Genomic DNA, 57,671 nt, shown 5'->3' on the forward strand with positions numbered 1-57,671 from the left:
TTTTTCCGGTTTTTCTTTGCCACTAATATTCACATATTTACCACTCTTATTTTTGTAGGCCTACAAATCGCAACTTGGGCAGGCCTTTCTTATAGTGAGCTAAGTGGGGTATTAGGATTACTCAAAAACGTAGTTATCGCGGTCTTTTTGGGGGTGCTGCTTGCGCTTATTCTGAAGTTTTTTACTCAACTGTCTTACACCCGAGCTCTCAAAACTAAAAAGTTAAGCCGGTAGCTACTCATTCATACTCTCAAAGCGGGGCAATCACACCTGATATGTGTTGCCGCGTTTTATTGCTGCGCTGTTTATCGGCCTCTCCGTTGAGGCTAAAGTGCAGCGTGCGCTCTTGCGGGTATTTCGATACGCTCAAACGCGTTTTGCTCGGAAGCAAAATCGGCTGCTTAAATACCGCCCGTATTGATGTTGTCTCACATACATTGCATTGTGTATTGGCGGCTACCAGCGACACCGACTGAGCATGAGAATTCATGCCGTGTGCTATGGCTTGTTTAAATCCAAAAAATCGTGAGGTAAGCGGCCATAAGTGAATGGGGTTGTAATCGCCCGATGCTTTGGCATATTGGCGTCCGGCGTTCTCTTCAAATACTAACTCGCCTATGTCTTCATTTTCACTGGCTATATTGGCTGATTGCTTTGAACACAATAACTCAGACTCACTAAATAGCTTTGCGCTGCCCATACCTTGCTGATTCACCCTCGCTAAGTAGTAGCTGGTGGCTTTAATGGTCACAACGTCGTTTTCGCAGGCCTCTGAATGAAGCTCAAATACCATGCCCCGTTTATGAGAAAATACATCACCAAAGTATGTATTAAGCGTCAGATTGCTGCTGTTTTTAGGCAGGCTTATCACGTTAATTTTATTGGCAATATGCACCAGCCCAAGTGCTTTGAACGGAAACGGGGACTGCGTCATCATACTAAGCTGCATTGGCAAGGTAAGCACTTGTATGTAGTTAGGATGCATATACCCATGCATTGCGGCAGGCCAATTTACTAGTCGGTGATAGTTGTCAAAATGCGCAGGTAAAATACGATGTTGTTGGCTTAGCACCTGCTGAGGCATGATAAGCGATGAAGCGGCAAACGCGGGCGGGCGGTAAATGGCGGCTTTTGCCAATGTTGCTAACATGTACGCTCCTTATGCTCCGCGTTCAGTAATGAACCAATTAATGTGTCGATGCAGCGCACAAAAACTTCGTGTGTCGAGTTGCCAGCGGTGCAAAAACATTCGTTTAAACGAGGCCTTATCGCCCTCTCCTGCTCGTTTTAAATACAACCATAAGCAATAAGAGTTTGCCTTGCTGCGCGCATCTATCGAATAACTTAGGTCTTGCTCACCGCAGTAAATTTCGCTCAAAGTATTAGAATCATGATCCAGCAAAAAATGTTGCGCTTTCAAGCATGCTTGGCCTTGCTGCTGTTTTTGCCATCGCCGCCAGCTGCGAGCCATTATACTGCCAACATAAGCAAGTATTGCAGCCCACATGAGGCTCAAGATGGCAGTTAGCATTAAAGGCATATCGGCGCTTAATATTCGAACTAGGCTGACTAAAAATAGCAAAAACACCACTAACACATTCACAATAAGTTGTGCATTTATAGGCGTTTGCTTCACTAAAATATCCATTTTTAGCCCTCACCCACCTCAGTTTACTGAGAGCTTCACCCTGCTAAGAACTAGCTGTACCATTTCGCTAAGCTCTGGGTCTTGACAAGGTTTGTGTCCCATAAACCATGCGAATAAATCAGGATCATCGCAGGTTAAGAGGCGCTCAAAGGTGAGTTGCTGATGCTCTGATAATTCGTCAAAAGCTTGTTCCACAAACGGTAAAAACAGCACATCGAGCTCTAACATGCCGCGACGACAAGCCCATTTCAGCCTAGCAATTCGCTTTGCTTCAAACATTTACAATCCTCATGTACATCAATGTGTGTATTTAAGCGTAAAGGTAGCACATTATGCATCGCTTCAACACTGCACTTTTGCTCGGGGGAATCATGTAAACACAGGGATTAAATTTAAGTTTTTGTAAGCTTGCAAATTGGCATACAAAGCCCCATGTTAGCGGTATTGCAGGTAAAAGAACTGGGAAAAATAGTGAAGTCATTTTTAGTAGCACTTGAGCATCTGAGCGTCATCAACATTGCCGGTCAGCAGTGTAAAGAATATTTGCACGGGCAAATCACCATTGACACCAAACACTTCGACGCGCACACCGCGCGTTTTGGCGCGCATTGCGATTTCAAAGGTAAAATGTGGGCAAACTTTATTGTAAGTGAATACAACGACAGTTTTCATTTGCTCATGCCAAAATCTGCGGTTGCTGAGAGTCTGACGCAGTTTAAGAAATACGGCGTATTTTCAAAGGTAGATATTGCACAACTAGAACAAGACTGGTCGGTATTTGGCGGCGCAGGTGCTGAGCTCAAAAGTGATTTACAGGCGCTCTTTCCTAATCTAGCCAGTGACCATCTTAGCCACGTCGCCAACGAATTCGGTCAGGTGATCACATTTAACGACACTAGCGAGCGCTATTTAATAGGGCTTAAGCCCGATGGTGCGCAGCGTCTTAAGGATTTGTCGGCATCTTACCGCAGTGCCTCTACCAAGGAGGACATCATGCTCTGGCATAAGCTAGAGATATTAGCGGGCATCGGTTTTATTGAAGGTGCTACAGTAGGCGAATTTGTACCACAAATGTTTAACTTGCAGGCTCTTAACGGCATTGACTTCAATAAAGGATGTTATATGGGTCAGGAAGTGGTCGCTCGCACTAAATTTTTAGGCAAAAACAAGCGAGCCTTGTACATACTCCAAGCCATTAACACCAAAGATAGTGTCGAAACTCAATCTGAGACAGACAAGCACGCAATGAACATCAGCGCCTCAGATATACTGGAAAAACCCGTTGGTGAAAATTGGCGAAAGGCCGGTACGGTTATCAATAGCGCAGCGCCTAAAGGCGAAGCCACTCTGTTGTTAGCCGTGTTGCCAAATGACACCGAGGTTGATGATGTGCTACGCTTGAAAACATCACTGAGTGAATTCAGAGTCATGCCGCTGCCCTATGCGCTTGAATAGAACTCACCGAAGTGCCCATTTTTAAATAACCTTACAGGGAAACTTAATGCTTATAGCCGACAACAATGTGGTTACCATTCACTACACCGTAAAAACAGCCGAAGGCGACGATATAGATTCGTCAACCGACTCAGAGCCTCTTGCCTTTATTCAGGGCAGCAACTACATGATTGCAGGGTTAGAAGAAGCACTTTATGGCAAACAAAAGGGCGATGCATTTGAAGTTACCGTTGGGCCTGAAAAGGCTTATGGTGAGCGTCATGAACAGTTAATTCAAAAAGTCCCTCTCAACATGTTTGAAGGTATGGATGTTGAGGTAGGAATGAGCTTCAGGGCCACTACCGACGACGGTGAACAGTCTGTGATCATTATCGACAAAGATGAACAACACGTCACCGTAGATGGCAATCACCCGCTGTCGGGCCATACACTAGTATTTGACGTATCGATAGAAGACGTAAGAGCGGCCACCGATGAAGAGCTCGAGCACGGTCACGTGCATGGCGCTGGCGGCTGTGGTCACCAGCACTAGGCATTAGCTTTATTGGCAAGCAGGACGCTTAGCTTAAAGCGTCCTCGTTTTGTTCTCCTGTGCGAATGCGCACCGCTTGTTGTACATCAAACACAAATATCTTGCCGTCGCCTATTTTGCCGGTTCGAGCGGATTCGGTGATGGCCTCAACAACGCGGTCTACCAAATCGTCACTCACCACAAGCTCAACTTTTATTTTGGGTAAGAAATCTACTTTATATTCAGCACCTCGATAAAGTTCAGTATGCCCTTTTTGTCGCCCAAATCCCTTTACTTCGGTAATAGTAAGGCCAGATATTCCCATACCCGATAAACTTTCTCGAACGTCATCCAACTTAAACGGTTTAAGGATTGCTTCAATCTTTTTCATTTAATTACTCATTATCGTAAATGGTTGGAATTGGAATGCGTTTGTGTTGTGTTTTCAAATAAATACCAATAAGCTTTTCATCAACTGCTTTATCGCTGCTCTTGTTCTCGAGAAAATCGTCAATTTGATCATAACTCAAGCCTAGAGAGGCTTCGTCTGCTAGCTGCGGATTTAAGCTTTCTAAATCGGCGGTTGGCGCTTTAGTAATTACCTTTTCAGGGGCGCCTAAAAAGCTCGCCAATTGACGAACCTGACGTTTACTCAAACCAAATAAAGGTGCAAGATCGCATGCACCATCGCCATATTTAGTATAAAAGCCGGTAATATTTTCAGCCGAATGATCAGTGCCCAGCACTAAGCCTTTTGTAAGTCCTGCAATGTCATACTGCACCGCCATACGAGAACGCGCTTTTGCATTACCTTTAACAAAGTCGTCGAGGCTTTCATCTGCGCTGTATGCGCCGGCTTTTACAAGTGCCCCTCGCGCACTGCTATGAATAGCATCTGCGGCATCTTTGACATTTGCTGTTACTGATAATGAGGGCTGTATAAAATCAATAGATAGCTGTGCATCGGCCTCATCGGCTTGCTCGCCGTAAGGCAATCGGACCGCGATAAACTGATAATCACCAGCGCTTTGATTAAGCTCATTAACTGCCAGCTGCGCCAAACGACCTAAAGTACATGAATCAATGCCGCCACTAATACCCAAAACAAGGGTCTTTAAACCAGAAGACACAAGCTGCTGTTTGATAAATGAGACGCGACGAGCCACTTCAAAAGCCGGGTCAATTTCCGGCTGTACTCGCATCTCTTCAATAATTTGTTGTTTCAAAGCAAGATGCTCCTATAAAAAATGAATCAGATGAGTGACTTATGCTAGGTATACGTTAAACTAAGTACTTTAATTTAATCATACCTATGGGGCGATGTAGTTCATGTATAGTGTACTCGCTACAAATGGGGGTTTGAAGTGATAAATGATTTAAGAGCTAAAAAACGTCAACGAGGCGTGACATTGCTAGAAATGCTAATAACGCTGGCAATCGCGGCAATCATATTGACGCTCGTCGCGCCAAATATTCAGTCGATACTAACGAGAAACAAGATCACCGCCGAGATAAATGAAATGAGCGGCTTGTTGCAGTTTGCTCGGTTTACCGCTATTGACGAGCAAACCAATACTATTGTGTGCCCTACATCAGACTTTTTGGCCTGCACAAATGATTGGGATTCACCTAAGATGGTTTTCATAGATGACAATGCAAATGGCACAAGAGATGACGCTGATGAACCACTTCTGCTAAGTTCTCAGTCTATTTCAGCGACTAACACCATGACCTCTTCAGAGAATTCTATTGTGTTTTTCGACTCGGGTGCAGCCTCGGCAGCGGCTGAAATAACGATTTGCCCAAACTCAAACGACGCGACATTTGCCCGAGCGCTGCTTGTGAGTTTACAAGGCAGAACGCGCGTTGCTGTTGATAACAATAACGACGGCGTCGTTGAAATAGCATCGGGCGCAGCCATAAGCTGTCCGTAATAAGGTATCTAAAGACTAAAACAAAAACGCCGCATCATTGCGGCGTTTTTGTTATCTCATATTGTATGTCGGACGCTCATTGTTAGCTTACAGCCAAAGCAGAAATTTAACAGCTCCAGCAAAATTCGCCCGCAGCGATGTTGCCATCGCCGTTTCTATCCCAGCCCTTGCGTCCATCACTAAATAAATGCAGTGTGCCGTCACCCTCAACCACCGTCCCAGTTACTGGCGTAGCGGTGATCTCAAAGGTTAATCCATTCGCACCAACCGTTACGATTTCCAAGTCGTACCTGCGGTTCGCAAAGTCTTCAGACGCCGGGGAATGTGCAGAAAAAATAGCCGGTGCACCGGTGTCTCCACCCCCAGCGGCTGCGCCTGCATAGGTAAAGTTAGAGGCACTGTGTCTTTCTAAGGCGCTTGCAAAGGCCATTAAATCAGATTGTGCCGCCCCACGAGCGCTTGATGCGATCATGCCTTGATAACTAGGGTAGGCAATGGCTGCAATAATCCCAATAATGGCGACCACTATCATAAGTTCAACAAGGGTGAAGCCCTTGTTTTTAGTGCTACATTTTGAGCTGTGTTTTATGCTTTGAACTGTATTGTACATGCTATTACTCTCTAACTATTGAAGACAATAGAGGCGACCTAGGCCGCCTCGTCTATTTACTATTGCTGTGCTCAATTATGGCTTAATTGCGCTCAACTTCGGTCTTCCATGTGTCTTTTTGTACGCGCTCAATGCCGCCGAAAATCTCCTGCATAAGGCATTGGAAATCGCCTGCGCAAGGAACCACATTCCCGTTCTCATCTTCTGGCGGCTCAGGGTCTGCGCATTCAGCGCCAAAGCATATGCTTTTATCTTCGCCGCCACCGCCGCCAAAAATAAAGGTTGGTGGAGGTGCAATACCGGTTTGCTCTAGCGTAGAGAATCTATCGCCTTTATCCTTATCATTATTATTGTTCAAATCTGTCACCGCGTTCGCATTAAACAAATTCACTAAATAAGCACGGCTATTACCAGAGGGCGGAGCACATAAACTTGAACTACTTGCCGCTGGCACATAAGTGGTGAACAAAATTTTATAATCGATAATTAGAGGGCTAGATAGTACCTTCTCACCGCCTGAAGTAAGGCGAATATACCAGCCGTCTTTATCAACAAATGCCTGACTCGCTAGCGCTTGTTCGGCCGACGTGCCGGTTGTTGATAAATGATCGGTCGCATCATAAAGTTTTGTCAGGTCTACAGTCGTTGCCGGGAAACTGTATTCGCCCAACGAATTCTGTATAAACGTACCCTTATCTTTAATCATATAGAAGTTGTCGTTAATTGTTGTATTAAGCGGTCCTGCGCGGAAGCCCGAACCTAGAGCAACGGCAAAATATTGCTCATCTCCTAAAACAACTTCAGCCACATCAGGACCGTAATAGAAACGGCGATTATCCGCAGCAGCATCACCACCAAGGCTAGCCAACAACTTACCTTTAACTAAGGTACCTACCCCATTCCCGTTGTAAATATCGAGTCGGAACAACTGCCCGCCGGTATCTGCTACATACATGTGATCAGCAAGCCCGTCGTTATTGCGGTCAATCACCGATATACGTGCCGGAATTGAATATTTCATATCTGCTAACTGCAAGTTGCCTGAGGTGTCGCTTGCTTCCCAAAGTTTTGCGCCTGTATCAGCATCTATCATGTAAACACTGTTACCAATGCTATCGGGGGCGCGCGACTGCCTATTATCCTGGTCTTCGTCGTAGCCACCGCCAATAATAATAACGTCTTTTACGGTTCCACCAATCTTAACTTTGGTAATGATTGGACGAGACCAAGTTTGACCTAGGTTTTCAAAGCCTGTTGAGCCGCCGTCAATCTTAAATACTAACTTAGGCGCAGTTTTAGACGTTACGTCAAAAGCGTAATAGTTGTTCCCTCCGCGGCGCATACCCAAGTATAAGTATTTTTTACCGTTAGCTTCACGATAGACTAGGTCGCCGTCAAGGCCGTAAACATGACTAAAGCTTGAGCGGTTTTCGTAAAACTTATGCAAATTACCTAAGAGTTCGCGAGGCATAATTGCAAAATTTTCTTCGCCAGTATCTGCATCAAAAGAGTGTAAAAATCCATGATTGGTTGCCACAAATACCGCGGATTCAGTCGATGAATAATTCACTATAATAGGTTGCGAGTGGATGGGGTCGCCCATCATAAAATTGATGTCGGTGCGTTCACCGTCACCATCTTCATCAAAAACGTCCACGCCTCTGGCCCATTTTAATAAGTTTTCACGCAGGGTTGCAGAGTCCGGTTCGGTGCTTATGCTCAAATCGTTAATGGTTATTGACGAATTGGTTTCATTAAATTTATTCGCCTCTAAAGCAATACTGCTATTTGGCGCATCACCAAATACATAAAGCTGTCTAACCAAATCGAGCTTGGAGGCAGCGCCGCCTTTTCTCACATCGTTTCCATCAACTTCGGTTGACCAGATACTTTGCGACTTTTCGTCAAAGAAGCCAGTTGTAGTGTTAACCGCAGGCTTACTCGCGGCATCTAATACCGTATTGCCTTTGATTTTATATTTTTTCAAATTACCCGGCCAGCGCTGCCCTTCTTCCGGTCTAAATAAGGCAAAATACAAATCCTCTTTGTTAGTTAAGCGATTGAGCTGATTAACTGCAACGCCCGGTGATACAAAGGTTGTGTTTGCATTTTTAACTTCACTTAAAATAGTCGTAAATGCTTCAAGCAATTGTTCACTGTTGTCAGCCTTATACCAACTTCCGCCGCCTGCTTGTGCTAAGTCTTGCAAAAAGGTGTTGGCAACGGTGTCGGCAGCAAACCCAATGGTATGAGTTTGAATGACCCTGTCGATGACCGAGGTTTCTTTTTTAGAGATGTTGCTCGCAAGATCTACTCCACACTCTTCACCACCTGAACCTGTGCATGGCGCTCCTAGCAAGGTCGCAATTTTACCTTGGCTATGATTATTATTGGCGCGCCCGTCAGACAAAATTACGATGTGGTTGTTAACTTGACACTGCAGATTTTGTACCGGTGATATATAGGTCGCGCCTGTGGGGATATATTCGTCCACACAGTTGTTGCTGCTTAAATTAATGTCTGAACAGCCAAAGGGGCGCACAGCATTGCTACCTACATATGAATCACGGTGACTCACGCGAGTGCTACGGCGCACTATCGCCTCAATACCCGGCTCGCCGCGCTTGAGCCCGTAATCAACGCTTAACCCACCATAGTAGCGAGTAGCCTCATAAAGGGTATCAACAATGGGTGTATAGCCATTGGTTGTTAACTCATTTACTCGGCTTATTAAGTAATCCCGTACAGTAGATGAATTACCCGGGGTTGCATTACCGCTGAACTCAATATGAAGCTTCGCAGCCCCACTTCCGCTGCCGTTTACTGTGTAAGCGGCTACCCCATCACTATGAAAATCTGACATAACAAGCGCTAAATCACTGCGTGGCGTCCAGCCACTGCGGTTAACTATTTCCTGTATTACATTACTGATATCTGGACTGCTAAATTCAGAATCTTTTGCTTGATAGCCAATGTTAGACCAATTCAACGACGCGCCTGTCTTCGGTTTATTTTGTAAATGGTCTTTTTCAAGAATATCAAAAGGAGCAACGTCATCCTCGGCAACGCCGCGGATAGTCATCTTCGAATTATTTGTGCCTTGGTTAGCCGCACTGGTGAACGTAACATACGCCTTAGAAATAGTTGCGCCATTAGGAATGTTAACGTTAGTGAATCGCAAACCTATATTGTTGTTACTGCTAGTGCGAAAGTTAAGTTGGTTACCTGTATTGTTTTCACCATTATTCGCTTCTTCTGCGTTGTCGGCTTGGCTGTCAAGTTGATATACTGGTTCTCCAGATATACATCCAGTTGCTGAGCTATCGTCGTAGCTAATTACGAGTTGTGGCGAAGAGCTTTCACCTTTGTCACTGCTATACACATGGCGTGCGCTGCCAGAAGAATTACTATCGCCTTCAATGATAAGACTCAGCGCATTGCCACCACACCAATCTGAACGACTGATGACCTCCTGAACAACGTTTGCAAAATCAGGGGTGGTTATCACCTCTTTGTCTACAGGGAAATTGTTATCTTGGTCCCATAGCAAAAAAGATGACGTAAGCGTTCGATTTGAGATGTTTTTATTGCTCTGTTCAAATATAGGAGAATTACCCTTGTCTTCTGCACGAATTAGAATATCGCTTACGTCTGTATCAATTTTTGAGCTGGTAAAGCGTAAGTAAGCTTGGGTGATGGTCGCGCCCTGAGGAATATTTAAATCTTGAAAGCGCAGGCCCGTAAGTGTTTTACCGCTGCCGTTGGTGAGTTTCAGTATATCGTTGTTGATATCAACCGAATTGTTAGGCTGTTCTGCGTCATCACCGGACTCTCTTGTATTTAAAATAATTTCTGGCGGTATCGGTTGGTCTATATCGGTGATAGGAAAGAGCACCGGCCCACCAAAATCAGAAAAGCGCATCAATCCGGCGTTGATATTAGTCGCCTCTGAAAGTGCCTTATTAAGAGCTGCTTGAACACGCTGCATTCGCGAAAATGGAGTGCCGTCTTTTTTATTCATACTGCCAGACGTGTCCATGATAAATAAAACATTCGGTTTGAATGTAAATTGAGAAGTGTTGGTGCCTAGGTATATTTCTAAATCGTCGCCGAAGGCACTCAAGTTAACCAGAAAACTTAACGAGAAGGCGCTTAAAGCAAGGGTGAGTTTTTTGATATGCATAGTACTACTCCAACTAGTTCGCGGCGGGCGCGAAAACTGACGCCGTCATTGTATTTGCTACTGTATAGCTGCTACCGGCGGTTTGCCCGCAGCCACGCACAATAAACATATGACACGTTACATTAGAACCACTTATTACGGCGCTAGAGCCTCGACAAGCTTGCTCGCGCACAAATGCGGTCTGCGACCAGCTATCTACATCTCCATTGCCGCTAAACTGAGCAGCCGCATCGTGTACGGTGCTCACTGTCATTCCATTCGAAGTGACTTCTCGGCGCACGCGGTTCGCATCTGCGCAGCTTAGTTCATCAACTGTTAAATCTAATGGCGCAATAGAACGAGCTTGTGATAATGCATCTACAGTGGCGGGATTACTCAGTACTGTTCTATCCTCAGCTTCAAATACCACGCCAGCAAGAGCCGCTTCGGCAGCATCAAACGCTAGAGACTTACGCTCGAGTGAAGAGGCCATTTTAGTCTGCAGTAAGCTACTCGACACAGACGATACGCCTAAAATCGTGATAGATAGCAAGACTAACAGTGCAAACACCATCACCAATCCCTTTTGATTACTCATAACATATTTCCTCTAGCAAAATTTCTCATATTGCGAAGTGTAACTGTGGTTTCAAAGGCCCTGTAATAGCCATTGTCAGGCGCGGTTATCTGGGCTTCATTTAAAAGTGTAAATGTGGCTGGCGCGTCTAAATTAACATCGGCGTCGCCTCTGATAACAATGGCTAATCGAATGGTAACTACCTGAGCATTAGCAGCATACGCGGCCGCAAGTGCAGATGCATCGATATAACGAATTGGAATGGTGCGACGGTCAGGGTCGTTCGGGTCGGTAATTCCATAGAGTACTTGAAAGCTGAGCACATTATCTAAAAGCGTGAACGCCGCATCACCTGCGTTAGCAGCAGGCGCTTTTTGTCCTCTTAACACTCGGCCGTCAAAGCCCCTGCACAACAATCTGCCATTATTAACAAAGTACTCGTTGACCACATAAAATTCTTCGTTAGCAGGATAGCCTAAGGTAAATCCTCTGCAGTCTCGTTCAGCCTGAAGGCTAATAACTAAAGTATCGTTCGCGCCGCCTACGCCCTGCCGAGCACCTAAAAGGGCATTGGATACAAAGTCCCCAGGAACGGGCACAGGGTGACTGCGCACAAAAGCCTCTTCTTCAACGTTATCCACCAATGAACTCAAATTTGGGTCCATTGCGTCGTACAATCCCGTCATCATAAGCTCTTGGCGCATTCGAGATACAATAAAGCGGCCGCTTTCTTGCGTGCTAGCAATCGCGCGATTAAGGGCATCGGTTGTGCTGTTACTCACCAGTATTTGAATAATTGCGCCTGAAATGATCAGACCAAGCGCTAGCGAAATCATTAATTCTACAAGCGTAAAACCTTTCGATTTGTGTGTTGGAATAGTCATAGTCCCACCTGCAGTATTACGCAATCGTTGCCCGTTGCACCGCCCGCATTGCAGTTTGCATTCTCAACCCTCGCACTACCTGCCGCCCCATCGCGCCAACCAACAGAAGGCCAGCTTACAACAATTGAATGAATAGACCCTGCAGAGCATGCGTCACCATCGCCTGCAATTTTATCATCGCAAGTAACGGAAATTGTCGCATTTGGGTTTGACTCAACGGCGGCGCAAGACATCTGATATGCATCAAACTGCGCGATTTGGTCAGCAGTACAGGTGTTTGCTTGGCAGTCTGTCACTGCCGCTGGTATGGCAAGACAAAAGCATTGGAAGGGATTGTTGCCTGGGCACGCTAAGCCGGAGAAATTATAATTGTTCGCTTCAAAATATTGATTACTTACCACAAATCCGTCAGAACTAAGTGAGGGCACAACGCTGGCGCGCAGTCGCTCACTCATTTGCTGCGCTACCATAACCGCTTGGGTGCGCGATAATGCGTCTTTGTTAGAAAACGAACCAATAAACTGCATAGACGCAACGCCTAACAAGCCTATTGATAGGATAAAAAGAGTGATTAGCACTTCAATCATGCCAACGCCAGTTTGTCGCTTCAAAGTTCTTCCTTTTTCTGTAAAGCCAGTCAACACATTTTGATTACACATCGTCAACACATAAAGTTCTGCCATATAAACACTATATCGGCATTGTTCAATTAATGGTTATTTTGATTGAGTCTAAGGTATTAAATCTGGAACTGAACCGTACAAGAGGCTAGTTTCTAAACTGAAAATATTCACATCAGTTAAAGCACTTGCTTTACGCGCAATTCCTTTGGCACTGCAAACTCAATATTTTCAGGACGACCGGGACGCTCATTTGAATGAGTTGCTCCCCACTGAATTAATTTATCTACCACTCCTTGTACCAACACTTCAGGAGCCGAAGCACCTGCTGTTACTCCCACATGCTGGGCATCTTTAATCCATTCTTTTTGTATGCACTCTTTATCCGCAATTAAGTACGCCTTTGCGCCCATTTTTTGGGCCAACTCTCTCAGGCGATTAGAGTTAGAGCTATTTTGAGCACCTACAACAAGTAATACCTCGCAGTCTTCCGCTAGTTCGCGCACAGCATCTTGCCTGTTTTGAGTAGCGTAACATATGTCGTCTTTGCGCGGACCATCTATCTTCGGAAACTTCTGTCTCAATGCCTCAATCACTTCAGCGGTATCGTCCACCGACAGTGTGGTTTGGCTACAATAATATAATTCATCTGGATTATTCACTTCAAGCGTTTCAACATCGCTGATTGATTCAACCAAATAAATGCCGCCCTTGGCATTGCTATATTGCCCCATAGTACCCTCAACCTCAGGGTGACCTTGGTGTCCAATCAATATACATTCAGTGCCGCGCTTGCTTGCACGCATCACTTCCATATGCACTTTTGTCACTAGCGGGCATGTTGCATCAAATACTTTTAAGCCACGTTCGTCTGCATCAGCGCGTACTTTTTGCGACACGCCGTGCGCTGAAAAAATCACAATAGCGTCGTCTGGCACTTCGCTAAGTTCATCTACAAAATGCGCACCACGAGCTTTTAAACCATCAACCACAAACTTGTTATGAACAACCTCATGACGCACGTAAATAGGAGGGCCAAATATCTCAAGTGCACGCTCCACAATAGTAATTGCCCTGTCTACCCCGGCACAAAACCCTCGTGGATTCGCTAAATGTATTTGCACGTCTATCTTCCTATTTAACGTCTATAATCTCTACATCAAAAATCACATCTTGTCCGGCAAGAGGATGATTGAAATCAACCGTGACCGAATGTCCAGCGACGCTCCTGATGATGCCAGGAACTTCACTGCCGTCGGGTTGGGCAAAGCCCATGATCATGCCTTCCTTCAACTCTGCGTCCGATGCAAACTTGGTTCTATCGACGTGATAGATATTATCAGGGTTTGGCATGCCAAACGCGTCGTTCGCATTGATACTAAACGCTTTTTTATCACCAACGCTCAATCCAAGCAAACATTTTTCAAAATTAGGGGTGAGGCTGCCGTCACCCATTACCATTTTAGCTGGCTTGTTGTTTACACGAGTGCTATCCACTGCTGAACCATCATTTAGCTTTAGATCAAAATGCAAAATTACTTGGCTCTTTTCGCCTATTTGCTGTGCAGATTCACTCATTATCTTTTGTCTCTTTATTAACAAACATATCAATTATCAACAGCGCCGCGCCAATAAAAATGGCTGAGTCAGCCACGTTGAACGCAGGCCAGTGATACGACCCGTAGTAGAAATCCAAAAAGTCGATGACATAGCCGTGCAGAATCCGGTCGAGCACGTTACCAATTGCGCCACCCAAAATAAAACTAAAGGCGACTGGCAGAAGCACCTGTTCTTTCGGTGACTTGCGCAGCCACCATACAATAACTGCGCTCACAATTAAGGCCAGAGCACTTAAAAAGTATCGCTGCCATCCGCCCGCATCGTAAAGAATACTAAACGCAGCACCATAATTATGCACATAGGTTAAATTAAAAAATGGAGTGAGCTGTATCGATTGATACAAATCCATTGAGCTCACTACCGCTTGCTTAGTCCACTGGTCAAGCACAATCGCAATGAGGCTTATCCAAGCAAACCTGAGACCCGTGTCACTAATTAACTTAGGCATAACGTCTGAGCTCTCCAGAACCGTCTACATTTTCGATACATCTGTTACACAGCTCAGGATGTTTAGGATCGCTTCCAAGCTCTTCCTTAATATGCCAGCAGCGCGTGCACTTGCTGCCTGCCGCGGGTGATACTAACACAGCCATCGTGCCATCATCATTCAACACAGATTCAGCACAACGATTAGCAATATCGTCAACGCTAGCTTCAGAGGTTATCAACACAAAGCGAAGTTCATTTTCTAGCTGTGCCAATTGTGTTTTTATAGTAGGGCTAACATACAGCGTCACTTTTGCCTCTAGTGAGCTACCTATTACCTTTTCTTTACGAGCCTGTTCAAGCGCGTTATTCACGTCGGTTTTAATGCTGATAATAGACTGCCAAAAATCGTCATCCATGGCATTTTCAACCTGCGGAAATTGCGTAAACCATGTGTCTGTAAATACAAACTCATCGCGCTCTCCGGGCATAGCCTCCCACACCTCTTGTGCGGTAAAGCTCATGATAGGCGCCATCCAGCGCACCAGCGCCTCAACAATGTAATGAAGCGCGGTTTGACATGAGCGGCGGGCCACGCTATCTGACTTTGCGGTATACTGGCGGTCTTTTATGATATCTAAATAAAAACTACCAAGCTCAATTGAACAAAACTGCATTAATGACTGGCAAACAATTAACATATCGTAGTTATTATAAGCTTCGGTTATCTGCGCTTGAATCTTTTGTGTGCGCGATACCATCCAAGCGTCTAGCGCAACCATATCTTTCACATCAACCGTGTCGGTGGCTGGGTTAAAACCATTTAGATTAGCTAATAAGAAACGACAGGTATTACGAATACGACGATATGCATCCGCTGAACGTTTGAGTATTTCATCCGACACGGTCATTTCACCGCGGTAGTCGGTAGAAGCAGCCCACAATCTGAGAATGTCTGCGCCTAATTTGTTTGTGACCTCTTGCGGCGCAATCACGTTACCTAAAGACTTAGACATTTTTTTGCCGTTGGCATCTACCGTGAAGCCGTGTGTGAGCACCTCTTTATAGGGCGCATGACCATGCATGGCTACTGAGCTCATCAGAGATGACATAAACCAACCTCTGTGCTGATCTGAGCCCTCTAGGTATAAATCAGCCGAAGCCGGGATATCGTCTCGTTGGTCAACCACAAAATAATGCGTCACGCCTGAATCAAACCATACATCCAGCGTATCGGTGACTTTATCGTAGTGTGCGGCATCACTGCCAATAAGTGTTTCAGCCGAAATATCCCACCAAGCCTGAATACCCGATTTTTCGACTTCCAGCGCAACCTTTTCCATGATCTCGGCGCTGTCGGGGTGAAGTTCCCCGCTTTGCTTATGGATAAACAAAGCAATTGGCACACCCCAAGTGCGCTGACGTGAGATACACCAATCTGGACGCCCTTCAACCATGCTGGTGATGCGATTTTGTCCCCAATCAGGTATCCATTTCGTTTTTTCAATCTCTTTGATTGATGCTTCACGCAAACCTTGTTTATCCATACTGATAAACCACTGAGGCGTGGCTCTGAAGATGATGGGAGTTTTATGACGCCAGCAATGCGGATAGCTGTGTTCATATTTAACGTTCAAGACCAAGGCTTGCGCTTGCTCTAAGGCTTCTATGATGTTTTGATTTGCTTTGAATACGTGCTGACCTGCGAAGTGAGGCGTATTATCTAAATAAACGCCATTTGCACCAACAGGGTTGTACACTTCTATGTCGTAAAGTTTGCCCACATTGAAATCGTCTACACCATGCGCTGGAGCGGTATGCACTGCGCCAGTACCTGACTCGGTGGTAACGTGCTCACCCAAAATCAGTGGCACTTCTAAATCGAGCAGAGGGTGTTTAACCATGACGCTCTCAAGCGCTTTGCCTTGGCACTTTGCAAGGACTTTAAAATCGCTTATTGCGTATCGCGACATGCAGCTTTCTAGCAACTCATCTGCAACGATATATTGATGGTTCTGGCCGTCTTTGTTAGCGCTTACCAAAACATACTCAAGTTCAGGATGCAGACTAATTGCGCGGTTTGCAGGAATAGTCCATGGCGTGGTTGTCCAGATAACGATTTTGGCTACGCTTGCATCCGCAGAAAAGGCTACTGAGGCTTTATCGGTGTCGACCACCGCAAAGGCAACGTCAATGGCAGACGATACTTTATCTTGATACTCAACCTCGGCTTCTGCAAGTGCAGACCCGCAATCGGTGCACCAATGAACGGGTTTGAAGCCCTTTTCAAGATGACCCGATGTCACAATTTTAGCAAGTGCTCGGATGATGTTAGCCTCAGAACTAAACTCCATCGTTTTGTAAGGATTTTTCCAATTACCTAACACACCCAAACGAATAAAATCCGCGCATTGACCGTCTATTTGTCGCTGTGCATAAGCTCGACACTTTTCTCTAAACTCGGCCACCGTGACTTTTTTACCGGGCTTACCGACTTTCTTTTCAACCATTAGCTCGATGGGCAAACCGTGACAATCCCAGCCCGGAACATATGGCGCATCAAAGCCCGAGAGCGTTTTTGATTTAACAATGATGTCTTTTAGAATTTTATTAACCGCATGACCAATGTGAATATCGCCATTCGCGTAAGGAGGACCATCGTGCAAGATAAAAGGCGTTGCGCCCTGCCTTGCGTCACGAATTTTTTGATACAAATCTTTGCTGGTCCATTGTTTTAGCATTTGAGGCTCACGCTGAGCCAAGTTGCCGCGCATGGGAAACGCTGTTTCAGGCAAGTTTAGCGTTGACTTGTATTCACTCATTTTATTTTCCATTGTTATCTATTGTCCGCTAAATAAGCTTTTGCCTGCTCAGCGTCGTTTTTAATTTGTTGTGTTAGTTGCGCAAAGTTATCAAACTTTGCCTCGTCTCGGATTTTACCAATAAACTCAACGTAAATACGCCTAGCATAGAGGTTATCCGAGAAATCAAAAATATGCGTTTCTAATTGCAGGCGTTGCCCATCAAGCGTTGGTCGACTCCCGAGATTCGCCACGCCGCCGTAGGTCGCTTTCTCGCCCTTATCATATATATGGACTTTAACCGCAAACACACCATGCAGCGGAGTTTTATGTCGACGAAGCAGTATATTTGCCGTTGGAAAGCCAATCGTGCGGCCGTTTTTTTCACCGTGCACTACCTTCCCTGATATACAATATGGGTGCCCTAACATTGACGATGCACGTTCAAAATTACTGGCGCTTAACGCCTCTCTGATTGCCGTTGAGCTAATTCGGCAGTCGTCCATTCTAAAACTTTGCGTGCTGACCACGTCAAAGTCATAAGCTAGCGCTGCTTTTTGTAAATAAGTAAAATCGCCTGCTCGTTGATGCGCAAAGCGAAAGTCATCGCCAACCACTAAAAATTTAATGCCGAGTTTTTGTACTAGCAAGTCGTGTACAAACTCTTGTGGAGACTGCGCGGCAAAAGCGCGGGAAAAATTCACACAGATTAAACGGTCTATGCCCAGCGCTTTGAGCGCCTCATATTTATCGCGCAACCTTGATAGTCTTGCAGGCGCTAAAAGCGGTGCAAACACTTCTTCAGGCTGCGGCTCAAACACCATAACAGCCGACGGGACACCCAGGTCATGGGCCTTTGCGACTAAGTTTCGTAAAACGGCTTGATGGCCTTTGTGCACGCCGTCGAATTTACCGATAGTAAGAGCGCATCCATAGTCGGACGATTTGATATTATGAATGCCTCTAATTAAATCCACGAATAAATCTACTTAATTACCTATATGCTCAACAAGCATAACCTGAAAAGACGGTTACAAAGCGCTTGATTATAAACGACTACGGATGCATTACCAATGGCATTTGCGCTTATTTATCTAGGATTTTAAAGGCTTTTTAGCGCACTTTGACCTTGCTAACAAAATCTGCGGGCCGAAGGCCAAAAATCACGCCCGCAAGTGCATAGCTGACAAGTCCGAGGGCGACGATACACGCTAACTCAAACGCACGGCCAGAAAACGCCAATGCATGCCAATCTACGCGCAGAGAATACCAATATATGGCGCTAACCATAGCGATGGTGGCAGCGCTAATTTTCACCATAAACCACCATGTTTGAGCCGATACGCGGTATACGCCTTGGCGCGACAAACGCAGATACAGCAATAAGGCATTGAGTGTACCTGATATTGCCGTGGCCATTGCCAGCCCTACATAGCCAAATGGAACGGCTAAAATTAAGTTAAACACCATGTTTGCTACCATGGTAATGATGCCATATTTTACCGGCGTTTTGGTGTCTTGGCGGCTGTAAAACGCTGGCGCAAAAACTTTTACCAGCATAAATGAGAAAAGACCTGCCGAATAAGCCATTAAACTTAACGAAGCCATATGACTGTCTTGTATAGTAAATTCACCACGTTGGAAAATCACCAGCATTAAAGGCATTGCCAGCACGAACAAAGCCGCCGCTGCCGGTACTCCCATAAATGCAATTAATTTAACCGCCCAGTCGATATTAGCCGCAAATCCGTCTTTGTCAGACTGCACGTGGTTGCGCGACAGCGTAGGCAGAATGACGGTAGCAATGGCAATCCCGAAGAGCCCAAGCGGAAACTCGAGCAACCTATCAGAGTAATATAGCCAGCTTATCGCATTGGTCATTAAAAAACTCGCAATCATTGTGTCGAGCAAGAGGTTAATTTGGCTTACCGATACACCAAATAATGCGGGGATCATAAGCTTGCGAACTTTAGCTACGTTAGGGTCATGCCAACCCCACTTTGGCTTGATGAGTAAACCGACTCTAAACAAAAACGGAAGCTGGAAGGCAAGTTGAACCAGACCGCCTATAAATACTCCCCAAGCAAGGGCAAAAGAAGGAACCGAAAAACTGTCAGATAAAAAATACGCACAGGCGATAATAGATATATTTAGCAGAACAGGGGTGAACGCAGCGACCGCGAACTTGTTAAGCGTATTTAAAATTGCACCGGCAAAACCGGTTAGACTAATAAAAAAGATGTATGGGAATGTAATTTTGAGCATTAAAGACGCCAGCTCAAATTTTTCACCACCAGGCTCGTCATTGAGATAATCAATAAACCAGCCCATACCGAACAATGCGGCCAAACCAGACGAACCCAACACGCCTAAAATCGCGGTAACAAAGACAATGACTCCAAGCGTGCCCGATACTTTTGCCACAAAGTCTTTTAATTGCGCCTCGTCGCCTTTTTCATGCACCTCGGTTAACACCGGAATAAATGCCTGCGCAAAAGCGCCCTCTGCAAAAAGCCGACGAAGAAAATTAGGAATTTTATTAGCAAATATAAACACATCAGCCGCCGCACCGGCGCCGAGGATATAGGCAATAACAACGTCGCGCACCAAGCCTAACACCCGCGAGATCATTGTCATTGCACTTACAATGATGCCTGCTTTAAGTAGTCTTTTCGCCAACGTTTACTTCCTTGCCGTATTTGATGAGCCTAGTGCGCACCGCACAGATTCTGGTGGGTGGAGTATAACCAACTTTTATGCGACTAGCGATATAGACCCTTGCTTGCCGATGCAGTGATGCGTTCGTAAGCAACATGCGCTAGGTGAGCGACTGTGTTTTTATCGCCTTTTAATTTTAATTATGATTAATTTCGTCAGTTCAATTGACAAAATCTTCAAATAACTAGATAATCCGCACCCTCAATTTTGACATGAATTTATTTAGGAGTTACACCTTGGCTAACATCAAGTCTGCTAAGAAACGTGCAATTCAAGCTGAAAAGCGTCGCCAGCATAATGCAAGCCGTCGCTCAATGACGCGTACTTGCATTAAGAAAGTTGTTGCCGCTATCGAAGCAGGCAATAAAGAAGCTGCGCAAGCCGCATTCACCGCTGCAGTTCCAGTGTTAGACAGAATGGCAACTAAAGGCCTTATTCATAAGAATAAAGCTGCTCGTCATAAGAGCCGTCTAAACGCCCAAATTAAAGCGATTGCATAAGCGTTTCAAGTATTTAAAAAGCCGGCTTTTGCCGGTTTTTTATTGCCTAAAATTTACAAAAGGTGCAAAGCGCATTATTGCCGGGAATGTCGCTGCAAATGTTACCGCGAATATTGCTTAAACTAGTTGCTTTAACTAATTGCTTAAACCAGACGCATATGTTGCTATGCCACTTTAAGCCTTACGAGCAGTTTTTACGTAACCATCAATAGAGTCATCACCTTGGACCATGAATGTTTAAATTTCTTTTTTTAATCCCTGTTGTCCTCTGTCTTATTTGGTATAGCTATCTGAGCGTTCGAGGATATTCATTAGCGCAAGGCAAACAAGGCTTTGTCTACATTATCGTTATTTCTTCTGTGGTATTAGTATTTTTTACTTTGGCTATGTTGCTAAGCAAATAACGCGGCAAAAAAAAGCCCCAATTCTCATTGGGGCTTTTCGCATTTATTTGGCTATGCGTTTAGTTAATAAGCTGAATATCAGCATTCGCTCTAAGCGCCTCTACAAAGTTTTGATAGGTGCGCTGAGCCTCTTGGCCGGCAAACTGTTGTTGGGCTGACTCTACTTCCTCAGCACTCAATTGCTCAACAGGATTAACTTTTTCAAGCTTTATTACGCCTACGTTACCATTGTTCATGGTAATTACAGACGAATTGTTATTCTCGTCTGTACTCAGTGAAAATGCCGCATCAATCAGTTCTGATGCTAGGGCATTGCTGGTTCGGCTCATTTGGTTTTGCGTTTCCCATTGAAGCGATTTTTCATCTAACATACTTTGTATATCTTCGCCGGCATACATTTTCGCCTGAAGCGACTGCGCCCATTCCAATGCGGCAGTTTGTGCCTTATCTGCGCGCAAATTCGACTCTATTGATGCACGCACTTCGTCGAGGCTAAGCGTACGCTCTGGCTCATGTTCAATAACGCGCACAACCATCACTTTATCGTCGGCCACTTGCAATAATTCGCTGTTAACCCTCTCATCGATAAGTTCTGGCGAAAAGGCGACATTTTCAACCTGCGGGAAATTAACAGCCGAAGGATAACGTGCTGCGCTAAACAATGTCGTTTCAAACACAGGTCTGCCCACAGCAGATGCAAGCTCATCTAGTGTATCGGGCACTTCAAAGGCTAAGCGCTGCATTTCGTTTTGTTTCTCAAAGAACAAATCTGTTGCACGATTAGTCAGCATATCCTGCTTAAGAGTGTCAGCAAGCTCTTCAAACGGTGTGGTGGTTGATGCTGTAAACTCATCAAGCTTTATAATGTGAAACCCAAATTCAGTCTCAACAACATCGGAGAGCTGCCCCTCTTCGCTCAATGCGAAAACGGCTTGTTCGAATTCTTCTGGATAGTCGCCTGGGTTTACTTCACCTAACTCGCCGCCGTTTTCAGCGCTTACAATATCGTTTGATTTTTCTTCTGCAAGTGCCGCAAAATCGGCACCGTTTTGTAGCTCAAGCAAAATACCTTGAGCCTGCTCACGAGCGGCATCGGCGTCGTCTTGGGTCTCGATTAATATATGTGAAACACTGCGCTTCTCTGGCGTTTCATAAAGAGCAATTTGCTCCTCGTAAAGGGCGCGGACTTCCTCATCATTGACCTCTACCTGCGCCAGCAAATCGTTTACCGAAAGGCTAACGTAAGCTAATTTAACCTGCTCTTCGGTGTCGTACTGACTTAAGTTGTCGTTGTAATACGCCAAAATATCCTCTTCACTTAAAACAACTGAATCTAGGTAAGTCTCAGCACTTACTTCAAGCACGGCCACATCACGTGTTTGCTGACGAATTTTCAAAGTTTGTGATACCAAGGCTTCGACATCGAAGGTCGAACCATTCAGAGCCTGCACTAACTGTTGGCGAGTCATTTGAACACGCATATATTCAGCAAACTCACTTGGAGTATAGCCCGCACGTTGAAGTGCGCTATTGTAGACATCATTGTTGAACTGACCGGCAATTTGGAACTCAGGTAGTTGTACAATCGTTTCACGAATTTGCGCATCTCCTACTCGTAAGCCTAACTCATCTGCCTTTTGCGCAATCAACTCTTCATTCACTAGTCGGTCAAGTACGCCCTGTCTAAAGTCTGCTAAATAGCTTTCATTGGCGAATAAGCTGGCAATTGCATCTCCAAACTGCGCTTCCATTCTTGCTCGCTCATTTTGATAAGCTAAGTCTAATGAGGATGCATCAATCTCTTTGTCGTTAACCACGGCCACCGCAGTAGTCGCTGAAGATGATAAGTAACCGCCTACACCGGTAAATACAAAGCTAACCACAATTAGCGCTACAATAGCGATTGCCCACGGTCCTTGTATGCCTTCACGAATTCTTTCTAACATTGTTTTACACAACCTTTTAATTTACGGCTCATACTTGATGAACTTGTCATATACCACTGAAACATGGGCGCAGATTATACCTATACTCAACGAGATACGCGAGATTTTAACCCTTTAGACAATAAAAAAAGGCGATGGAATCCATCGCCTTTCAAAATTTTAAGATTTATGAACTTAGTTGCAAGCGTCTTTTAATGCTTTACCAGCTTTGAAAGAAGGTACTTTAGCAGCTGAAATCTGGATAGTTTCGCCAGTTTGTGGGTTACGGCCGCTACGAGCAGCACGTTCACGAACTGAAAACGTTCCGAAACCAACTAGAGCGACTTGATCGCCATCTTTAAGAGCAGCAGTTACTGCGTCAGTAAATGAATCCAAAGCACGGCCAGCGGCTGCTTTAGAGATATCTGCACCTTCAGCGATTTGATCGATAAGTTGAGACTTGTTCACAATATGATCCCCTTCGTTTGTTATTATATTGCTTGTAAAAAATTAACGTTAATTGCTTATCTATCACATATTAATCCGTTGGTGAAGATAAGTAGTAAACTCTTGTTGCTTTTTTGTAAAACGCCTGCTAGCCCTTTGTATTCAAGGCTTGAAGCGAATATGTATAAAGGTAGCATAACTTCAGCGTATGTGAATACCTTATTTCCAAAAAAAGTTAAATAATTTGTACTTTTTGTTACTTTTTTTCAAAATCAGTCAAAAATAAGGCATTAGAGCGAGTTTATGACGCCACTTGCACCGCTTCTACCGGATTCGCTAGCGCAATATCTAGCACTTCATCTATCCATCGCACTGGGTGAATTTGCAAATCACCCTTCACATTATCAGGAATTTCCTCTAAATCACGCTCATTTTCATGAGGAATGATGACTGTTTTAATGCCGCCTCGATGCGCAGCCAGCAGTTTTTCTTTAAGACCACCGATGGCGAGCACTTCTCCTCGAAGCGTAATTTCACCCGTCATAGCCACATCACATCGTACCGGATTACCAGTGAGTGATGACACTAGCGCTGTGCACATGCCAATACCAGCACTTGGTCCATCTTTTGGCGTTGCGCCTTCCGGCACATGAATATGAATATCACGCTTCTCATAGAAATCAGGATTAATACGCAGCTTTTCAGCTCTGGAGCGCACAACAGTTTGCGCGGCTTTAATCGACTCCTGCATTACATCACCCAGCGAACCGGTAGCCGTCGTTTTGCCTTTACCTGGCACAACACTGGTTTCAATGGTGAGTAAATCACCACCTACCTCTGTCCACGCAAGTCCGGTGACTTGACCTATCTGATTGTTTTTATCTGCCTTGCCGTAATCAAAGCGTTGTACGCCTAAGTAGTCTTTCAGATTATCTTGATTGACCACAACCGGGGCTTTTGCCTTTTTAAGCAATATATTTTTAACCGCCTTACGACAGATTTTTGAAATCTCGCGCTCTAAGCTTCGTACACCGGCCTCTCGCGTATAATATCGAATGACGCCAATGATCGCAGACTCTTCAATTATCAGTTCTTTATCTTTCAAGCCGTTTCTAGATATTTGCTTAGCAATAAGATGCCTTTGTGCAATATTCAGTTTTTCGTCTTCTGTATAACCAGATAGGCGAATAACCTCCATTCTGTCTAATAAAGGCCCGGGAATGTTCATGCTATTAGAGGTAGCAACAAACATAACGTCTGACAAATCGTAATCTACCTCTAAATAGTGGTCTGAAAATGTTGAGTTTTGCTCAGGATCCAATACCTCTAGTAAAGCAGAAGACGGATCGCCGCGCATATCTGATGACATTTTGTCTATCTCATCTAACAAAAAGAGGGGGTTTTTTACTCCCACTTTTGACATTTTTTGTATTAGCTTACCGGGCAATGAACCAATATACGTCCGGCGGTGACCTCTTATTTCAGCCTCATCACGCACGCCGCCTAGGGCCATTCGCACGTATTTGCGACCGGTGGCTTTTGCAACAGACTGCCCCAGAGAGGTTTTACCCACTCCTGGTGGACCCACTAAACATAAAATTGGGCCTTTAAGCTTTTTAACTCGCTGCTGTACCGCAAGGTATTCTAAAATTCTTTCTTTTACTTTTTCTAGGCCGTAGTGGTCACTATCTAAAACATCTTCCGCGCGCCCCAAGTCACGCTTAACTGCGCTGCGTTTGTGCCACGGCACTGACACTAGCCAGTCGATGTAGGAGCGCACCACGGTTGCTTCCGCCGACATTGGCGACATCATTTTAAGCTTACTGAGTTCGGCCTTTGCTTTATCTTGGGCCTCTTCTGGCATTTTTGCTTCAGCAATCTTTTTGCCCAGCGCTTCAAATTCATCGGGCGCATCGTCTAGCTCGCCCAATTCTTTTTGAATCGCCTTCATTTGCTCATTCAAATAGTATTCGCGCTGACTTTTTTCCATCTGCTTTTTAACGCGTGTGCGAATTTTCTTTTCAACCTGAAGTAGGTCAATTTCACCTTCCATCAAGGCCATCAAAAATTCTAAACGAGCTGTCACGCTTCGCATTTCAAGCACTTTTTGCTTTTCAGTTAGCTTCAATGGCATGTGAGCCGCCATGGTGTCTGCCAAACGAGCAGCATCTTCAATGCCGTTTAGTGAAGTAAGCACTTCTGGAGGAATTTTTTTATTGAGTTTAACGTAACCTTCAAATTGGGAAACCGCCGACCGTATAAGAACTTCTTGCTCTGAATCGTCAATTAATTCGTCGTCGAGTACAGTCACGTCCCCTACAAAAAATGGGTCGGTAGACGTAAATTTATCCATTTGCGCGCGCACGCTTCCCTCTACCAGCACTTTGACCGTGCCGTCGGGAAGTTTCAATAATTGGAGGATGGTCGCGATGGTGCCCATTTCGAACACATCACTGGTGTCTGGTTCGTCAACACTCGCATCTTTTTGCGCAACCAAAAACACTTTCTTATCGTTATCCATCGCCGCTTCAAGGCATTGAATGGATTTTTCGCGTCCCACGAATAAAGGAATAACCATGTGCGGGTATACCACGACATCTCTCAACGCCAGTACAGGCATACCTCTGAGTAAAGTACTCTCAGTCATTTTTCTCTCTTATTGCTTTATATGTTTATTTATATGGGGATGGTGATGCAAAGTTCAAAGCTTAAATGAAAAAAAGGACCGAGAACGGTCCTTTAGTTATGTTGTTATTCTGAAGCTGCTCTTTTTTCGCTCTCGCTTTCATAAATTAAAAGCGGTTTGGATTCGCCTTTAATCACAGTCTCATCTATAACTACTTTCGCTACACCTGGATTTGAGGGCAAGTCATACATCGTTTCAAGCAGCACTGCCTCAACAATTGAGCGCAAGCCCCGCGCGCCGGTTTTACGCGACATTGCTTTATGAGCAATCGCTCGAAGCGCGTCCTCTCTAAATTCTAGTTCGGTATTCTCTAGGGCAAAAAGTGCGCCATACTGCTTAGTGATTGCGTTCTTAGGCTCTTTTAATATCTCAATCAGAGCATCTTCGCTAAGCTCCTCAAGACTTGTAACCACCGGCAAGCGTCCGATAAACTCAGGAATAAGTCCATACTTCACCAAATCTTCTGGTTCAACATCTTTAAATAACTGAGTGAGCGCCTTTTTCTCCTTAACGGTTTTCACTTCTGCGCCAAAGCCTATTCCCGTGCCGGTAGCGCTTCTTTGTTCAATAATCTTGTCGAGGCCGGCAAAGGCGCCGCCACAAATGAACAGTATTTTAGAAGTATCGACCTGCAAAAACTCTTGCTGAGGATGCTTGCGACCGCCTTGAGGAGGAACAGAAGCAATGGTACCTTCAATAAGCTTAAGCAAGGCCTGCTGTACGCCCTCACCCGACACGTCGCGCGTAATTGAAGGATTGTCTGACTTGCGTGAAATCTTGTCGATCTCATCGATATAAACAATACCACGCTGTGCTTTTTCAGGATCGTAATCGCATTTTTGCAGCAGTTTTTGGATGATATTTTCAACGTCCTCACCCACATAACCTGCTTCAGTCAAGGTGGTGGCATCGGCCATTGTAAAGGGTACATCTAACAAACGCGCTAAGGTTTCCGCAAGTAGCGTTTTACCGCTGCCCGTTGGACCAATAAGCAAAATATTACTTTTGCCTAATTCAACCCCTTCATGCACATCACCATTGCGTAAGCGCTTGTAGTGGTTGTAAACAGCAACCGCCAATACTTTTTTGGCGTGCTCTTGCCCAATCACATAATCGTCAAGATGTTTGTGTATCTCAGCCGGTGTGGGCAATGCGTCTGCTTTTTGTTTCGGTGAGATTTCTTTTATTTCTTCTCGAATAATATCGTTACATAATTCGACACACTCGTCGCAAATAAAAACCGAAGGCCCGGCAATTAGTTTACGTACTTCGTGCTGGCTTTTACCACAAAAAGAGCAGTATAAAAGCTTGTTATCGCCCTCTTTGTTTTGGTCATCACTCATAATATTTGCCTTTGTTGCTTGGGTTACTTTTTACCCACATCTTCTCTGCTAGTCAACACACTATCTACCAAGCCATAGTCTACCGCTTCTTCTGGGGTAAGAAAGTTATCTCTGTCAGTATCTTTAGCTACTTTTTCATAATCCTGACCCGTGTGCTGGGAGTAAAGGCGATTCATGCGCTCTTTAGTGGCCAAAATTTGCTTGGCGTGAATTTCGAAATCCGACGCTTGACCTTGGAATCCGCCCAAAGGTTGATGAATCATTACCTTTGAATTAGGCAAGCAATAACGCTTACCTTTTGTACCTGCACTGAGCAAAAACGACCCCATACTTGCCGCCATACCCATGCACACCGTGCTAACGTCTGGCTTTATGAAATTCATAGTATCATAAATGGCCATACCCGCAGACACTGAACCGCCCGGAGAGTTAATGTACAAGAAAATATCTTTTTCTGGATTCTCGGCCTCTAAAAACAGCATTTGCGCGACAATTAGATTCGCCATGTGATCTTCAACTTGGCCGACTAAGAAAATAACGTTTTCTTTTAACAATCGAGAATAGATATCGTAAGAGCGCTCTCCACGAGAGGTCTGCTCTACAACCATAGGAACGAGTGCATTGTTTATGTCTGGGATGGTATTATTCATTTGGTCTCTTTTGTGTAAAAAAAATGCCCGGATAGTCCGAGCATTTAATCAGTTGATAACCTGTTAAGTCAATCACTCAGGCAATAAATTAAGCCTTTTTGTTCATAACTTCATCAAACGCTTTTTTAACTTCTTTTACTTTCGCTTGACTTAATATGGTATCGATTGCTTGCTCTTCAAGGGCAAGATTCTGAATTTGCTGGAGCAATTCTTGATTGTTTTTGTAGTATTCAACCACTTCGCTAGGATCTTCATACGCAGATGCAGTTTGTTCGATCAACGCATCAACACGCTCTTGCTCAACTTCAAGTTTGTTATTTTTTATCACTTCACCTAGCAATAAACCTACGCTTACACGGCGTTTTGCATTGTCAGTAAAGAGGTCTGCTGGCAATTCAGGCATGTTCGCCGCGTTGCCTTGCTGAGCAAAGCGTTGTTTAGCCTGCTCACGAAGTGCATTCACCTCTTGCTCAACTAATGCCGCAGGCAAATCAAGCTCGTTGTTTGCTAAAAGTGCTGCAATCACGTTCTCTTTTATTTGCGTTTTCAAGGTTTGGTCAAGTTCACGCTGCATATTACGTTGAACTTCTTCTTTAAGCGCCTCTACGCCGCCTTCAGTCACACCAAATAACTCTGCGAACTTGTCGTCAACTTTTGGTAAGTTCAAACCCTCTACCTTGGTCACTGTAATAGCAAACTCTGCATCTTTACCCTTCAAAGCTTCCGCGTGGTAGTCTTCAGGGAAGGTCACTTTTGATACTACTTCGTCACCGGTTTTCGCACCTACTAGCGGGTCTTCGAAACCTGGGATCATTTGACCCTTGCCAAGCTCTAGAGGGAAGTCTTCAGCTTTACCGCCATCAAATTCTTCACCATCAATCGTGCCAACAAAATTGATGTATACCTTATCGCCATCTTTCGCTTTGCGTTTCACTTCTTTAAAGTCAGCATGCTGCTTTTGAAGTGTCTTCATCATTTCCGTTAAGTCTTTTGCTTTGATTTCAACAACGGGCTTTTCAACCTCAATTTTATCAAGACCTTTCACTTCCACTTCTGGGTAAATTTCAAACGTTGCGGCAAATTCTAAGTCTTGACCATCTTCGTCTTTAGTTAATGCGAAGGTTGGCATGCCAGCAGGATTAATCTTTTCCTGCATAATGGCTTCATAAAAATTACGTTGCATCACTTCGCCCGCTACTTCTTGACGGACCGCAGCACCAAAGCGCTTTTTAATTACACTGACAGGTACTTTGCCTGGACGAAAACCGTTGATACGTTGTGTTTTTGCTAATTGTTGTAAACGTGCTTTTACCGCAGTATCTACGGATTCAGCTGGAACGGTTATAGTAAGACGGCGTTCTAACCCTTGAGTCGTCTCTACAGACACTTGCATTCTTCTACCTCAACTATGCGCTCATCCGCGCGTTGTGAAATCATATGTAACCAAAGCTACAATGGCGAGAGCGGTGCATAAACATAGCGCTCCCGTGTTAAAAAAGGACGCCAGATTATACAGAGAGGATATGATTGAGTCGAGCGCTTTACTGCGTTTTATGCTAAATAAATTCGCTTTCTTTTTCGCCACGCAGATTGCGCAGTGAGTTTTGCAATAAGCTGGGCGGTGACTCGGGCAACAACTAGCTCAGCCGCTCACCGCTTAGAATGTAAGTGAAAACAACGAAATAGAGCTGATACACATGCATTAACGTGAGGAATCAAAACACGTTAACCCGAGTTTAATCGAGCTTGATGAAGCCTCTGTCGGGTAACCTACGCCCCCAGTACCAACAATGTATCCAACTTGCTGGAAAGAATATAAAGGATAACACCAGAGACTGAATAACTACTGCCGCATGAGCGTCAGTTTTGTTTTTTGCCGATTTATAACTTAACACCACCATCAACGCAGCGTTCATTAAAAGAACTAACCCCACCAGTGCGGAATCCCACTGTAGCCACTGCATAAAAACCCTCTTACATCGATATAGAAGAGTATGAGTCTTGCTGAACAAGTTAGTTCAATCTAAAGCGCTAAAGCGATGCGCAGTGCTTGATCATGTGTAGATACTACAAGAGGCCCACAAAAAAGCCGGCGATTGCCGGCTTGATTTTGTACTTCGTGAAAAACGCTTTGTTTAAAACGCTTTCTTTAAAAAAGGTGCAAAGAGCGCTCTGCCGCGCGTCTTATCACCTAATCAACATTACTCTTTTGGCAAAATTACGCTGTCTATTACGTGAATTACGCCGTTGCTCGCAGCAATGTCAGTAGCCGTTACCGTAGCGTTGTCTACCATTACGGTACCGTCTTTCACCGTCACTGTAATGTCTTGACCTTGCAAACTGGTTGCAGAACTTACTTTTACTACATCGGCTGCCATCACTTTTCCAGCCACAACATGATATGTTAATATTGCAACTAGCTTATCTTTGTTTTCTGGCAATAAAAGGCTTTCTACTGTGCCGGCTGGCAATTTTGCAAAAGCTTCATTAGTTGGCGCGAATACAGTAAGAGGACCTTCTCCTTTGAGCGCATCGACTAGCCCGGCAGCTTTCACAGCTGCAACTAGCGTTGAAAAGTCTGGGTTAGAAGCAGCAACATCAACAATGTCTTTTTTCATTCCATGGTTGTGCGCGCTTGCCACAGAGCTTATTGCTAAACTTGTGAACAATATTAACAATGCCGTTTTGATATTTAATGTTTTAAGCAGTTTCATGGTATTTCCTTTTTATGAAGTTAGGTTTTTATGATGATGCACTGCTGTTGCGAAAACGTACTCCCGCTCATATCATCTTGCATCACTGAGCATTGATACTTGAGCGTGTCATGTTTCGGACTCATTGTTAAATTAGTTTAATTTTTCGCCGCGAATATCTAGAGCGCAAATAATAATTTGATAGAAAAAGTACTGAGGAAGTTCTAATAAAAAATGGTCGGTGAGATAGGATTCGAACCTACGACCCCTTGGACCCAAACCAAGTGCGCTACCAAGCTGCGCCACTCACCGATTTATTTTGAAGATTCATTGATGGTGCGGAAGGAGAGACTTGAACTCTCACGCCGTGAAGCACTGGAACCTAAATCCAGCGTGTCTACCAATTCCACCACTCCCGCGTAGATATAAAAGAAAAGTGGGGTGGACGATGGGGCTCGAACCCACGACAACCGGAATCACAATCCGGGGCTCTACCAACTGAGCTACGCCCACCACTGTTCTTTCTTTATTTTTACTCGTACCAAGACGATGGCGCGTCCGGCAGGATTCGAACCTGCGACCACCCGCTTAGAAGGCGGGTGCTCTATCCAGCTGAGCTACGGACGCTCTTCGAATCGTATCCGAGTAAAAATGGTCGGTGAGATAGGATTCGAACCTACGACCCCTTGGACCCAAACCAAGTGCGCTACCAAGCTGCGCCACTCACCGACAGTGTAACGAAATCTATGTGTAAAAGCCCTTCGCTACGGGGGGCGCATATTACCGAGTTGCCGTATTATCGTCAAACGTTTTTTACCGAAATCCCTTCTTTTTTTAAGCTTGCTCAAAAACCCAACAAAGCCCGATATTATTTAGCCTATATTTCAATCGCTAGTCTGTTAAGTTTTAAACTGTTCAGTGAATTTAATCTTATCATCAGATACAATCACGCCATGTTAACTATTCGCTATTTGATACCATGCGCGCACAATTAATTGACGGAAAAAAGATTGCACAACACGTTCGACGCGTTGTTGCCTCCCACGTTGAGACTTTAGCAGAAGCCGATAAACGATTGCCCGGTCTTGCGGTAGTGCTAGTGGGCGCCAATCCAGCCTCTCAGGTGTATGTCGCCAACAAAACAAAAGCCTGCGAAGAAGTGGGCTTTGTTTCAAAAGAATATAAATTGCCGCCAAGCACTAGCCAACAGGCTTTACTCGATTTGGTAGACGATTTGAACAATGACAATGAAATAGACGGGATTTTAGTTCAGTTGCCCCTACCCGCAGGCTTAAACGCTGAAGAGATTTTAGAACGCATTACGCCTAATAAAGATGTCGATGGCTTTCATCCTTACAATATTGGTCGTCTAGCACAGCGAATGCCTGCACTTCGCCCGTGCACGCCCAAAGGCATTATGACCATGATTGAATCTACCAAAAGACCGGTAAAAGGTCTGCATGCGGTCATTGTAGGAGCATCAAACATTGTGGGTAGGCCCATGGGCTTGGAACTCTTGCTTGCGGGCTGTACGGTCACGACTTGTCATAAATTTACGCAAGACCTAGCCGCGCATGTCATGCGCGCCGATTTATTAGTGGTCGCTGTTGGAAAGCCCAATTTTATACCCGGTGATTGGATAAAACCGGGGGCTATTGTGATTGATGTAGGCATTAACCGCTTAGACGATGGGAGTTTAACGGGCGACGTTGAATATGAAATCGCCAAAGAAAGAGCTGGCTGGATAACTCCCGTTCCGGGCGGAGTGGGTCCTATGACCGTGGCTAGCCTGATTGAAAACACGCTAGAAGCATATGTGAAATATCACAGCAACGGACCGGCAGATAAAGCATGAACACCGACCATCCAAATGAAGATGTAAACAAGGTTATTAGTACCACACTTGCCTGGCTCGACGCGGTAATTATCAACGAGCAATTTTGTCCCTTTGCTAAACCCGTTCGCGATAATAATCAAATTCATTTTGCGGTTGCACAACAAAGCGACACCGCTTCACTGCTTCGACAGGTAATTGCAGAGTGCGATAATTTAATGCGCCACGACAAAGTTGAAACAAGTTTGCTTATTTACACCGCAGCGCTTGGTGATTTTGATGATTATCTTGATTTTCTAGACATGGCGAATGAGTTGTTAGAAAACGCCGGGTATGAGGGCGTATTGCAACTTGCAAGTTTCCATCCTCAATATGTGTTTGATGGCGAGCCCGCCTCCTGCCCTAGCCATTACACAAACCGTTCGCCGTATCCGATGCTGCATATTTTGCGAGAAGATAGTATCTCTCAAGCACTGATAAGTTTTGCATCTCCCGAAAGCATCCCTCAACGCAACATTGCGCATGCTAAGGCCTTAGGCAGAGCGTTCTTCCTACCGTTTGTTCATCACACCACCGATAAAAAGTAATCGCCGGTGAGTGCTGAAATTAAGCCTGTAGGGCATATTTTTACCCCTTTTACACAAAAATTTGGCATTCCCCGACAAGGGGCAGGGCTGAGCATTGCCCGTGGTGAGCTGGTGTTTGAACCCGAAATTAATGCCGAGGAGGCCTGCGCCGGTATTGTTGAGTTTTCTCATTTATGGCTTATTTTTCAATTTCATCAACATGCTGATAAACCTTGGTCAAATAAAGTGAGACCGCCACGATTAGGCGGCAATAATAAGATAGGCGTGTTTGCAAGTCGTTCTAGCTTTCGTCCAAACGGTTTAGGCATGTCGGTGGTTAAGTTAATAGACGTTGGCGTGAGAAGCTTAAAGGTAGAAGGTGTAGATATGATTTCTGGTACACCTATTTTTGATATTAAGCCTTACATTGCTTATGCCGACGCGATTGACAATGCAAAGAGCGCCTACGCGCAAGATGCCCCTGAAAATACTTTAGCCGTTAAATATACCGAACAAGCACGACTTAAATTGAACGCGCTTAGTCAAAAATATTCAGATATCGTAGCGCTTATTGATGCGGTCGTTGCTAGTGACCCTCGTCCTGCATACAAGCAAAAGAAAGCCGATGAAAAACAATATCATGTGCGCATTTACGATGTTGACGTGTTGTTTACCATTAGCGCTACGCAAGCCAGTATTAACGATTTGATTGTTGTTAAACCAAGTTAATTCACCTAAAAGTCAATAAATAGGCTTTAGTCCTTGGTATTGCGCTGATAGAATTTACCGATTGACCATTTAAAAACAATAAGAAGACTATGCGCACCACTGAATATTTACTGGCGACTCAAAAAGAAACCCCTGCTGATGCTGAAGTGATCAGCCATAAACTCATGCTGCGAGCTGGCATCGTTCGTAAGTTGGCGTCTGGACTCTACACATGGCTTCCAACAGGCCTGCGTGTTTTAAACAAAGTTGCTGCCATTGTACGCGACGAAATGAATAAAGCCGGTGCAATTGAAATTAGCATGCCGGTTGTTCAGCCTGCCGATTTATGGCAAGAATCTAAGCGCTGGGAAGAATACGGCCCCGAACTCTTGCGAATAAAAGACCGGCACGAACGTGACTTTGTATTAGGTCCAACCCATGAAGAAGTGGTAACCACCCTTGTTAAAAACGAGGTGAGCAGCTACAAACAGCTACCGCTTAACCTGTATCAAATACAAACCAAGTTCCGTGACGAAGTGCGACCACGTTTTGGCATTATGCGCTCTCGCGAATTTATCATGAAAGACGCCTATTCCTTTCATATCGATGGTGAGTCACTAGAACAAACCTATCAGCGCATGCATCAAGCTTATTGCAATATCTTTGAACGCATTGGCTTAGAATATCGTCCTGTAATTGCCGATAGTGGTTCAATTGGTGGTGCCGTATCGCACGAATTTCATGTGTTAGCCGATTCTGGTGAAGACGATATCGCATTTAGCGATAGCTCAGATTATGCAGCTAATGTTGAGTTGGCAGAGGCGGTATGTACCGATGCTCGCCCCGGTGCAAGCAAAGAAATGACTAAAGTAGCTACGCCCGGCGCAACCACTATTGAGCAAGTCGCTCAAATGCTCAGCATCGACAGTACGGCGTGCGTTAAAACGCTCATCGTTGAGGCGGCTGAAGACGCCCCTCATCCTTTTGTTGCCATTGTATTGAGAGGCGATCATCAATTAAACGATGTAAAAGCTAGCAAACATCCATTAATTGCATCGCCGTTTTCAATGGCCAAAGAAGAGGATGTAAAAGCGCACTTAGGCTGTCACTTTGGTTCAATTGGCCCGGTTAACTTAGCCCTGCCTATTTTGGTTGACCGCAGCGCTGCGACTTGTGCAGACTTTGTCTGTGGCGCAAATGAAGATGGCCAGCATTTTACTGGCGTTGACTGGGAACGCGACGTATCTGACTTTGAAGTCGTTGATTTAAGAAATGTTGTGCCCGGCGATGCCTCACCCGACGGTAAAGGCACCCTGCAAATCCGCAAAGGAATAGAAGTTGGCCATATATTTCAATTAGGTGACAAATATTCCCAAGCAATGAATTGCGGCGTACTGAGTGAATCTGGTAAACATCAAGTGCTACAAATGGGATGTTATGGTATTGGTGTAACTCGCATTGTAGCTGCCGCGATAGAGCAAAATCATGATAAGTATGGCATAAAATGGCCCCTTGCGATTGCACCATTTGAGGTTGCCATTATTCCTATGAATATGCATAAATCGCACAGAATCATGGAAACGGCATTAAAATTGTATGCAGACTTCATAGGAAGCGGTGTTGAAGTATTATTTGACGATCGCAAAGAGCGTCCAGGTGTGATGTTCAACGACATGGAATTGATTGGTATCCCACACAGCATTGTGATTGGTGAACGTAACTTAGACAACCAACAAGTTGAATACAAGAATCGTTTGACCGGAGAGAAAACACTTATCAATATCGATGAAGTGATTGCTTTCATAACCAATCAGTGAGGTAGTTGGTGCAAGTAACCTTTTATGGTGTGAGGGGCTCAATCCCCACGCCAGGCCCAGAGTACATGAAGTACGGCGGCAACACAGCCTGCGTTCATGTAGAGCTAAATGACGGCACCGACATCGTACTTGATGCAGGTACAGGTATTCGCCTTCTGGGCAAAAAGCTCGCGGCAAAGAAGACCCCTATCAACCTGTTACTGTCACACAATCACTGGGACCACATTCAGGGTTTTCCCTTCTTTGTCCCTATTTATCAACCCGGACGCGATATTATTATCACGCCGGGCATGACCAAACTAGAACAGCCCGACGCAGTCGTCAAACAAATGTCAGGTTCCTATTTTCCAGTCAGCAAGGACGTACTTGCGTCAAATATTTTAATTAAACGCTTGCCTTACGATATTACCGAATGGAATCTTGGCTCTGCAGTAGTAAAACGCCACCCAATGAACCATCCCGGTGGCGGAAGCTGTTATACTATTGAAGAAGACGGCAGCAAACTTGCCTATATAACGGATAATGAACTCTACCCGCCGTATAAAAAAGACACCGACTTTTTGGAATTTGTTAACTTTGCGAAAAACGCTGATTTGCTTATTCACGATGCGCAATATGTGGTACAAGACATGCCGGCAAAGCTTGGCTGGGGACATTCGGTAGCAGAAGAAGCGGTAAAACTAGCATTGGCAAGCTTCGCCAAAAAACTAGCCCTATACAGCCACGACCCTGAGCGCACCGACAAAGATATTGATGAGATTGTCGAGCATGCAGGAGAGATATTTGAAATTGGAGGCGCGGACGCTCAGTGTTTCGGCGCATATGAAGGTCAACAGGTCATCATTTAACGCACTTACAAGGACAGAAAATGTTTAAATCAATGGGCGTCACGACAATAAGTTTTGCTCTTTTTTCAACGATATCAATTGCATATGCTCAAAGCGAAAACGAGCAAAACGTCATAGAAAAAATTGAAGAATCAGTAGAGGCTGTTGTTGCCAATAATATCGACACCAGTTCAGATACCAAGTCGATATTAGATGCCAAAAGCGAGGCTGATTCGCTGGCAAACCGAAATCCATTTGCGATTACCCAACATCGATTCAATTATATTTTACCCGCCAGTTACGTGACCTCGGCAAATACCATCACAGTGGATGGTTTAAACGACGCCAACGTTGACCGCTACGAGGCAAAGTTTCAAGTCAGCGTACAGCTTCCTTTGTATTTGCAAGAACAAGCGAATAATGGGGTATTCTTTGGTTTCACTACCGTGTCGTTCTGGCAACTGTATAACTCAGAAACGTCTAAACCGTTTCGAGAAACCAACTATGAGCCAGAGGTTTTTTATCAATGGTCACCCGATTGGGACGTATTCGGCTTTCGATTTAATGGCGCGCAAATCGGACTTAATCATATGTCTAATGGGCAAGACGGTCTTAAATCCCGCTCTTGGAACCGCATAGTGGCCACTGCGCTTTTCAGTGATGAAGATGCCGCTTATTATTTGAAAACGTGGTATCGCCTTCCTGAAGACGACAAAACATCACCATTAGACCCAACTGGCGATGATAATCCCGATATTCTAGATTTTTATGGCCGTGTAGAATTGGGATTTGCCTATAAGTTCGGTAATGTCGATATGTTCGCTCGTATTCGCAACAATTTATCGTTTAACGACAACCGTAGCGGTATTGAGCTTAACTTTACCTACCCCATTAATGATAGATACGACGTACTCTTGCAGTATTTTAATGGCTATGGCGATTCCCTGATTGACTACAATCGGCATTTACAACGCGTAAGCCTCGGGGTCATGCTACGGTTTATTTAAAAACAAGGTAAGGTGGCGTCAAGCGCTGCGACTTGTATCTTTTTAGATGCATATACCGCTCAGTATGTCGCTCACTTACTCACCTGCTCGCTTGTTGGCGCATCATGCGCCTCACCCTCTGCCTGCTTGATTGCGTTTTCAATACGTTGCTGAATAAGAGGGTGTGACTGCATAAATTGTTCAGCTTCGCTTTGCTTGCCGATTTTTTCACCTAACTTGCGCATGGCATTTGCAAAATCTTGCGCAGACAGCCCAATGCTTGCCATATTTGCCAGCGCATAATTGTCAGCTTCCCATTCTAGCTTTTGAGTGAATTGATTTTGCACAATTGTATTGGTAACACCACCGAACATTTCCAACAATCCACTCACATCACCAAAAAAATAACTTAAGGCCAGTGTCGTTACCAATGTTTCTGCAATTAAGCGCATTGAGTGTTGATGTTCAACGTGACCGATTTCATGCAGTAATACAGACGTTAGCAGTGCTTTGTCTTTATCAAATAATTCTACAAGTTGGTCGGTAAATACAATTGTGCCATCTGGCAGGGCAAACGCATTCGCGCCAAGCTTTGATGAATCGCGAAACTGAATGTTAAAAGACCTGCCCGAGACGGGAAGCAAAGCTATTTTTTGCCGCCAATACTCCCCCAGCGCTTCTTGCTCGTCTTTGTTGAGTTTTGACGGATTTAATACAGCCTTATCAAGTGTCCAAAGTGTTTGCTGCGATACAACCTCAATCGCAGCATCAGGCACGGCATCTGCAAACACCACAGCTAATTGCGGCAATGCATATTTAAACATGACAAAAATAAACAGAGGCACAAGCACTAAAGACAAAACCGTCATCTTTGATGAGCGTTCAAATTGGTCAATTCGGCTTGGATTTGCGCCCGCCAACCATGCATCTACATCTTTAGATGAGGGCATTGTGAGCAGACCCTGCTGCGGTAAGTGTACCTCCCGCGGCAGACCTCCAAGTTTGGGCTCCACACGACAATCCTGCAGCATCGCTTTATGCAGAAGTTCTCCGCTTCTATCTTTTATCAGAAGCGTGTTATGTGCATCGAATGAAACCTCAACCTCAATGCACCGAGACCCACCCTGCGGATAAAACTGGCCTATTTCAGCAGGCATAAGCGTATTATCCTATCGAAACATCAACGTCGAAGATGCTCGACACTTCATCGCCTACGGCGTTCGCTGACTCTCCCGCACCCGCCAGCACCTCTTCATAACCGGGCAAAATTTCTACCTCAGTTGCCTGCGAAAAGAAGATTGCGTTTCTGACCTTTATCCAAGGCATGGCAAACCCAAGGCTTACTATCAGAAGTGCAAAATTAACCAAGCGCAATTTGATAAGCCCGCCCATTTTTACGCTCGATTTGAAACTTGCAACGCCGTCGATGTCAGTGTTCGCAAACACATGATTACGTATAAGTGCTTGATAAAACGCAGATGCGATTGCAAAAGTGAAGATGTAGGAAATCATTACCCCAATGGAGATCATCAGTCCACCGCTTTGCTCGTCGATAAACTGTGAAAGCGCAAAACCAATCAAACTGCCCAATGCCGCGAGGGCAATGATAGATAGCAGACCAATTACCACAGCGCCGATAGATGCCATATAATACTCACTATTATCTAGCGAAGTATTAAATTCCCTATCGCCGTAAGTCATATTCTCGTAAATAAATTCGTCTACTTTTTTAAATAATAATGGGTATAAAAAGCCCAAAGTAAAAAGTGCCAGAAGTCCGTAACCTACAAAAACAGCGATGGCTCGAGCATAACGAATAGTAAAGCCAAACCGTACATTTCGATAAGCGGTCATTCGCATCTTGAAACGCAAAGATAAGCACACGAAAACAGGCGTGAGTACAAATATCAAGAGAATAAAAAAGCCTGCTGCCACCGGACTGAAGACCGTTAGAAGGTAGTAAGCAACAAACAACAACAAACCGATGGCTCGTCCGATTAGAATTTGAATAGGCTTTGCTAAATACGCAAGACGGTGTCCATCTATATCCACATTCGAATATAAATAGCGGTTATTTCTGACCGTCGCCCATGCTGAATATACTCCGAAAGTGACAATACTGAGTAAAAGGTTAACAATCCAAATCTTAAAGAATTCAGACCCGCTTCCTAAAAATTTAACCGGCACTGTTCTTAAAATTTGTTTATGAGCTTGTGTTGTATTGGTATTGGTGCCCGCGCGCTCTCTTTTACTATCATGCTCACTACTGTGTGTTCCGTCAGCGCTGCGCTGGGCAATTATTTGGTCGATTAGCGCCAGTCTTTCTGGATAAATATCAGCGTCTATATTAGCTTTTGCGGCGATGAGTTCGTCGAGCGTATAAGCGCTGAAATCGGGGATATTAGATGGATCTTGCTTGTGGTTTGACATACTGCGTCCTTGTTATCTTTAAATTTCATCCGTGATGCATTTATCATAAATACAGGCGCGCAGCGTATGCTGCGACCTATACAATTTAAGATTACACTAATTTTTAAAGACGCAAAAGCATAAATTCAATGCTTACTCCCACTCAATAGTAGCAGGCGGTTTGCCGGATATATCGTACACCACACGAGAAATACCGTTTACTTCGTTTATTATGCGGTTTGATACGCGCCCAAGAAACTCATAGGGAAGATGTGCCCAGCGAGCTGTCATAAAATCGATGGTCTCAACTGCTCTAAGCGATACCACCCAGTCATATTTGCGCATATCACCCATCACGCCAACCGAGCGAACAGGTAAAAACACGGTGAAGGCCTGACTCACCTTGTGATAAAGCTCAGCTTTATGAAGCTCGTCAATGAAAATGGCATCGGCCTTTCGTAGCAAGTCGCAGTACTCTTTTTTAATTTCGCCTAGTACGCGCACGCCCAAACCGGGTCCGGGGAAAGGATGGCGGTAAAGCATATCGTAGGGTAGACCTAGCTCTAAGCCTATTTTACGAACTTCGTCTTTAAACAACTCTCGCAATGGCTCGACTAAACCCATTTCCATATCATCTGGCAAGCCGCCTACGTTGTGATGCGATTTGATCACATGCGCTTTGCCGGTTGCCGAACCTGCCGATTCAATAACATCAGGATAAATAGTACCTTGTGCTAGCCACTTAGCATTGCTGAGCTTTTTCGCCTGCTCGTCGAACACATACACAAACTGGTTGCCGATTATCTTGCGCTTCTTTTCTGGGTCATGTTCACCCGCCAGTGCGTCTAAAAAGCGCTGCTCTGCGTCCACCTTTATGATGTTTAGGCCAAAATGATCGCCAAACATATCCATGACCTGCTGACCTTCATGTAAGCGCAATAATCCGTTGTCTACAAAGACACACGTTAACTGACTGCCTATGGCTTGGTGGAGTAACATAGCCGTAACGGATGAGTCAACACCTCCCGACAAGCCTAAAATGACTTCGTCATTACCCACCTGCTTTTTAATCCGTGCTACGGCATCTTCAATAATAGCACCAGCAGTCCAGAGCTTTTCACACCCGCAAATTTGCATCACAAAATGCTCTAGCACTCGCATGCCCTGTTTAGTATGGGTTACCTCAGGATGAAACTGCACTCCGTAAAATTGTTTTTCTAAATTCACCATCGCTGCATGCGGACAACTGGGCGTTTGCGCAATGGTTTTAAAGCCAGGGGGAATTTGACTCACTTTGTCACCGTGACTCATCCAAACATCAAGTAAGGCATTACCGTTCGCGCCAATTTCATCTTCAATTTTTTCAAATAATGCGGTTGCCTCTAAGAGTTCGACTTGTGCATAACCAAACTCGCGTACATCAGACCCAAGCACTGCCCCGCCTAATTGGTGTGCCATGGTCTGCATGCCGTAACAAATGCCGAGCACCGGAACGCCCGCATTAAACACATATTGCGGCGCTCGCGGCGAATTTGCTTCAGGCACTGACTCCGGGCCGCCTGATAAAATAATGCCGTCGGGGGCAAAATTACGAATTTGTTTTTCACTGACATCCCAAGCCCAAAGCTCGCAATACACGCCAATTTCTCGTACCCGACGCGCAATGAGTTGCGTGTACTGAGACCCGAAATCAAGAATCAAAATTTTCTGGCTGTGGATATTTGCCGACATGCACTATTTCCTAAAAATATATTTTTATAAATGCCTAAATTAAAAAGCGCAGCCCATTGCTGCAGCTTTTTAAATGTACGTTTAATTGCTGTTGCACACTCAAGAACAACAACTGGGCTGATACCCCGCCTAACCTAATCGATAATTAGGCGCTTCTTTGGTAATGCTTACATCGTGAACGTGAGACTCCCCCATACCGGCTGAAGTAACCTTCACAAACTTGGGTTTAGTGCGCATTTCTTCAATCGTGGCGCAGCCTGTTAAGCCCATCGCCGAGCGTAAACCGCCCAACTGCTGATGGATGATGTTAGCAATGGGGCCTTTGTAAGCTACCCTACCCTCAATGCCCTCTGGCACCAGCTTTTCAGCGTTGTTGCTGTCTTGGAAATAACGGTCAGATGAGCCATGGCTTTGATTCATCGCACCTAAAGAGCCCATGCCTCTGTAAGATTTGTAATATCGACCTTGATAAAGCTCTACTTCACCTGGCGCCTCTTCGGTGCCGGCAAGCATGCTGCCCACCATGACCGAGCTTGCGCCCGCCGCTAATGCCTTTGCAATGTCGCCAGAGAAGCGTATTCCACCATCTGCAATGACAGGAATCCCCATACCGTCAACCGCAGACACCGCGTCTGAGATTGCCGTTATCTGCGGCACGCCGCAGCCCGTCACAATGCGGGTTGTGCAGATTGAGCCGGGGCCTATGCCCACCTTTACCGCATCAACACCAGCGTCTGCGAGCGCTTTCGCACCTTCTGCAGTAGCAACATTACCTGCAATAAGCTGTAAGTCAGGATAGGCTTGACGAACCGCTCTTACGCGCTCAATAACGCCTTGTGAGTGACCGTGCGAGGTATCAATAAGCAGTACATCTACGCCAGCCTCCACCAGCAAGCGGATACGCTCATCAGTCCCAGCGCCTACGCTTACCGCGGCGCCAACGCGCAATCGTCCTTGGGAATCTTTACAGGCGTTTGGTTTACTTTTAGCCTTTTGGAAATCTTTTACCGTGATAAGACCTGTTAAGCGATATGCATCATCCACTACCAAGATTTTCTCTATGCGATGCTCGTGCATTAAGTCCATCACTTGGTCGGGACCGGCGTCTGCGGTGACGGTTACCAGTTTTTCTTTAGGCGTCATTACCTTGCTAATAGGCTCCACTAAGCGGTTTTCAAAGCGTAAATCACGCCCTGTCACCAAGCCTATTAGATTATTTTCTTCATCTACAACCGGAAAACCGCTATAACCAAGTTGCTTGCTAAGGGCAATCGTATCGCCAATAGTCGCGCTTGGTTTGACCGTTACTGGGTCTTGAACAACACCACTTTCATATTTTTTGACGCGCAAAACGTGTTCAGCCTGTGCTTGTGCCGTCATATTTTTATGAATAAATCCAATTCCACCCTCTTGGGCAAGAGCAATGGCGAGATTTGCTTCGGTAACAGTATCCATAGCAGCCGACATTAGCGGCATATTTAGGGTGATACCCTTCGTTAATTTTGTAGACAGATTGGCAGTGTGAGGAAGGACCGTCGAGTGCCCGGGCACCAAGAGTACGTCGTCGAAGGTTAAAGCTTCTTTTTCGATGCGCAGCATGCAATTTTACCTGTGTTAGTAGGGGCTTAATTGCGGTGCAATTGTAGTGTTTTTTTGTAACTGGGTAAACTACAATCAACAAAATGATGCAATAAATTTAGGTGCTTATGTTTGCCACTCCGAGTCAAGTGAGTATTTTATCTGTTAGTAAACTCAACCGCTTTGCTAAACGCGTGCTAGAGAGCGAAATAGGTCTGGTTTGGGTAAGCGGTGAAATCAGTAACTTTGTGGCGGCTAGCTCTGGACACTGGTACTTTACCTTAAAAGACAGTCAAGCGCAGGTGCGCACGGCAATGTTTAAAGGGGCCAATCAAAAAGCGGGCTTTAGACCTAAGGCCGGAGACAAGGTCGTAGTGCGCGCAAACATCAGCTTGTATGAGCCGCGCGGCGACTATCAACTGATTGCACAACACATAGAGCCCGAAGGTATCGGGCAACTAAAACAAGCCTACGAAGCACTCAAGCTAGCATTGCAGGAAGAAGGCTTATTTAACCAAGAGCATAAAAAGCCCCTGCCAGAGCGCGTCACAAAGCTCGGCGTGGTGACCTCTCCCACTGGCGCTGCTGTGCATGACATTTTGCATGTTCTTGGCAGGCGCAATCCGGCAATTGAAGTCATTATCTATCCTTCCCTTGTACAAGGAGAAACTGCGGCCGCCTCTATCGTAAAACAAATTGAAATTGCTAACGCGCGTAACGAGGTAGATGTTTTAATCGTTGGCAGAGGGGGCGGCTCACTTGAAGATTTATGGCCATTCAACGAACAAGTGGTCGCACGAGCAATATTTGCTTCGCGCCTACCTATTGTATCGGCCGTTGGGCACGAAGTTGACGTTACTATTGCAGATTTTGTTGCTGATTTTAGGGCGCCAACACCCAGTGCTGCTGCCGAAAGCATCAGTCAAGATGCACAGGTATTGATGCGAAACATCGAGCAAGCACGCCAGCGATTGCAACAGTCTATAAGGCACCGTTTTAGAGACGCTGCCCAAGGACTAGACATTTTACTGGCTAACTTTAATGCCGCTAGTCCAATACGCGACATCAACCGACACCAACAGATGCTGCAAAGCTTGCAAAATCGCTTGAACGCGAGCCATCCTAAAACCGCAATAATGACCAAACAGGAGCGCCGTGAGCAGCTTGCAACTCGCTTGCAGCGCGCGTTTAACGAATATTTAAATAACGCAAATGCAAAGCACAAACAAAGCACTCTGCAGCTAGCACAGTGCAATCCAAGCAAGGAACTTAAGCAGTACGAGCGACATGTTTCTCAGCTCAGCGCTCGAATGCAGAGCGCACAAACTGCTTTGTTAACCCGACTTGAGCGTGCACTAGGCGCAAAAGCCGACCTGCTAAATTCAGTCAGCCCTTTGGCCACGATGTCACGCGGCTACAGCATTACTTATTGCGATGATCAAATATTAAGAAGCGTTGATAACATCAGCAAGCACGATACTGTTGTGACTAAGCTCGCTGACGGCGAGATAGTTTCGTCTGTCATATCAACAAAACCGGCCAAGTGACTTACTTGTTTCATAATGCATTGATTTTCAAAACCTTGTTAAGATTGTGTGAATCACATGCTAATGTTAATCTATAGGTTCAAATATGTAGCAATTTTCAACATATAATAAACAATAAATACAGTGGATGTAGTCATGGTGCAGATAGCCAAGTTTCCCCCAAAATTGTTAGGCCAGCTCGGCTTTAAAATTCGTCCTCTTCCTAATTTCTTTTTTCTACTTTTTGCCAGTTTCGCTGTTTTAAGTGCAAGCGCAGTGAGCTTTTCATCGCACGCCATCGACAACAGTCAATGGCCCGTATTTGCTGCAGAACTAAGTGAAGCAACAATTCAAGAGTGTCAAAATAGGCAGTGCACACTCAATGCCCTTACCCATGAAGACTATGCCAAAGCGTTAAGCGCTCACCCTCTAAGCGACGAGGTATTTGAGGCTTTGAGTTTGTCTGAATATGAGCTATTGATCAGTAGCGCAATCAAAATAGATGACGAAAAGATATCCACCCTTTTACTTGAAATGACCACAAGCTGGCGCGGAATCCCCATTGACGACTACACACAATGTGTGAGCGTTGACAAGAGCATCGAAACAAGCACCGAATCTATTATCAATGCCTGGGTTGAATATGTGCAGAGCCAAAATGTGTTTGATGCTCAACGTATTTATCGAGTGATTGGGGCAAGCGACTATATGCAGCAGCTAACGCTGCCAGACAAAATCGGAGAGTTTGTATTTATGGAAACGGCGCTTTATCACGACCCTCTGCAGGGCAGTATTTCTCGCTATGTCCATCCTCAATATGCAGATGCCGTCGTCGATATCTCTGTTTATCCTGTATCTCCGTTTGTTCATCAGCAAATCTCGTCTATTGCTGCGAGTGACTCACCATTGGCGAGTGAAATGGAAAATGAAAAGTCTCATATTAAAAGTTTGATTCAAAAAGCGAAGGTAGAAGACTACAAAATATCTGATATTCAGCCTGCCAATATTCACTCATCTAAGGGAGATGTAAGTGGTTTGTCTTTAGAGGTAGCTCTGCAAACGACGGTCGATCCGATATACAGCACTCAGTTCTTGTTTACCCAAAATGATAAATTCATCAAGCTAACGGGCAATCTTCCCAAGCACATGATGCTAGCGCTTGTAGAGCAGTCTATTGGTGAGATAAGAGTACCGCAAGAATCGCTATTTATGCAGTCAATGCGACAGCATTAAGCTATTAGGTTACTGGGCGGTTGCGCAGAATAGCGTAGCGGTACCGTTTTTAAAAGCTTAGGAAAACAAGCAGTTGGCGAGCGTTTTTTGCACGTCGCTCGCTAATTTTGCGGCAATTTCAACCTTCAGTGGGTCACTTTTACCCGACATCCAAATGCTCAATTCGCAATCGGTATCAAAACGACCTGCCGTTTGCACGTTAAAACTTGTAATCGCTTTGTACGGCACACTTAAATAGTCTATTTTTTTGCCTGTGAGTCCTTGCTTATCAATAAAGATGAGTCGTTTATTAGTAAAAACATATAAGTCTCTTACCATTTTATAAGCATGGACAACCTGTTCGTTATCGGCCATCACCGGCGCTAATTCTTCGGCTACTTCATGTGAGTCTACGTCGCTGGCGTTGCCCATTAAGGCGTCTAATAATCCCATATTGATCTCCTTTGATGATTTTCCAAGTGCAAGCTTATTTCTTTTGCTTATGAAACGCCATCAAACGTTTTCGTTTTCGCTCTTGGGCAAGTGTGAGCTGATTCTTTTTACCTTCAAAAGGATTAGCGCCTTCTCTAAACTCAATTTTTATTGGCGTGCCCATTATTTTCAGCGATTTACGGTAATAGTTCATAAGGTAGCGCTTGTATGAATCGGGTAGGTCTTTGACCTGATTACCGTGAATGACAATCACAGGCGGATTATACCCGCCTGCATGCGCATACTTCATTTTTACCCGACGACTGCGCACCAAAGGAGGCTGATGGTCTTGCTGTGCCATTTCCATAATATCGGTCAGCATTGCGGTATTGATGCGCTTAGTTGCCGACGCATACGCCTCTTGTACTGATTCAAACAAATGCCCCACACCAGTGCCATGTAAAGCAGATATAAAGTGCAGGCGGGCAAAGTCGACAAAACCCAAACGCCGGTCTAGCTCTCGCTTAATTTCATCTTTAACATGACTTTCAAGACCATCCCACTTATTAACTGCCATCACCAAAGAGCGTCCAGAGTTAAGAACAAAGCCCAATAAGCTCAGGTCTTGGTCGCTTATCCCTTCTCTTGCATCAATGACCATGAGCACCACATTAGCCTCTTCAATGGCCTGTAGCGTTTTTACAATGGAAAATTTCTCAATCGCCTCAGATACTTTTTTACGCTTACGCACGCCCGCGGTGTCAATAAGAATGTATTCACGCTCATCGCGCTCCATGGGTATGAATATACTATCGCGCGTTGTGCCCGGCGAATCAAACACGACCACGCGCTCTTCACCTAAAATGCGATTGGTTAGGGTTGATTTACCCACATTTGGTTTGCCTACGATGGCCAGTTTAATTGGGGAGTTTTGCAGCCTTTCTAATTTTTCTTGTGCGTCCTCTTCTTCTAATACCTCGTCTTGCTGTATGAGCATATCAGGGAAGTCTTTTTCTAAGGGCACAAAAACGTCATTGAGCAACTGCGTAATTCCTCTTCCTTGGGAGGCAGCTATCTGAAACAGGCTTTCAAATCCCAATGAATAAAAATCAGCACTTTCGCTGTCCCCGTCAATACCATCGACTTTATTGGCAACTACGTGAATCATCTTATCTTGCTTGCGTAAGTGCTCAGCGATGCCAATGTCCGCAGGGGTCAAACCCACTCTAGCGTCGACCATAAAAAGCACAACATCGGCTTCATCAATTGCCAACAGGGATTGCTGTGCCATGGCAGCATCTATTCCTTCTTCATCTCCGGTGATGCCGCCGGTATCAACAACTATAAACTGGCGTTCTTCGTATTTAGCTTGACCGTATTTGCGGTCGCGCGTAAGGCCCGGGAAGTCAGCTACTAGGGCATCGCGCGTATGGGTCAATCGATTAAACAGAGTTGATTTGCCTACATTAGGACGTCCAACTAGCGCGATTACCGGTAACATACTCTTCCTCTTTATTTAACTTGCGATAAAAGGAATTCATCCCTTTAAAAGTGTAAAAACGCCAATGGCAATACCATCGGCGTTCCTGATTTGTAGCTTTGCGTGGCAGTTATGGCGTAGAAATTACGCTAACGACGCCATCTCTAGTTTGCACAACCAATATGTTATCTTGGTAAACAGGCGCTGTGTAGATACCTTCATCTTCATCATCGTCTCCTACTTCCATGCGAGATACATATTTGCCTTCATCTTGGGTAAACCAGTGAAGAAAACCAAATTTATCGCCAACTACCAAGTAATCGCCAACCGGTGTCGGCTCTGTAAGATTACGGCGACGTAATTCCCCCGATGACCAGAGCTCAACCCCATTGCGTCTGTCTATTGCGTAAACATTTGAGTTGTTGTCGGTGACAAATAATCGATTACCAAAAATACTAATATTGCGATATGAGCCATACTCTCGACTCCACACTACCTGTCCTGTACGCAGCTCAACCGCAGATAATGTTCCGCCGTAGCTAACTACATAGACCGTTCCGCCAAACACTAAAGGCTTACTGTCTACGTCCACGATACGCTCTAACTCTGTGGCACCTGCTGGTTTTGCAATAACTTGTTCCCACGCGGTCAAGCCAGTATCGATAATACTTACTTGCAAACGCCCTGAAGCCTGACCAACAATCGCACCGCCATTTGCAGCAGCAGGGGCAGATACCCCTCTTAAACTCAAAGGAGGTACATCCGATTCGTTCACCCACTTCAGCTCACCGGTATTAGCGTCTAAGCCAACCAAGGTGCCGGCAACGGTATTAACAACCACGATACCAGAGTCGATGGCTGGAGCGGCAAGGACTTCACTAGGTACTTTTGTTCGCCACGCTATGCTGCCGTCGGCCTCGTTAATAGCAAGAACCTCACCGTTCTCTGTACCAATATAAAGACGTTGATAGCCAAGCGTAATACCGCCAGCCACTTTCGCCGATACTTTGGCAGGAAATAATCCGTAGAGATTTCCAATATAACTGCGTGTGGAACGAGTGCTTATATCAAGCTCCCATATTTCTTTGCCGGTTTGGGGAGAAAGCGCAACGATTGTGCCCTCTCGGTCAGCCGCAAACACTTTTCCGTAGCCCACTGCAGGCGATAATCGAGAAAAGTAATTATCGATGCCATCGCCGACGTCTTGCTGCCAAACTGTCTCGGTTTCAAAAGCCATTTCAATTTCCGGTAAGGTACGGATGGCAATTTCTTCTTCATCTGAAAACCAATTAGTTACGGTTGTACAGCCACTTAGTAAAAGGGCTAAAGCCAGTATTTTTACACTATTGTTCACTATTACTGCTCACTGCTTGCGTTCTAGCATATGCGATATTGTCGAGTTTCATTTTGATGGTTTGATTGCCAGGAAGTTCAACAAGCGCCAAATTATAAGCGGCTCTCGCTTCGTCGTAAGCACCTTGCGCGTACAAAACGTCACCTTTCAGTTCATTAACTTGGTCAGCAAATGCTGGCGCATTTACCGTCTCTAGTTGACTAATTGCCTGCTCGTATTCTGCAAGCTGAACATGCACTTTTGCTAGGCGTAACTTCGCCACATCTGCTATTTCTGACTTACCTTTTGCGGCGACAGACAGCTGAGCTTTTGCTGTTTCAAAATCATCCTCCAACACTGCTTGTTGGGCCACAATCATCGCAGCTAAGGCAGCATAACCGGTGTCAGAGTTGTCATTAACAAAGGCGCTTAAAGCTTGAATATCTTCGGTTTCAGCAAAGCTGCTAAGGCTGGTTTGATAGGCCTGAGACGCGCTTTCTTTTGCACTAATGACGCTATCGTTGTAGTAGCGCCAGCCCCATAAACCACCAAGGCCCAATACAGCGCCTAAAATAATGACTGTGCCGTTTTCCTTCCAAAATCGTTTGATTGCTTCAATTTGTTGTTCTTCGGTTTCAAAGCGTTCCATCTTGTCCTCTATATCGCATTGGTGGCATATTGCTGTGTATGCCAACTATCATCATATGTGTATTTATTGCTTGCTCACCGACCGATGCACAAGCGAGTGCACAAATTGGCGCAAAGTATATCCTATTTAACGCAGTCTATCTTCATCAATATTGTGGCTTTGCGAGCTTAACTAAATTTCTCTGAAAGCAAATTAAGCAGTTCAGGCATTGATAGCGTTTGTTGCGGGCTCTGCTCGCGCAAAAACTTCACGTCGAAGGTCTGCTCATTAAGCTCACTATCTGGCACTATAATCGCAATGTAGGCGCCAGATGCATCTGCCTTTTTCATTTGCTTTTTCATGTTTCCACCGCCGCAGTGCATCTGAACCCGCACGTGCGAAAGCTCATCACGAAGTTGCTCTGCAATCTTCATTGCACCATTTACCGATGCGTCCCCTGAGGCCATAACGTAGACGTCAGCCTTTACTAAAAATTCATCGCTTTGACGAATGCTCTCAATGAGCAATACCAAACGCTCTAAGCCCATGGCAAAACCCACCGCAGGTGTCGCTTTTCCGCCCAGTTGTGCCACTAGAGAGTCATAGCGCCCGCCAGCGCATATTGTACCTTGAGCACCCAACATATCAGTTACCCACTCAAAAACGGTGCGGTTGTAATAGTCCAAACCACGCACCAGCGACGGGTTTACTTCATAGGCAATGTTTAATGCGTCGAGTGATGCACAAAGCCCATCGAAATGCTGCTGGGATGCCTCATCTAAATGATCAATGAGTCGCGGCGCGTCTTTTAATAAGGCTTGTGTATTCGGGTCTTTAGTGTCGAGCACTCGTAAAGGGTTTGTGTGCAGACGACGCTTAGAATCCTCATCTAAATCGCTCTCTACACTCTGCAAAAACGCGACCAATCTCTCTTTATAAGCCGCGCGCGCCTCATTGCTGCCAAGCGAGTTTATTTGCAAGCTTACTTTGTCGGCTATGCCAAACGCTTTCCATAAACGCGCGCCCATCAGAATGACTTCTACATCTATGTCTGGGCCCTCAAGGCCATATGCCTCGGCACCAAACTGATGAAATTGTCGATATCGACCTTTTTGAGGACGCTCATGCCTAAACATGGGCCCCATGTACCATAAACGCTGCTGTTGATTATATAAAAGACCATGCTGGTTACCGGCTCTGACGCAGCACGCGGTGCCCTCGGGACGCAGAGTAAGACTGTCTCCGTTTCGGTCGTCAAAGGTGTACATTTCTTTTTCTACTATATCGGTGACTTCACCGATTGAGCGTTTAAAAAGCTCTGTACTTTCAACAATGGGAGTGCGAATCTCTTGGTATTGATAGCTGCTAACCAGCTGGCGGATTTGCGCCTCAACATACTGCCAAACGCCGCTTTGGGCAGGCACGCAGTCGTTCATTCCGCGGATTGCTTGAATATTTTTAGACACAAGACACTCAATATGAATTACAAAGCGCGTCATTATAAGGATTTTGACACGCCGGGTAAATTAAAAGCTCTTGTTAAATGCTGTGATATCTAGCCTTCGGGGACTTCGTTAATCTCAATACGGTTTTTACCATCTAACATCGCTGCTTTTGCTGCCGCCTTTGCTCGAATTCGCTTTTCGAGCTGGTCAACCAAGTCGTCATTTGACAAACGCTCTCGTTGACGCTTTCCGTCTAAATAGTATCCGCTCATGTTTCGAGCACCGGTTAAGCCTAAATCAGACACCTCAGCTTCACCCGGACCATTCACAACGCAGCCAATGATTGATACGTCCAAAGGCGTAAGCACGTCTTCTAAACGCTGCTCAAGGGCATTGACGGTGGAGATAACATCAAACTCTTGTCTGGAGCAACTCGGACAGGCTATGAAATTTATACCTCTGCTGCGTATTCTTAGCGATTTAAGAATATCAAAGCCAACTTTTATTTCTTCGATTGGGTCGGCCGCAAGAGAAATCCGTATGGTATCGCCAATGCCCTCGGCTAAGAGCATACCTAAACCGACTGAGCTTTTAACGGCACCGGAGCGCAAGCCGCCCGCTTCAGTAATGCCTAGATGAAGGGGCTGATCAATCTTTTGCGCCAACAAGCGGTATGCGCCAACCGCTAAAAAAACATCTGATGCTTTAACCGATACTTTGAATTGATCAAAATTAAGCTTGTCGAGTATATCCACATGTCGCATCGCAGACTCTACAAGTGCCTCAGGCGTTGGCTCTCCGTATTTTTCTTGCAGATCGCGCTCTAAAGACCCTCCATTCACCCCAATTCTTATTGGAATATTTTTATCTCGCGCACAGTCAACTACCGATTTCACGCGCTCTAAATTACCAATATTTCCAGGGTTAATGCGCAGGCAATCAACGCCATACTCTGCTACTTTTAGGGCAATTCGGTAGTCAAAATGGATGTCTGCTACTAGCGGTACTGACACCTTCTGTTTAATTTGCTTAAACGCTTCTGCCGCCTCCATGGTAGGCACCGAGACTCTGACAATTTCTCCACCTACCGCCTGTATCCTGTTAATTTGCGCAACCGTTGCGTCAACGTCGGTTGTAGGTGTGTTTGTCATAGACTGAACAGCGATAGGCGCACCATCACCAATAGGCACGCTGCCTACATTAATACGTGTGGATTTTCTTCTTTTGATAGGGTTTTCAGCAAACATTCTTTACCTTGATTCACCTTGTTTGACGCGACGACGTTATATTCACTTTTACAAAAAGCTCGCTTTCACGGTGCTAGTCATCGTTTAAAGGTAGCTCAAACGTTGCACTGCGACCAGCAGCGAAGCGGCTCATGTCGACCGACTCTCCGCCAAAATCTATACTGACAACTTGCGGGGCACCCAAAATCACCTTAATCGGTGGCACGCCTGAAACCTGCATTACGCGGCCCTTTACTTTAACACCAATGGCGATGGTTTCATCAAAGGCATCTTTGACGCTTACCCAACAATCATCCGAAAATGTAAATACCATATCGACACTGCCGTCGCTGTTAACCTCATCTAAAATGTCACTAGATAGATTAGGAACAAATGCTCCGGCATCGTCGCTGGTAGCTGTTAGTTCATTGTTATCCGCAGCATCATTTGTCACTTGTTCAATAATATCCGCGGCGCTTTGCTCTAGCTTACTGTCCTGAGTAATTACACCCGCGAGTGAGTCAACCCCTTGCTCTTCTCTTAAGTCTTCCGCGCTTTGCTCTTGTGATGATGGGCCCGTGGCTTGGGCTGATGTTTGGCTTGAATTTGCAGCATCACCGCCCGTTAATGAGGTGCTGTCTTGAACGTTTGCCAATGCGTCATCGAGCTCTCCGACTAAGCTGTTAACCGGCGCAGGGGAGTTAAGCTGCGGTCGCACCTTACTTTCGCCGGAACGTTGAGTGGATAATTCGGAGCTTTCTTGGCCGCCGATGCTTTGCTCAGTGTTGCTACTAATATCGTTGTTGCTAGCCTCTGAAAAACTGAAGTTTGACTGGTCTACCCACCATACAACTACAGAGCCAATGACCAATAAAACGATGATGTATGTCACCATGTTCCATCTTGAGTCATTGGCCTCTCGCTCTACGCGTTTGGAAAAACTTTGCAGCTTTGTAGTGGGTGTATCTTGAGCATGAAGCTTATCAAAGGCCTTCAAAAGTGGCTCTGCATTAAGACCTAACAAGCGCGCATACAGACGAACATAGCCTTTGGTAAAGGTAGGCGACACGCCCTTTTCAATGCCGTCTGATTCTATTGCTTGCACGCTGCTTAAACGCAAATGCAAACGGTCAGCAACCTGCTGCTGCGTTAAGCCCTGCTGCTCTCGCGCAGCACTTAAAATATCACCTACCGTAGCAGAGCTTTTATCGTCGTTGTTCTGTGCTACGTTATCATCATTATTCATTGATATCCGGGTCCCTTACCCTCAAGACAGTACCTATTCGAATGGAGGATGAATCGCTCATGTTATTCCATTCCAATAAAGTCGTCATTTTCACATTATATTTTAAGGAAATCCTGTATAAATTTTCACCCGCTGCAACGGTATGATATTCCGGTTCTTCATCTTGCGCGCCTTCGGAATCTACATCAGATTCGATATTTGCTTGAGCACCAGTCTCAATATCCGAATCGATAGAAGCCTCAGCCTCACCATCAGCATCTGTAATTGATTCTATCTGTGCCGTTCCGTCTAATGCAGTATCTACGTCGTCAGTGCTTGCTTGGATTGTTTCGTCAGGGAGTGAAGTTTGATCTAGCGCATTTTCGCTACTTTCCTCAACGTCAAGAGAATCTGCTGCTATGATTGCACTTGAGTCGGTTGCCACGTCTGCCTGTTCAGTTGAAATCTCAGCGCTCGCGGCATCAACTTCTTCAGTGGCGCTTTCTATCACGTCGTCACTCGCCTCAATGATGGCCGCTGACGCTTCTTCAGCAGATTCGTCAAGCGTGGAATCTGCGAGTTGCGCGGCGTCACTCACAAATACTTCGGGTGTTTCTGCGATATCCTCACTTATGTCATCTGCTAAATCATCAGCGGCGCTTTGTGTATCGTTTGCTACTTCAGATTCTGTCGCTGGTTCTGATTCTGATTCTGATTCTGGCTCTGGAGTAGTATCCACAATCATAATATTGTCGGTTTGAATCACTTTTCTCTCATCTATCACTAAGGCAGTTTCACCATTTTGAGTCTCTACTTCTTCAACAATAATGGTGTCTTCTTCGCTGAGAACATTTTCAACTATGGTCGTATCAAGAACAACGGGCTCTGGGGATGATGATTGCTGACGGATTTTTCGCGTCACCGTCGCAGATGGTTGAAACTTGCCCATCTGTGCGAGGTATTTTTTAGTGTTGCTATGGTTTGGAAACATTGACTTTAATATTTCGCCGTAACCAACTGCGGTTTTGGTATCGTTTAAGCCGAGCGCAATTTGATACTGCAGGTAGAGGGTTTCGGCTGACACCTGGGCATTTCGTTCGTATTTAAACAGAGTGCGCTTTGCCTCTTCCCATTGCTTTTCTTGCACGTAGAGTTGTGTAAGCAGGTAAAGACTTTCAGCGCGCGTGGGTTGATGGTTAAGCGCACTGTTAAAATACTCAATCGCCTCTTGGTTTTTTCCTTGGCTCTGGCTGCAAATTGCAAGGTTTTCGTAGGTCTCTGCGGTAGACACATAATTTCTATCGTTTACCGCTTTAAGAAAGTACTCTTTCGCCTTGTCATAATTACCCTGTTGACACAAAAACGCACCGTAACTATTTACAACATCAGGGTCATTATTTGAGAAGCGAAGCGCTGTTTCATAACTATCTTCAGCTAATTTAGGCTCATCAACCTGTTGGTAATAAAATGCGAGGGCATAATGAGCCTGACCGTTGCGTGGCGCAAACTCAAGTGCTTTATCAAGATTAAACTTCGCTTGGCTAAAATTACCATTTTGCAGATAGGTCAAGCCTAAGCTAACGCGCGTCTTTGACGCTTCATTAGCATCGAATTCTCTTGCACCTGTAAATGACGGATCTTCTGGCGCTGACACACAGGCCGACAATGACAGTGCTATAACAACGCAAATTAAAGCTCTCAACATGATAATGATCGTCCTTTGTAATTTTTGGCTACAATTCAAGGTTTTATTATTATTAATTCTTAGTTTTAGCAAAAATATAAAGCAATAATTGATCTAAGCAATGCAATTAGCAAGCCCTTTGCCTGCTATTGAGTCATTCTTACCGATATCGGCTGTCCTTTCATCTGTTTTTTCAACAAACGCTTGGTTCTGTCCACTACATCACCCACTAACTGACCGCAAGCTGCATCAATGTCGTCACCGCGGGTTTTTCTTACCACAACCGTAAAACCATAGCTCATTAATACTTTAGAGAATCGGTCTATTCTTGAGTTGCTTGAGCAAGTATACGGAGATCCTGGGTAGGGATTAAACGGGATTAAGTTAATTTTGCTTGGCGTGTCTTTAAGTACTTTTGCCAACTGATGTGCTTGGTCAGTACTATCATTAATATTGCTAAGCATCACGTACTCCACCGTGACTTTTCCCTGATTAGCTTTCGACTTTGCCAAATAACGGCGCACGCCTGCTAAAAACTCTTCAATGGGGTATTTTTTATTTACCGGTACTATTTCATCGCGCAAAGTATTATCGGCGGCATGCAGCGAAATGGCCAAGGCAACATCAATTTGGTCGCCAAGCTTGTCAAGCGCTGGCACCACACCTGAGGTAGACAGCGTCACGCGCCGCTTTGACAGACCAAAACCAAAGTCATCTAACATGATGTCCATGGCAGGGACGACATTTTTTAAATTGAGCAAGGGCTCACCCATTCCCATCATAACAACATTCGTGATGGGGCGTTGTGAGGTATCTTTAGAGAGCCCAATAAAGGTAGCAACCCGCCACACCTGACCGATGATTTCTGCCACAGTTAAATTACGATTGAAGCCCTGCTGTGCGGTAGAGCAAAATGTGCATTCAAGTGCGCAGCCCACTTGGGACGACACGCACAGCGTAGCGCGGTCACTCTCAGGTATCCACACTGTTTCTACCTCTTGACCGCCGTCTAGCATGATGGCGAATTTTATGGTGCCGTCAGTCGCTTGCTGATATTCAGAAATTTCGGGCGCTCGCACTTCGCAATTCTCGATTAGCTTTGCTTTGAGTGCCTTGTTGATATTGGTCATTTTTTCAAAGTCAGACTCACCGGCTTGATAAATCCACTTCATAAGTTGGTCTGCTCTGAAAGGTTTTTCACCGATAGATGCAAAATAATCCCGTAGGCCCTGACGGTTAAAGTTCAACAAATTTATTTTTTTCGCCTCACCTGTGGACGCGATTTGTACCTGCTGTGCTTCGCTCATATTAAGTACCTATGGGTATTGTGTCGGTTTACTCGTTTTACGCTGGTTTGCGTCTTGCCTTTACGCGCGAGCTTGCGTTGACATACATTGTATTTGCTATACAGCAAAAAAAGGGAGCTCAAGCTCCCTTAGTGTCAACTTGTAATAGTATTAGCGAGTGCGTGGGCAAATCTCTTCGTCAGAAAAGAAATACGCGATTTCGCGAGCAGCCGATTCTGGAGCATCTGAACCATGTACGGCGTTTTCGTCAATAGATTCGGCATAATCTGAACGTAAAGTACCAGCAGCAGCGTCGGCAGGATTGGTAGCACCCATGATTTCGCGATTCTTGACTACCGCATTTTCACCTTCTAATACTTGCACCATGACTGGGCCTGAAGTCATAAAATCAACTAAGGCACCGAAGAAAGGACGTTCTTTATGTTCAGCGTAAAAGCCTTCGGCTTTTTCGCGGCTCAAATGAAGCATTTTAGACGCTACGATACGCAAGCCTGCGCTTTCGAAACGGTTATAAATGGCGCCAATTGCGTTTTTCGCGACCGCATCAGGTTTAATGATAGAAAACGTGCGTTCTAAAGCCATGATTAATTCCTATAAATTCTGTGTGTTTGTGTAACGTCAAAGAGCCTTTGCCCCTCATACATGTAGCGCGCGATTATATGCACTTTCGAAGCAAAATCCCAATCAAATTTTTGATAATTGCGCCAACCGGGGTAATTTGTGTCAGCTTTTTATCTTTTTACTGACTTTTTCAACAACAATTACCCCACATTTGAGGCATTTATGACAAAGAAGCGCTATCAAGCTCTTCTTTAAACCTTGCCCAAACCAAACTGCCCTCTCGCAGCGTGTGAATAGCCTTTTGAAGAACGTCCACAACGTAATCGATTTCTTCTTCTGTGGTATAGCGACCAATACTTAGGCGGATAGAACTGTGTGCCAACTCATCGCTCACACCAATTGCCCGAAGTACGTATGAGGGCTCTAAACTAGCGGAGGTGCATGCCGAGCCTGACGACACAGCCACATCTTTAAGCGCCGTCATCAATAGTTCTGCATCAACACAGCTAAAGCTTACATTCAAGTTATGTGCAACCCTTTGC

Annotated in this window: 52 protein-coding genes and 5 tRNA genes (2 of these 57 cut by a window edge); 13 read left to right on the forward strand and 44 right to left on the reverse strand. The window is 45.1% G+C overall.

What is annotated here, in order from left to right; genetic code table 11:
• Nucleotides 1–234, forward strand: partial view of a hypothetical protein gene (locus ACFO4O_RS16990; protein WP_382410709.1) — the 3' portion only. 96 nt of this gene lie to the left of the window's left edge; only the last 234 of its 330 coding nucleotides appear in the window; the start codon falls outside the window, past its left edge; the stop codon is at nucleotides 232–234.
• Nucleotides 235–250: 16 nt separating this feature from the next.
• Here the strand turns inward: ACFO4O_RS16990 and ACFO4O_RS16995 are convergent, their stop codons facing one another.
• From ACFO4O_RS16995 to ACFO4O_RS17005, 3 genes are read right to left on the reverse strand one after another with little or no spacing between them, the layout of a single operon-like run.
• A complete protein-coding gene (locus ACFO4O_RS16995; protein ID WP_382410711.1) occupies nucleotides 251–1,150 on the reverse strand; it encodes a MaoC/PaaZ C-terminal domain-containing protein in 900 nt (299 codons plus the stop codon).
• Between the two features lie 9 nt (nucleotides 1,151–1,159).
• Nucleotides 1,160–1,648, reverse strand: a complete 489-nt coding sequence (locus ACFO4O_RS17000) for a hypothetical protein (protein WP_382410713.1) — start codon at nucleotides 1,646–1,648, stop codon at nucleotides 1,160–1,162.
• Between the two features lie 18 nt (nucleotides 1,649–1,666).
• Nucleotides 1,667–1,927, reverse strand: a complete 261-nt coding sequence (locus ACFO4O_RS17005) for an FAD assembly factor SdhE (protein ID WP_382410715.1) — start codon at nucleotides 1,925–1,927, stop codon at nucleotides 1,667–1,669.
• Between the two features lie 192 nt (nucleotides 1,928–2,119).
• Here ACFO4O_RS17005 and ygfZ point away from each other — a divergent pair, with 192 nt between their 5' ends.
• Entirely contained in the window at nucleotides 2,120–3,103 is a 984-nt protein-coding gene (gene ygfZ / locus ACFO4O_RS17010; RefSeq protein WP_382410717.1) for a tRNA-modifying protein YgfZ, read from the forward strand.
• Between the two features lie 46 nt (nucleotides 3,104–3,149).
• The gene (locus tag ACFO4O_RS17015) at nucleotides 3,150–3,635 is read left to right on the forward strand and encodes an FKBP-type peptidyl-prolyl cis-trans isomerase (protein ID WP_382410719.1); all 486 of its coding nucleotides are present in this window, start codon (nucleotides 3,150–3,152) and stop codon (nucleotides 3,633–3,635) included.
• Between the two features lie 28 nt (nucleotides 3,636–3,663).
• Here the strand turns inward: ACFO4O_RS17015 and ACFO4O_RS17020 are convergent, their stop codons facing one another.
• Entirely contained in the window at nucleotides 3,664–4,005 is a 342-nt protein-coding gene (locus ACFO4O_RS17020; RefSeq protein WP_382410721.1) for a P-II family nitrogen regulator, read from the reverse strand.
• Between the two features lie 4 nt (nucleotides 4,006–4,009).
• The gene (nadE, locus tag ACFO4O_RS17025) at nucleotides 4,010–4,840 is read right to left on the reverse strand and encodes an ammonia-dependent NAD(+) synthetase (RefSeq protein WP_382410723.1); all 831 of its coding nucleotides are present in this window, start codon (nucleotides 4,838–4,840) and stop codon (nucleotides 4,010–4,012) included.
• 138 nt (nucleotides 4,841–4,978) lie between these two features.
• Between nadE and ACFO4O_RS17030 the strand changes: the two genes are divergently transcribed.
• Entirely contained in the window at nucleotides 4,979–5,548 is a 570-nt protein-coding gene (locus ACFO4O_RS17030) for a GspH/FimT family pseudopilin (RefSeq protein ID WP_382410725.1), read from the forward strand.
• Between the two features lie 106 nt (nucleotides 5,549–5,654).
• On the opposite strand, the gene ACFO4O_RS17035 is transcribed toward ACFO4O_RS17030, so the two are convergent.
• The 11 genes from ACFO4O_RS17035 to murJ form a co-directional block, all read right to left on the reverse strand.
• Entirely contained in the window at nucleotides 5,655–6,158 is a 504-nt protein-coding gene (locus tag ACFO4O_RS17035) for a type IV pilin protein (RefSeq protein WP_382410727.1), read from the reverse strand.
• An 82-nt stretch (nucleotides 6,159–6,240) separates the two neighbouring features.
• Nucleotides 6,241–10,341, reverse strand: a complete 4,101-nt coding sequence (locus ACFO4O_RS17040) for a PilC/PilY family type IV pilus protein (protein WP_382410729.1) — start codon at nucleotides 10,339–10,341, stop codon at nucleotides 6,241–6,243.
• 13 nt (nucleotides 10,342–10,354) lie between these two features.
• Nucleotides 10,355–10,918, reverse strand: a complete 564-nt coding sequence (locus ACFO4O_RS17045) for a PilX N-terminal domain-containing pilus assembly protein (RefSeq protein ID WP_382410731.1) — start codon at nucleotides 10,916–10,918, stop codon at nucleotides 10,355–10,357.
• Nucleotides 10,915–11,781, reverse strand: a complete 867-nt coding sequence (locus tag ACFO4O_RS17050; protein WP_382410733.1) for a PilW family protein — start codon at nucleotides 11,779–11,781, stop codon at nucleotides 10,915–10,917. Before ACFO4O_RS17050 ends, ACFO4O_RS17045 begins: the two co-directional genes overlap by 4 nt.
• Nucleotides 11,778–12,392, reverse strand: a complete 615-nt coding sequence (gene pilV / locus ACFO4O_RS17055; RefSeq protein ID WP_382410735.1) for a type IV pilus modification protein PilV — start codon at nucleotides 12,390–12,392, stop codon at nucleotides 11,778–11,780. The genes ACFO4O_RS17050 and pilV overlap by 4 nt, the downstream gene beginning before the upstream one ends.
• Before the next feature lie 188 nt (nucleotides 12,393–12,580).
• A complete protein-coding gene (ispH, locus tag ACFO4O_RS17060) occupies nucleotides 12,581–13,525 on the reverse strand; it encodes a 4-hydroxy-3-methylbut-2-enyl diphosphate reductase (protein WP_382410737.1) in 945 nt (314 codons plus the stop codon).
• A gap of 10 nt (nucleotides 13,526–13,535) precedes the next feature.
• Complete coding sequence (fkpB, locus tag ACFO4O_RS17065) at nucleotides 13,536–13,979, reverse strand: FKBP-type peptidyl-prolyl cis-trans isomerase (protein ID WP_382410739.1); 444 nt, start codon at nucleotides 13,977–13,979, stop codon at nucleotides 13,536–13,538.
• On the reverse strand, nucleotides 13,972–14,469 hold the full coding sequence (gene lspA / locus ACFO4O_RS17070) for a signal peptidase II (RefSeq protein WP_382410741.1): 498 nt from the start codon (nucleotides 14,467–14,469) through the stop codon (nucleotides 13,972–13,974). The genes fkpB and lspA overlap by 8 nt, the downstream gene beginning before the upstream one ends.
• Complete coding sequence (gene ileS / locus ACFO4O_RS17075) at nucleotides 14,462–17,269, reverse strand: isoleucine--tRNA ligase (protein ID WP_382410743.1); 2,808 nt, start codon at nucleotides 17,267–17,269, stop codon at nucleotides 14,462–14,464. Before ileS ends, lspA begins: the two co-directional genes overlap by 8 nt.
• 14 nt (nucleotides 17,270–17,283) lie before the next feature.
• Entirely contained in the window at nucleotides 17,284–18,225 is a 942-nt protein-coding gene (ribF, locus tag ACFO4O_RS17080; RefSeq protein WP_382410745.1) for a bifunctional riboflavin kinase/FAD synthetase, read from the reverse strand.
• Between the two features lie 136 nt (nucleotides 18,226–18,361).
• Nucleotides 18,362–19,885, reverse strand: a complete 1,524-nt coding sequence (murJ, locus tag ACFO4O_RS17085; protein WP_382411123.1) for a murein biosynthesis integral membrane protein MurJ — start codon at nucleotides 19,883–19,885, stop codon at nucleotides 18,362–18,364.
• A gap of 317 nt (nucleotides 19,886–20,202) precedes the next feature.
• On the opposite strand from murJ, the gene rpsT reads away from it, so the two are divergent.
• The gene (gene rpsT, locus ACFO4O_RS17090; RefSeq protein ID WP_382410747.1) at nucleotides 20,203–20,466 is read left to right on the forward strand and encodes a 30S ribosomal protein S20; all 264 of its coding nucleotides are present in this window, start codon (nucleotides 20,203–20,205) and stop codon (nucleotides 20,464–20,466) included.
• A 463-nt stretch (nucleotides 20,467–20,929) separates the two neighbouring features.
• On the opposite strand, the gene ACFO4O_RS17095 is transcribed toward rpsT, so the two are convergent.
• The 13 genes from ACFO4O_RS17095 to ACFO4O_RS17155 form a co-directional block, all read right to left on the reverse strand.
• On the reverse strand, nucleotides 20,930–22,816 hold the full coding sequence (locus ACFO4O_RS17095) for a SurA N-terminal domain-containing protein (RefSeq protein ID WP_382410749.1): 1,887 nt from the start codon (nucleotides 22,814–22,816) through the stop codon (nucleotides 20,930–20,932).
• A 174-nt stretch (nucleotides 22,817–22,990) separates the two neighbouring features.
• Nucleotides 22,991–23,263: an HU family DNA-binding protein gene (locus tag ACFO4O_RS17100; RefSeq protein ID WP_382410751.1), complete on the reverse strand. Its 273-nt coding sequence runs from the start codon at nucleotides 23,261–23,263 to the stop codon at nucleotides 22,991–22,993.
• Between the two features lie 280 nt (nucleotides 23,264–23,543).
• Nucleotides 23,544–25,889: an endopeptidase La gene (lon, locus tag ACFO4O_RS17105; protein ID WP_382410753.1), complete on the reverse strand. Its 2,346-nt coding sequence runs from the start codon at nucleotides 25,887–25,889 to the stop codon at nucleotides 23,544–23,546.
• Between the two features lie 104 nt (nucleotides 25,890–25,993).
• Nucleotides 25,994–27,271, reverse strand: coding sequence for an ATP-dependent protease ATP-binding subunit ClpX (gene clpX / locus ACFO4O_RS17110; RefSeq protein ID WP_382410755.1), 1,278 nt, complete (start codon nucleotides 27,269–27,271; stop codon nucleotides 25,994–25,996).
• Nucleotides 27,272–27,294: 23 nt separating this feature from the next.
• On the reverse strand, nucleotides 27,295–27,921 hold the full coding sequence (gene clpP / locus ACFO4O_RS17115; protein ID WP_382410757.1) for an ATP-dependent Clp endopeptidase proteolytic subunit ClpP: 627 nt from the start codon (nucleotides 27,919–27,921) through the stop codon (nucleotides 27,295–27,297).
• 88 nt (nucleotides 27,922–28,009) lie between these two features.
• Complete coding sequence (gene tig / locus ACFO4O_RS17120; protein ID WP_382410759.1) at nucleotides 28,010–29,314, reverse strand: trigger factor; 1,305 nt, start codon at nucleotides 29,312–29,314, stop codon at nucleotides 28,010–28,012.
• Between the two features lie 343 nt (nucleotides 29,315–29,657).
• Nucleotides 29,658–29,885: a hypothetical protein gene (locus ACFO4O_RS17125; RefSeq protein ID WP_382410761.1), complete on the reverse strand. Its 228-nt coding sequence runs from the start codon at nucleotides 29,883–29,885 to the stop codon at nucleotides 29,658–29,660.
• Nucleotides 29,886–30,122: 237 nt separating this feature from the next.
• On the reverse strand, nucleotides 30,123–30,635 hold the full coding sequence (locus ACFO4O_RS17130) for a fasciclin domain-containing protein (protein WP_382410763.1): 513 nt from the start codon (nucleotides 30,633–30,635) through the stop codon (nucleotides 30,123–30,125).
• A gap of 214 nt (nucleotides 30,636–30,849) precedes the next feature.
• Nucleotides 30,850–30,926, reverse strand: a tRNA-Pro gene (locus ACFO4O_RS17135).
• A gap of 22 nt (nucleotides 30,927–30,948) precedes the next feature.
• Nucleotides 30,949–31,033, reverse strand: a tRNA-Leu gene (locus ACFO4O_RS17140).
• An 18-nt stretch (nucleotides 31,034–31,051) separates the two neighbouring features.
• A tRNA-His gene (locus ACFO4O_RS17145) sits at nucleotides 31,052–31,127 on the reverse strand.
• 37 nt (nucleotides 31,128–31,164) lie between these two features.
• Nucleotides 31,165–31,241, reverse strand: a tRNA-Arg gene (locus ACFO4O_RS17150).
• 25 nt (nucleotides 31,242–31,266) lie between these two features.
• Nucleotides 31,267–31,343, reverse strand: a tRNA-Pro gene (locus tag ACFO4O_RS17155).
• 250 nt (nucleotides 31,344–31,593) lie between these two features.
• On the opposite strand from ACFO4O_RS17155, the gene folD reads away from it, so the two are divergent.
• The 6 genes from folD (at nucleotide 31,594) to ACFO4O_RS17185 (ending at nucleotide 37,373) form a co-directional block, all read left to right on the forward strand.
• The gene (gene folD / locus ACFO4O_RS17160) at nucleotides 31,594–32,469 is read left to right on the forward strand and encodes a bifunctional methylenetetrahydrofolate dehydrogenase/methenyltetrahydrofolate cyclohydrolase FolD (protein ID WP_382410765.1); all 876 of its coding nucleotides are present in this window, start codon (nucleotides 31,594–31,596) and stop codon (nucleotides 32,467–32,469) included.
• The gene (locus ACFO4O_RS17165; RefSeq protein ID WP_382410767.1) at nucleotides 32,466–33,035 is read left to right on the forward strand and encodes a DUF1415 domain-containing protein; all 570 of its coding nucleotides are present in this window, start codon (nucleotides 32,466–32,468) and stop codon (nucleotides 33,033–33,035) included. Before folD ends, ACFO4O_RS17165 begins: the two co-directional genes overlap by 4 nt.
• Nucleotides 33,036–33,041: 6 nt before the next feature.
• Nucleotides 33,042–33,743 carry a tRNA (N6-threonylcarbamoyladenosine(37)-N6)-methyltransferase TrmO gene (gene tsaA / locus ACFO4O_RS17170; protein ID WP_382410769.1) on the forward strand — a complete coding sequence of 234 codons (702 nt, stop codon included), beginning with the start codon at nucleotides 33,042–33,044 and terminating at the stop codon, nucleotides 33,741–33,743.
• Between the two features lie 89 nt (nucleotides 33,744–33,832).
• Entirely contained in the window at nucleotides 33,833–35,539 is a 1,707-nt protein-coding gene (locus tag ACFO4O_RS17175) for a proline--tRNA ligase (RefSeq protein WP_382410771.1), read from the forward strand.
• Between the two features lie 8 nt (nucleotides 35,540–35,547).
• Nucleotides 35,548–36,387, forward strand: coding sequence for an MBL fold metallo-hydrolase (locus tag ACFO4O_RS17180; protein WP_382410773.1), 840 nt, complete (start codon nucleotides 35,548–35,550; stop codon nucleotides 36,385–36,387).
• A gap of 20 nt (nucleotides 36,388–36,407) precedes the next feature.
• The gene (locus ACFO4O_RS17185; RefSeq protein WP_382410775.1) at nucleotides 36,408–37,373 is read left to right on the forward strand and encodes a phospholipase A; all 966 of its coding nucleotides are present in this window, start codon (nucleotides 36,408–36,410) and stop codon (nucleotides 37,371–37,373) included.
• Nucleotides 37,374–37,444: 71 nt separating this feature from the next.
• Here ACFO4O_RS17185 and ACFO4O_RS17190 read toward each other — a convergent pair whose 3' ends face one another.
• The 4 genes from ACFO4O_RS17190 to guaB form a co-directional block, all read right to left on the reverse strand.
• Complete coding sequence (locus ACFO4O_RS17190) at nucleotides 37,445–38,509, reverse strand: M48 family metallopeptidase (RefSeq protein WP_382410777.1); 1,065 nt, start codon at nucleotides 38,507–38,509, stop codon at nucleotides 37,445–37,447.
• Between the two features lie 7 nt (nucleotides 38,510–38,516).
• Nucleotides 38,517–39,782, reverse strand: coding sequence for a YjgN family protein (locus tag ACFO4O_RS17195; RefSeq protein WP_382410779.1), 1,266 nt, complete (start codon nucleotides 39,780–39,782; stop codon nucleotides 38,517–38,519).
• 132 nt (nucleotides 39,783–39,914) lie between these two features.
• Nucleotides 39,915–41,492 carry a glutamine-hydrolyzing GMP synthase gene (gene guaA, locus ACFO4O_RS17200; RefSeq protein WP_382410781.1) on the reverse strand — a complete coding sequence of 526 codons (1,578 nt, stop codon included), beginning with the start codon at nucleotides 41,490–41,492 and terminating at the stop codon, nucleotides 39,915–39,917.
• 129 nt (nucleotides 41,493–41,621) lie between these two features.
• A complete protein-coding gene (guaB, locus tag ACFO4O_RS17205) occupies nucleotides 41,622–43,091 on the reverse strand; it encodes an IMP dehydrogenase (RefSeq protein WP_382410783.1) in 1,470 nt (489 codons plus the stop codon).
• Nucleotides 43,092–43,198: 107 nt separating this feature from the next.
• Here guaB and xseA point away from each other — a divergent pair, with 107 nt between their 5' ends.
• Complete coding sequence (xseA, locus tag ACFO4O_RS17210) at nucleotides 43,199–44,617, forward strand: exodeoxyribonuclease VII large subunit (protein ID WP_382410785.1); 1,419 nt, start codon at nucleotides 43,199–43,201, stop codon at nucleotides 44,615–44,617.
• A 135-nt stretch (nucleotides 44,618–44,752) separates the two neighbouring features.
• The gene (locus ACFO4O_RS17215) at nucleotides 44,753–45,829 is read left to right on the forward strand and encodes a hypothetical protein (RefSeq protein ID WP_382410787.1); all 1,077 of its coding nucleotides are present in this window, start codon (nucleotides 44,753–44,755) and stop codon (nucleotides 45,827–45,829) included.
• Nucleotides 45,830–45,886: 57 nt separating this feature from the next.
• On the opposite strand, the gene ACFO4O_RS17220 is transcribed toward ACFO4O_RS17215, so the two are convergent.
• From ACFO4O_RS17220 to ACFO4O_RS17270, 11 genes are all read right to left on the reverse strand, one after another.
• Complete coding sequence (locus ACFO4O_RS17220; protein WP_382410789.1) at nucleotides 45,887–46,261, reverse strand: PH domain-containing protein; 375 nt, start codon at nucleotides 46,259–46,261, stop codon at nucleotides 45,887–45,889.
• Nucleotides 46,262–46,295: 34 nt separating this feature from the next.
• Nucleotides 46,296–47,741: a ribosome biogenesis GTPase Der gene (gene der, locus ACFO4O_RS17225; RefSeq protein ID WP_382410791.1), complete on the reverse strand. Its 1,446-nt coding sequence runs from the start codon at nucleotides 47,739–47,741 to the stop codon at nucleotides 46,296–46,298.
• A 109-nt stretch (nucleotides 47,742–47,850) separates the two neighbouring features.
• Nucleotides 47,851–49,074 carry an outer membrane protein assembly factor BamB gene (gene bamB / locus ACFO4O_RS17230; protein WP_382410793.1) on the reverse strand — a complete coding sequence of 408 codons (1,224 nt, stop codon included), beginning with the start codon at nucleotides 49,072–49,074 and terminating at the stop codon, nucleotides 47,851–47,853.
• Nucleotides 49,064–49,702: a YfgM family protein gene (locus tag ACFO4O_RS17235; protein ID WP_382410795.1), complete on the reverse strand. Its 639-nt coding sequence runs from the start codon at nucleotides 49,700–49,702 to the stop codon at nucleotides 49,064–49,066. The genes bamB and ACFO4O_RS17235 overlap by 11 nt, the downstream gene beginning before the upstream one ends.
• A gap of 167 nt (nucleotides 49,703–49,869) precedes the next feature.
• Nucleotides 49,870–51,147, reverse strand: a complete 1,278-nt coding sequence (gene hisS, locus ACFO4O_RS17240; protein ID WP_382410797.1) for a histidine--tRNA ligase — start codon at nucleotides 51,145–51,147, stop codon at nucleotides 49,870–49,872.
• A gap of 89 nt (nucleotides 51,148–51,236) precedes the next feature.
• Nucleotides 51,237–52,373, reverse strand: coding sequence for a flavodoxin-dependent (E)-4-hydroxy-3-methylbut-2-enyl-diphosphate synthase (gene ispG / locus ACFO4O_RS17245; RefSeq protein ID WP_382410799.1), 1,137 nt, complete (start codon nucleotides 52,371–52,373; stop codon nucleotides 51,237–51,239).
• 73 nt (nucleotides 52,374–52,446) lie between these two features.
• Complete coding sequence (locus ACFO4O_RS17250; protein WP_382410801.1) at nucleotides 52,447–53,598, reverse strand: RodZ domain-containing protein; 1,152 nt, start codon at nucleotides 53,596–53,598, stop codon at nucleotides 52,447–52,449.
• Nucleotides 53,591–55,282, reverse strand: a complete 1,692-nt coding sequence (pilW, locus tag ACFO4O_RS17255) for a type IV pilus biogenesis/stability protein PilW (protein ID WP_382410803.1) — start codon at nucleotides 55,280–55,282, stop codon at nucleotides 53,591–53,593. Before pilW ends, ACFO4O_RS17250 begins: the two co-directional genes overlap by 8 nt.
• A 125-nt stretch (nucleotides 55,283–55,407) precedes the next feature.
• Nucleotides 55,408–56,568 carry a dual-specificity RNA methyltransferase RlmN gene (gene rlmN, locus ACFO4O_RS17260; RefSeq protein WP_382410805.1) on the reverse strand — a complete coding sequence of 387 codons (1,161 nt, stop codon included), beginning with the start codon at nucleotides 56,566–56,568 and terminating at the stop codon, nucleotides 55,408–55,410.
• A gap of 150 nt (nucleotides 56,569–56,718) precedes the next feature.
• On the reverse strand, nucleotides 56,719–57,150 hold the full coding sequence (ndk, locus tag ACFO4O_RS17265) for a nucleoside-diphosphate kinase (protein ID WP_382410807.1): 432 nt from the start codon (nucleotides 57,148–57,150) through the stop codon (nucleotides 56,719–56,721).
• 199 nt (nucleotides 57,151–57,349) lie between these two features.
• Nucleotides 57,350–57,671, reverse strand: the 3' end of a protein-coding gene (locus tag ACFO4O_RS17270) for an IscS subfamily cysteine desulfurase (protein ID WP_382410809.1). Its footprint extends 890 nt past the window's final position; only the last 322 of its 1,212 coding nucleotides appear in the window; its start codon lies off the right edge, out of view; its stop codon occupies nucleotides 57,350–57,352.

This window comes from Glaciecola siphonariae (assembly GCF_042652645.1).
Taxonomy (GTDB): domain Bacteria; phylum Pseudomonadota; class Gammaproteobacteria; order Enterobacterales; family Alteromonadaceae; genus Glaciecola; species Glaciecola siphonariae.

Excerpts from the sequence above, each read along its gene's own strand:
- ACFO4O_RS17040 (WP_382410729.1), bottom strand. The coding sequence starts at position 10,341 with ATGCATATCAAAAAACTCACCCTTGCTTTAAGCGCCTTCTCGTTAAGT.
- ACFO4O_RS17185 (WP_382410775.1), top strand. The coding sequence starts at position 36,408 with ATGTTTAAATCAATGGGCGTCACGACAATAAGTTTTGCTCTTTTTTCA.
- ACFO4O_RS17215 (WP_382410787.1), top strand. The coding sequence starts at position 44,753 with ATGGTGCAGATAGCCAAGTTTCCCCCAAAATTGTTAGGCCAGCTCGGC.
- lon (WP_382410753.1), bottom strand. The coding sequence starts at position 25,889 with ATGACTGAGAGTACTTTACTCAGAGGTATGCCTGTACTGGCGTTGAGA.
- ACFO4O_RS17220 (WP_382410789.1), bottom strand. The coding sequence starts at position 46,261 with ATGGGATTATTAGACGCCTTAATGGGCAACGCCAGCGACGTAGACTCA.
- ACFO4O_RS17165 (WP_382410767.1), top strand. The coding sequence starts at position 32,466 with ATGAACACCGACCATCCAAATGAAGATGTAAACAAGGTTATTAGTACC.
- ACFO4O_RS17190 (WP_382410777.1), bottom strand. The coding sequence starts at position 38,509 with ATGCCTGCTGAAATAGGCCAGTTTTATCCGCAGGGTGGGTCTCGGTGC.
- folD (WP_382410765.1), top strand. The coding sequence starts at position 31,594 with ATGCGCGCACAATTAATTGACGGAAAAAAGATTGCACAACACGTTCGA.
- ACFO4O_RS17020 (WP_382410721.1), bottom strand. The coding sequence starts at position 4,005 with ATGAAAAAGATTGAAGCAATCCTTAAACCGTTTAAGTTGGATGACGTT.
- der (WP_382410791.1), bottom strand. The coding sequence starts at position 47,741 with ATGTTACCGGTAATCGCGCTAGTTGGACGTCCTAATGTAGGCAAATCA.
- ACFO4O_RS17175 (WP_382410771.1), top strand. The coding sequence starts at position 33,833 with ATGCGCACCACTGAATATTTACTGGCGACTCAAAAAGAAACCCCTGCT.
- ndk (WP_382410807.1), bottom strand. The coding sequence starts at position 57,150 with ATGGCTTTAGAACGCACGTTTTCTATCATTAAACCTGATGCGGTCGCG.
- ACFO4O_RS17095 (WP_382410749.1), bottom strand. The coding sequence starts at position 22,816 with ATGTTAGAAAGAATTCGTGAAGGCATACAAGGACCGTGGGCAATCGCT.
- ACFO4O_RS17195 (WP_382410779.1), bottom strand. The coding sequence starts at position 39,782 with ATGTCAAACCACAAGCAAGATCCATCTAATATCCCCGATTTCAGCGCT.
- guaA (WP_382410781.1), bottom strand. The coding sequence starts at position 41,492 with ATGTCGGCAAATATCCACAGCCAGAAAATTTTGATTCTTGATTTCGGG.
- ACFO4O_RS17015 (WP_382410719.1), top strand. The coding sequence starts at position 3,150 with ATGCTTATAGCCGACAACAATGTGGTTACCATTCACTACACCGTAAAA.
- ACFO4O_RS17035 (WP_382410727.1), bottom strand. The coding sequence starts at position 6,158 with ATGTACAATACAGTTCAAAGCATAAAACACAGCTCAAAATGTAGCACT.
- guaB (WP_382410783.1), bottom strand. The coding sequence starts at position 43,091 with ATGCTGCGCATCGAAAAAGAAGCTTTAACCTTCGACGACGTACTCTTG.
- ACFO4O_RS17050 (WP_382410733.1), bottom strand. The coding sequence starts at position 11,781 with ATGACTATTCCAACACACAAATCGAAAGGTTTTACGCTTGTAGAATTA.
- ACFO4O_RS16995 (WP_382410711.1), bottom strand. The coding sequence starts at position 1,150 with ATGTTAGCAACATTGGCAAAAGCCGCCATTTACCGCCCGCCCGCGTTT.
- ACFO4O_RS17235 (WP_382410795.1), bottom strand. The coding sequence starts at position 49,702 with ATGGAACGCTTTGAAACCGAAGAACAACAAATTGAAGCAATCAAACGA.
- clpP (WP_382410757.1), bottom strand. The coding sequence starts at position 27,921 with ATGAATAATACCATCCCAGACATAAACAATGCACTCGTTCCTATGGTT.
- ispG (WP_382410799.1), bottom strand. The coding sequence starts at position 52,373 with ATGTTTGCTGAAAACCCTATCAAAAGAAGAAAATCCACACGTATTAAT.
- ileS (WP_382410743.1), bottom strand. The coding sequence starts at position 17,269 with ATGAGTGAATACAAGTCAACGCTAAACTTGCCTGAAACAGCGTTTCCC.
- ACFO4O_RS17000 (WP_382410713.1), bottom strand. The coding sequence starts at position 1,648 with ATGGATATTTTAGTGAAGCAAACGCCTATAAATGCACAACTTATTGTG.
- ACFO4O_RS17130 (WP_382410763.1), bottom strand. The coding sequence starts at position 30,635 with ATGAAACTGCTTAAAACATTAAATATCAAAACGGCATTGTTAATATTG.
- pilW (WP_382410803.1), bottom strand. The coding sequence starts at position 55,282 with ATGTTGAGAGCTTTAATTTGCGTTGTTATAGCACTGTCATTGTCGGCC.
- lspA (WP_382410741.1), bottom strand. The coding sequence starts at position 14,469 with ATGCCTAAGTTAATTAGTGACACGGGTCTCAGGTTTGCTTGGATAAGC.
- ACFO4O_RS17125 (WP_382410761.1), bottom strand. The coding sequence starts at position 29,885 with ATGCAGTGGCTACAGTGGGATTCCGCACTGGTGGGGTTAGTTCTTTTA.
- rlmN (WP_382410805.1), bottom strand. The coding sequence starts at position 56,568 with ATGAGCGAAGCACAGCAGGTACAAATCGCGTCCACAGGTGAGGCGAAA.
- xseA (WP_382410785.1), top strand. The coding sequence starts at position 43,199 with ATGTTTGCCACTCCGAGTCAAGTGAGTATTTTATCTGTTAGTAAACTC.
- tig (WP_382410759.1), bottom strand. The coding sequence starts at position 29,314 with ATGCAAGTGTCTGTAGAGACGACTCAAGGGTTAGAACGCCGTCTTACT.
- fkpB (WP_382410739.1), bottom strand. The coding sequence starts at position 13,979 with ATGAGTGAATCTGCACAGCAAATAGGCGAAAAGAGCCAAGTAATTTTG.
- ACFO4O_RS17005 (WP_382410715.1), bottom strand. The coding sequence starts at position 1,927 with ATGTTTGAAGCAAAGCGAATTGCTAGGCTGAAATGGGCTTGTCGTCGC.
- ACFO4O_RS17045 (WP_382410731.1), bottom strand. The coding sequence starts at position 10,918 with ATGAGTAATCAAAAGGGATTGGTGATGGTGTTTGCACTGTTAGTCTTG.
- clpX (WP_382410755.1), bottom strand. The coding sequence starts at position 27,271 with ATGAGTGATGACCAAAACAAAGAGGGCGATAACAAGCTTTTATACTGC.
- murJ (WP_382411123.1), bottom strand. The coding sequence starts at position 19,885 with ATGACAATGATCTCGCGGGTGTTAGGCTTGGTGCGCGACGTTGTTATT.
- ACFO4O_RS17250 (WP_382410801.1), bottom strand. The coding sequence starts at position 53,598 with ATGAATAATGATGATAACGTAGCACAGAACAACGACGATAAAAGCTCT.